Source organism: Streptomyces sp. NPDC045955 (genome assembly GCF_056430805.1).
The window spans coordinates 386,348-443,361 of sequence record NZ_JBWKKY010000001.1 but is presented as its reverse complement, the minus strand read 5'-3'; the positions used below and the strand labels follow the sequence as shown (position 1 = coordinate 443,361).

Below are 57,014 nucleotides of genomic sequence, written 5' to 3'. Positions count from 1 at the left end.
CCAGCCGTACAGCGTCCGCGCGGAGGTGGCGGTGCGGCGCACCGACCAGTCCAGGCCGCCCTGGCCGTTGATCCACTCCAGCTGCTCGTTGAGGAGGAACAGCGTGGCGAGGGCCGGGGTGTTGTACGTCTGGTTCTTGCGGGAGTTGTCGATCGCAGTCGGCAACGAGAAGAACTCCGGGACGTGCCGGCCGGAGGCGTGGACGCGCTCCGCGCGCTCGATCGCGGCGGGGGAGAAGACGCCGATCCACAGGCCGCCGTCGGAGGCGAAGGACTTCTGCGGGGCGAAGTAGTAGACGTCCGTCTCGGCGATGTCGACGGGGAGGCCGCCGGCACCGGAGGTGGCGTCGACGAGCACCAGGGCGCCCTCGTCGGCGCCGGCCACGCGCTTGATCGGCATGGCGACACCGGTCGAGGTCTCGTTGTGGGTGAAGGCGTACACGTCGACGCCCGCCTCGGCGACCGGCTCGGGGTGCGTGCCCGGGTCGCTGGAGATGACGTCCGGCTCGGCCAGCCAGGGGGCGAGCTTGGCGGCCTTGGCGAACTTGGAGGAGAACTCGCCGAAGCTGAGGTGCTGCGACTTGTTCTCGATCAGGCCGTGCGTCGCGATGTCCCAGAACGCGGTGGAGCCGCCGTTGCCGAGGACCACCTCGTACCCGTCGGGGAGCTGGAACAGCTCACGGATGCCCTCACGCACCTTGCCGACCAGGTTCTTGACGGGGGCCTGGCGGTGGGAGGTGCCGAGCAGGGACGTACCGGTGGCGGCCAGGGCGTCCAGCGCCTCCACCCGCACCTTGGAGGGGCCCGCGCCGAATCGACCGTCGGCGGGCTTGATGTCAGCAGGAATCTGGATCTCAGCCACGCTCTGGAGGTTAGCCGGTGAGGAAACCTGGGCGAAACGCGTTCCGTCGGGTGAGACGGGGTTCCTGTCGACGTGAGGCTGGTTTGCTGGACGTATGACGGATCTTGAGGCCGAGCTGCGCAAGGTCGTCCGGGGCGATGTGGGCTTCGACGTCACCTCCCGGGCACTGGTCACCATGGACGCCTCCAACTACCGCCGGGTCCCGCTCGGCGTCGTCGCCCCGCGCGACGCCGAGGACGTGGCCGGCGTGCTGGAGGTGTGCCGGGCCCACGGCGTGCCGGTGGTGCCCCGGGGCGGGGGCACGTCCATCGCGGGGCAGGCCACCGGAACGGGTGTCGTCCTGGACTTCACCCGGCACATGAACCGGCTGGTCACCCTGGATCCCGAGGCGCGTACGGCCGTCGTGCAGCCGGGGCTGGTGCTCGACCGGCTCCAGGAGGCGGCGGCCCCGCACGGGCTGCGGTTCGGGCCCGACCCCTCCACCCACAGCCGCTGCACGCTCGGCGGCATGATCGGCAACAACTCGTGCGGCTCGCACTCGGTGGCCTGGGGGACGACCGCCGACAGTGTGCGCGAGCTGGACGTGATCACCGCGCGCGGGCGGCGGCTGCGGCTCGGGCAGGAGTGGGCCGGGGCGCCGGACGGCCTGCGGGAGCTGGTGGACGGCGAACTGGCCCGGCTGCGCACGGGCTTCCCGGAGCTGCCCCGCCGCATCTCCGGATACGCGCTGGACGCCCTGCTGCCCGAGCGGGGCGCCGACGTGGCCCGCTCCTTCTGCGGTTCCGAGGGCACGCTGGGCGTGCTGACGGAGGCGGTCGTACGGCTCGTCGAGGCACCACGCGCGCGTGCCCTGGCCGTGCTGGGCTACGCCGATGAGAGCGCGGCGGCGGAGGCGGCGGCCGGGCTGCTGCCGTTCGGTCCGCTGACGGTGGAGGGCATGGCGGCGGACCTGGTGCCGTCCCCGGCCGCGCTGCCGCGGGGCGCGGCCTGGCTGTTCGTGGAGACCGGCGGTGAGTCGGCCGGGGAGGCACGCGCGCGTGCGGAGGCGATCGTGCGGGCGGCCGATGTCGTGGACGCCCTGGTGATGACCGACCCGGCGGGGCAGCGTGTGCTGTGGCGGATCCGGGAGGACGCGAGCGGTACGGCGACCCGGATGCCGGACGGGACGGAGGCCTGGCCCGGCTGGGAGGACTGCGCGGTGCCGCCCGCCCGGCTCGGGGCGTACCTGCGGGACTTCCGGGCGCTGCTGGCCGCCCACGGGCTGCGCGGCACGCCGTACGGGCACTTCGGGGACGGCTGCATCCACGTCCGGATCGACTTCGACCTGCTGACCGAGCCCGGCATCGTCCGGTTCCGCCGCTTCTCGGAGGAACTCGCGGAGCTGGTGGTGGCGCACGGCGGTTCGCTGTCCGGGGAGCACGGCGACGGGCAGGCGCGGGCGGAGCTGCTGCCCAGGATGTACGGGCCGGAGATGGTCGGCCTGTTCGAGCGGGCGAAGGGCGTGTGGGACCCGGACGACCTGCTCAACCCCGGCATGCTGGTGCGCCCCGCGCCCCTGGACGCCGGCCTGCGCTTCTCCGTCCTCCCCCGCGAGCCCGTCGACGTCGCCTTCGGCTATCCCTCCGACGGCGGTGACTTCTCGGCGGCGGTGCGGCGCTGCGTGGGCGTCGCCAAGTGCCGTACGACGTCGGTGTCCGGCTCCGCCGTCATGTGCCCGTCCTTCCGGGCGACCGGCGAGGAGCAGCACTCCACGCGCGGGCGGGCCCGGCTGCTGCACGAGATGCTCGCCGGCGAGGTGGTGACCGACGGCTGGCGCTCCACGGAGGTGCGGGACGCCCTGGACCTGTGTCTGTCCTGCAAGGGCTGCCGGTCGGACTGCCCGGTGGAGGTGGACATGGCCACGTACAAGGCGGAGTTCCTCCACCACCACTACGCCGGCCGGCTCCGGCCCGCCGCGCACTACGCGATGGGCCGGCTGCCCGTGTGGCTCCGCGCCGTGTCCCGTACGCACACGGCACGGCTGGTCAACGCCCTGGCCCGGCTGCGGCCCTTCGCCCGGGCGGCGAAACGGCTGGGCGGCATCGCCCCCGAGCGCGAGATCCCCCGGGTGGCGACACGGACGTTCAGCCGGTGGTGGGAGCGGCGACGGGCACGAGGGACCTCCGCGCAGGGCGACCTGGTCGTCCTGTGGCCCGACACCTTCACCGAGTACCTCTCGCCCTCCGTGGGGCGGGCCGCCGTGCGGGTGCTGGAGGCGGCCGGGCTGCGGGTGGCGCTGCCGCCGACCGTGCGTCTGGAGAAACCGCCGGTGGGCGACGGCAGGACCGTCGCGCTCGACCCGCTGTCCCTGCTGCGGGGCCGGGGCCACGTCTGCTGCGGGCTGACGTACGTGTCGACGGGGCAGCTGGACCGCGCCCGAGCGGTCATGCGCCGCACGCTCGACCTGATGGAACCGGTGCTGGAGACCGACGCGCCGGTCGTGGTCCTGGAGCCGAGCTGCGCCGCTGCCCTGCGCACGGACGTCCCCGAGCTGCTGCACGACGACCCGCGCGCGGCCCGCCTCGCCGCCAAGGTCCTCACCTTCGCGGAGACGCTGGAGCGCCACGCCCCCGACTGGACACCACCGCGCGTCGACCGCCCGGTGGCCGGCCAGACCCACTGCCACCAGCACGCGGTGCTGGGCGACGCCGCCGACCGCCGGCTGCGCGGAGCCGCTCGGCTCACCGGCGAGCTGAGCGGCGGCTGCTGCGGCCTCGCGGGGAACTTCGGCTTCGAGAGGGGCCACTACGAGGTGTCCGCCGCGTGCGCCGGGGAACAGCTCCTGCCGTCGGTACGGGACGCCCCCGACGGCACGGTCGTCCTGGCGGACGGCTTCTCCTGCCGCACGCAGCTGGAGCAGCTGGCGGGCGTGCGGGGCAGGCACCTGGCGGAGGTACTGGCGGCGGTACTGGAGGGAGAAGAAGGGAACGGCCCGGAGGACGGGCGGTGAACCGGGCCGAGTGGCCGTCGCCGGACGCGCTTGTGGCGTTCGGGCCACGGGACGCGCGGACCCGAGTGTCTGAGCCGGGGGAGGGGCGGGGCCGCTCCTAGGCTCTCGGCACCAGCCACTCGAAGGAGCCCGCGCATGAGCGTCCGCGTCCAGCCGATCACCCGTGACGAGCATCTCGCGTTCGTCGCGGCCCGCCCCTCCGCCAGCCACACGCAGATCCCGTCCTGGGGCGAGGTGAAGCCCGACTGGCGGGCGGAGAGCCTCGGCTGGTTCGACGGGGCCGGGCAGCTCGTCGGCGCGGGACTGGTGCTGCTGCGCCCGCTGCCCGGGCCGAGGCTGCCCGGACTGCCGCGGTACCTGGCGTACCTGCCGGAGGGGCCGCTCATCGACTGGCACGAGCCCGGCCTGGAACGTCTGCTGGAGCCGATGGTCGCGCACCTCGGGAGCCGGGGCGCGTTCGCGGTGCGGATGGGCCCGCCGGTCGTGGTGCGCCGCTGGAGCGCCGAGGCGGTCAAGGCGGCGATCGCGGACCCGGCCGCCCGGCGCCTGCACGACGTGCGGGCGACGTCGTTCGAACCGCGGGCCGGCCAGGTCGCGGACACCCTGCGCCGCCTGGGCTGGCGGCAGACCGAACCCGGCGGCGAGGACGGCTTCGCCGCGGGTCAGCCCCGGTACGTCTTCCAGGTGCCGCTGGCCGGACGGTCGCTGGAGGACATCCGCGGCGGCCTGAACCAGCAGTGGCGGCGCAACATCACCAAAGCGGAGAAAGCCGGCGTGAAGGTCGTACGCGGCGGCTACGAGGATCTGCCGGCCTTCCACGAGCTGTACTGCGAGACCGCCGAGCGGGACCGTTTCATCCCGCGCCCGCTGCCCTACTTCCAGCGCATGTGGAGCGCGCTCACCGCCGAGCACCCGGACCGGATGCGGCTCTACCTCGCCCACCACGACGGCGAGGTGCTGGCCGGAGCGACGATGCTGACCGTCGGCGACCACGTCTGGTACTCCTACGGCGCCTCCACCAGCCGGCGGCGCGAGGTCCAGCCGAGCAGTGCCGTGCAGTGGCGCATGATGACGGACGCCCATGAACTCGGCGCCGCCGTCTACGACCTGCGCGGCATCACCGACACGCTGGAGGAGTCCAGCCACCTGCTGGGCCTGCTCCGGTTCAAGGTGGGCACGGGCGGCGAGGCCGTCGAGTACCTCGGCGAGTGGGACTTCCCGATCAACCGGCTGCTGCACAAGGCGCTGAGCCTGTACCTGGCCCGCCGCCGATAGCTCAGCCGGAACGATTCCCAGACAGTGGCATAAGCGGTTTACGCGCCTGACCGAGTCCATTACTCTGGACTTCAGGGTACATCGTGATGCACGTGAGCGTGCAAGACGGTGCACCTGTGAAGTCGAGTACGCAGCCGAGCCGAGCACAGGACCGCCCGTGACCACTCCGGACACCGCCACCACACCCCAGTCCGCGACGACCGACACCGGCGCACCGGCCGCAGGGCCGGGCAGGCTGGGCTCCCTCGGGCCGGTGGGCCTGGTGTTCGCGGGCGGGATCTCGGTGCAGTTCGGCGGCGCGCTGGCGGTGATGCTGATGCCGAGGGCGGGCGCCCTCGGGGTGGTGGCGCTGCGGCTGCTCGTGGCGGCGGCCGTCCTGCTGCTGGTCTGCCGGCCGCGACTGCGCGGCCACTCGCGCACCGACTGGGGCACGGTCATCGTCTTCGGTATCACCATGGCCGCGATGAACGGCCTCTTCTACCAGGCCGTCGCCCGCATCCCGCTGGGCCCCGCGGTCACCCTGGAGGTTCTCGGGCCGCTCGCCCTCTCGGTGCTGGCGTCCCGCCGCGCGATCAACGTCGTCTGGGCGGCGCTCGCCCTCGCCGGTGTCTTCCTCCTCGGCGGCGGAGGCTTCAGCGGCCTCGACCCCACAGGAGCGGCCTTCGCCCTGGGCGCCGGCGCCATGTGGGCGGCCTACATCATCTTCAGCGCCCGTACGGGACGCCGCTTCCCGCAGGCGGACGGCCTGGCCCTGGCCATGGCCGTGGGGGCGGTGTTGTTCCTGCCGCTGGGCATCGCCGAGTCGGGCACCAAGCTGCTCGACCCGGTGACGCTGGGCCTGGGCGCGGCGGTGGCCCTGCTCTCCTCGGTCCTGCCCTACACCCTCGAACTCCTCGCCCTGCGCCGTCTGCCCGCCTCCACCTTCGCGATCCTCATGAGCCTGGAACCGGCCATCGCCGCGACGGCCGGCTTCCTCCTCCTCGACCAGGCCCTGACCGCCATGGAGGCCGCCGCGATCGCCCTCGTCATCGTGGCGAGCATGGGAGCGGTACGGACCCAGGTCGGGCGCGGACGCGGCGGCGGCCGCCGGAAGACGGCGGCGCTGGAGGGTACGGGGCTGGAGGGCTAGGGGGACGCGTTCACTGCGGCCGGCACGCGCGCGCCACGCGGAATCCGACGTCGTCGATCCGGAACGTCGGATGGCTGCGGCGCCGTACGGAGGCACGGCAGCTCCAGTGCTCGTCGGCCCAGCCGCCGCCCCGCAGCACCCGGTAGCTGCCGTAGACCTCGGCGTCGTAGACGTCCCAGCACCACTCCCAGACATTGCCCAGCATGTCGTGGAGGCCCCACGCGTTGGGCCGCTTGCCGCCCACGGGGCGGATCCGCTCCTGTGAGGTGCCGCGATACCAGGCGATCTCGTCGAGCCGCCCGTACCGCGGCCCGCTGCCGCCGGCCCGGCAGGCGTGCTCCCACTCGGCCTCGGTCGGCAGCCGGTACCCGTCACCGGAGGCGTCCCGGTCGACCGACTCCGAGTCGTCGCACAGACGGTACACCGGTGTCAGCCCCTCCGCCCGGGACAGGGCGTTGCAGAACCGGACCGCGTCCCACCACGACACGCCCTCGACGGGCAGCCGCTCACCGCGGGCGGCACTCGGCCGCTCACCGGTGACCCGGGCGTACCAGGCCTGGGTGACCGGCACCGCCGACATCCGGAACGACGCGACGTCGACCGCCCAACTCCGCTGCGTCCGCCGGTCGGACAGCGTCACGCGCCCTGGCGGGACGGCCACCATCTCGATCCCCATGTCCACGTCGGCGCCCATGCGAGCCACCCTAACGGCGGTGCGTTCGCCGTCGTGAAATTTCCGCGCGGACACCGGAGTTGGCCTGGTCATGACTCAAGGCCCCGCACCCCGCCCGCTGTCCGAGGAAGCCCTCTCGGACCTGCTCGGCAAGCAGCAGTTCGGCACGCTCGCCACCGTCAAGCGCAACGGCCGGCCCCATCTGACCACCATGGTCTACGGCTGGGACCCCGAGGCCCGGATCGTGCGGTTCTCGACGACGGCCGACCGCGTCAAGGTCAGGCAGCTGCGGCACAATCCGCGCGCGGCGCTGCATGTGCAGGGCGGTGACGTGTGGTCGTTCGCCGTCGCGGAGGGCGAGGCGGAGGTGTCCGACGTCACGACGGTTCCCGGCGACGAGGTCGGGCGGGAGCTGCTCGGGATCATCCCGGAGGAGGCCAGGCCGCAGGACGAAGGCGCGTTCCTGGAGCAGTTGGTGGCCGAACGGCGCGTGGTCGTCCGGTTGCACGTGGACCGGCTGTACGGGACGGCGCTCGACGTCGACGGCTGAGGTCTGCGGAGACTGGGCGTGAGTCCGCCGGCACATTTTCATGCAAGCACGCTTGATTGTTTCTGGCTCCGCTGCCATGCTCCTCGGCACGCCGCACCGCCCTGCACCACCTCCGCACACCGCCGTGCCCCGAGGGGAGCGCCCGTGTCCGATCCGACGACGTCCGTGATCGACGACCTGCGCGAGGAGAGCGAGGAACTCGACCGCCTCGTCGCCGGGCTGAGCGCACCGAGCTGGACGCTCCCCACCCCCGCGCCCGGCTGGACCGTCGCCCACCAGATCGCCCACCTCGCCTGGACGGACCGTTCGGCCCTGCTCGCCGTCACGGACGCCGACGGCTTCGAGGCCCTGGTCGAGAAGGCCCTCGCCGCACCGGGCTCCTTCGTCGACGAGGGCGCCGAGGAGGACGCCGGACTCCCGCCCACCGACCTGCTCGCGCGGTGGCGTGACGGCCGTACGGCGCTGGACGAGGCGCTGCGGGCCGCCCCGCCCAAGGCGCGCTTCCCCTGGTACGGCCCACCCATGTCGGCCGCCTCCATGGCGACGGCCCGTCTCATGGAGACCTGGGCCCACGGACAGGATGTGGCTGACGCACTCGGTGTGGTGCGCCCACCCACCGACCGACTGCGGCATGTGGCCTGGCTCGGGGTGCGCACACGGGACTTCGCCTACGGCGTGCACGGGCTGACTCCGCCGGCCGATTCCTTCCGCGTCGAACTCCAGGCCCCCTCCGGCGACTTGTGGGCGTACGGCCCCGAGGACGCCCCGCAACGCGTCACCGGGCCCGCCCTCGACTTCTGCCTCCTGGTCACCCAGCGCGCCCACCGCGCCGATCTCGCCCTGCGCGCCGAGGGCCCCGACGCCGACCGCTGGCTGGACATCGCCCAGGCCTTCGCGGGGCCGCCGGGCACCGGGCGCCCTGCGCGGAGGGCCGCACAGTGACCCTCCGCATCGGCAACGCCTCCGGCTTCTACGGCGACCGCTTCGACGCCCTGCGCGAGATGCTCACGGGCGGCGACCTGGACGTCCTCACCGGCGACTATCTCGCCGAGCTGACGATGCTCATCCTCGGCCGGGACCGGCTGAAGGACCCGGGCGCCGGATACGCCCGTACGTTCCTGCGGCAGCTGGAGGACTGCCTCGGGCTCGCCCACGAGCGGGGCGTGCGGATCGTCACCAACGCCGGCGGGCTCAACCCGGCCGGACTGGCCGACGCCGTACGGCACTTGGCCGACAGGCTCGGCATCCCCGTGCGCGTCGCACATGTGGAGGGCGACGACCTCACCGCCGCCCACCCCGGCAGTCTCGCCGCCCACGCCTACCTCGGCGGCTTCGGGATCGCGGCCTGTCTGCGGGCCGGCGCCGACGTCGTCGTCACCGGGCGGGTGACGGACGCGGCACTCGTCACCGGGCCGGCCGCCGCCCACTTCGGGTGGCAGGAGACGGACCACGACCGGCTGGCGGGGGCCGTCGTCGCCGGGCACGTGCTGGAGTGCGGGGCGCAGGCCACCGGCGGCAACTACGCCTTCTTCCGGGACGGCGACGTCCGCCGGCCCGGCTTCCCGCTCGCCGAGCTCCACGACGACGGCAGCTGCGTCATCACCAAGCACCCCGGCACCGGCGGCTTCGTCGACGTCGGCACGGTCACCGCCCAGTTGCTGTACGAGACGGCCGGGGCCCGGTACGCGGGGCCGGACGTCACCGCCCGGCTCGACACCGTGCGGCTCGCCCAGGACGGACCCGACCGGGTGCGGATCGAGGGGGCGCGAGGGGAGGCGCCGCCGCCCACCCTCAAGGTCGGGCTCAACAGGCTCGGCGGCTTCCGCAACGAGGTCGTCTTCGTGCTCACCGGCCTCGACATCGAGGCCAAGGCCGCCCTGGTGCGGGAGCAGATGGAACCGGCCCTGGGCAAGGCCGCCGAGGTGCGCTGGGAGCTGGTCCGCACCGACCGGGCCGACGCCCCGAGCCAGGAGACGGCGAGCGCGTTGCTGCGGCTGGTCGTGCGGGACCCGGACCAGCAGACCGTGGGCCGTGCGCTGAGCGGGGCCGCGGTGGAGCTGGCGCTGGCGAGCTACCCCGGGTTCCATGTGCTGGCACCACCGGGGAAGGGCGAGCCCTATGGGGTCTTCGAGGAGGTGTACGTCCCCCATGGTGCCGTCGACCATGTGGCCGTCCTCTATGACGGGCGCCGGGTCCCCGTGCCGCCGGCCCGCGACACCGCCGTACTCGACGAGGTCCCGCAGCCGCACCTGCCCGAGCCGCTGCCGCCCGGGCCCGCCCGGCGCGCCCCGCTCGGTCTCGTCGCCGGCGCCCGCAGCGGCGACAAGGGCGGCAACGCCAACGTCGGTGTGTGGGCCCGCACGGACGAGGCCTGGCGCTGGCTCGCGCACGAGCTGACAACCGACCGGTTCCGGGAGCTGATCCCCGAGAGCCGGCCGCTGGTGGTCACCCGGCACGTCCTGCCCAACCTCCGCGCCCTCAACTTCGTCATCGAGGGCATCCTCGGCGCGGGCGCCGCCGACCGGCACCGCTTCGACCCGCAGGCCAAGGCCCTCGGCGAATGGCTGCGCTCCCGCCACCTGGACATACCGGAGGCTCTCCTGTGACCGTCTTGACCTCCACGCTCGACCCGAGCGGCCCCGAGTACCGGGCCAACCGCGAGACCATGCTCGCCAAGCTCACCGAACTCGACGCCGAGCACGCCAAGGCCCTCGCGGGCGGCGGCGAGAAATACGTCGAGCGGCACCGAAGGCGCGGCAAACTGCTCGCCCGCGAACGCATCGAGCTGCTCCTCGACCCCGACACACCGTTTTTGGAGCTGTCCCCGCTGGCCGCCTGGGGCAGCGACCACACCGTGGGCGCGTCCCTCGTCACCGGCATCGGTGTCGTCGAGGGAGTGGAGTGCCTGATCACGGCCAACGACCCGACCGTACGCGGGGGTGCGAGCAACCCGTGGTCGCTCAAGAAGGCCCTGCGCGCCAACGACATCGCGCTCACCAACCGGCTGCCCTGCATCAGCCTGGTGGAGTCCGGCGGCGCCGACCTGCCGTCGCAGAAGGAGATCTTCATCCCCGGGGGTGCCATCTTCCGGGACCTGACCCGGCTGTCCGCCGCCGGCATCCCCACCCTCGCGGTCGTCTTCGGCAACTCCACGGCCGGAGGCGCCTACATCCCCGGCATGTCCGACCACGTGATCATGGTCAAGGAGCGGGCGAAGGTGTTCCTCGGCGGTCCGCCGCTGGTGAAGATGGCCACGGGGGAGGAGAGCGACGACGAGTCCCTGGGCGGCGCCGGGATGCACGCGCGCGTGTCGGGCCTCGCCGACTACTTCGCCGTCGACGAGCAGGACGCGCTCCGGCAGGCCCGCCGCGTGATCGCCCGCCTCAACCACCGCAAGGCGTACGGCGATCCGGGCCCGGCAGAGCCCCCCAAGTACGACGCCGACGAACTCCTCGGCATCGTCCCCGGCGACCTCAAGAGCCCGTTCGACCCGCGCGAGGTCATCGCCCGCGTCGTCGACGCCTCCGACTTCGACGAGTTCAAGCCGCTGTACGGGACGAGCCTGACCACCGGCTGGGCCGCGCTCCACGGCTATCCGATCGGCATCCTGGCCAACGCCCAAGGCGTCCTCTTCAGCGAGGAGTCCCAGAAGGCCGCCCAGTTCATCCAGCTCGCCAACCAGCGCGACATCCCGCTGCTCTTCCTGCACAACACCACCGGCTACATGGTGGGCAAGGAGTACGAGCAGGGCGGCATCATCAAGCACGGCGCGATGATGATCAACGCGGTCAGCAACAGCCGCGTCCCGCACCTCTCGGTCCTCATGGGCGCCTCCTACGGCGCCGGCCACTACGGCATGTGCGGCCGGGCCTACGACCCGCGCTTCCTCTTCGCCTGGCCCAGCGCCAAGTCGGCCGTGATGGGCCCGCAGCAGCTCGCGGGCGTGCTGTCGATCGTCGCCCGCCAGTCGGCCGCCGCGAAGGGACAGCCGTACGACGAGGAGGCGGACGCCGCGCTGCGCGCCATGGTCGAGCAGCAGATCGAGTCCGAGTCGCTGCCGATGTTCCTGTCCGGGCGGCTGTACGACGACGGGGTCATCGACCCGCGCGACACCCGCACCGTCCTCGGCCTGTGCCTCTCCGCCATCCACACCGCCCCCTACGAGGGCGCGCGCGGCGGCTTCGGCGTCTTCCGGATGTGAGGAAACCTTCCGTGATCACTTCTGTGCTGGTCGCCAACCGGGGCGAGATAGCCTGCCGCGTCTTCCGCACCTGCCACGAGCTCGGCATCCGCACGGTCGCCGTGCACTCGGACGCCGACGAGAACGCCCTCCACGCGCGCGTGGCCGACGCGGGCGTACGACTTCCGGGGGCCGCGCCCGCCGACACCTATCTGCGCGGCGACCTGATCGTGAAGGCGGCCCTCGCGGCCGGAGCGGACGCCGTGCACCCCGGCTACGGCTTCCTCTCCGAGAACGCCGGCTTCGCCCGGGCCGTCCTGGACGCCGGCCTGGTCTGGATCGGCCCGCCCCCGGACGCCATCGCGGCGATGGCGTCCAAGACCCGCGCCAAACGGCTCATGGGGCTGAAGCCGCTCACCCACGTCACCGAGGCCGACCTCCCGGTCCTGGTGAAGGCGGCGGCGGGCGGCGGCGGACGCGGCATGCGCGTCGTACGGCACCTGGCGGACCTGGACACCGAACTGGCCGCCGCACGGGCCGAGGCGGAGAGCGCCTTCGGCGACGGCGAGGTCTTCGTCGAGCCGTACGTGGAGAACGGCCGCCATGTCGAGGTGCAGATCCTCGCCGACACCCACGGCACCGTCTGGCCGCTCGGCACCCGCGACTGCTCCCTCCAGCGCCGCCACCAGAAGGTCGTCGAGGAGGCCCCGGCACCCGGACTCTCCGAGGAACTCCAGGAGGAGCTGAGCGCCCTCGCCGTACGGGCCGCCCGAGCCGTCGACTACGTGGGGGCCGGCACGGTCGAGTTCCTCGTCGCCGACGGCAGGGCCCACTTCCTGGAGATGAACACCCGCCTCCAGGTGGAACACCCCGTGACGGAAGCCGTGTTCGGCCTCGACCTGGTCGCCGAACAGATCCGCATCGCCGAGGGCCATCGGCTCGACAGCACCCCGCCACGCGCGCGTGGCCACGCCGTGGAGGCCCGCCTCTACGCCGAGGACCCGTCCCGCGACTGGTCCCCCCAGACCGGCCGCCTGCACCGCCTCGCCCTGCCCGAGGGCATCCGCCTCGACACCGGCCACACCGACGGCGACGACATCGGCGTCCACTACGACCCCATGCTCGCCAAGGCCGTGGCCCACGCCCCCACGCGCACGGAGGCCGTCCGCAAGCTCGCCTCCGCCCTGGAACGGGCCGTCATCCACGGCCCCGTCACCAACCGCGACCTCCTGGTCCGCTCCCTGCGCCACCCGGAGTTCGCCGCCGCCCGCATGGACACCGGCTTCTACGATCGCCACCTGCCGCACCTGACCGCCCCGTCCCCCGACCCGCACGCCCCCCTGGCCGCCGCCCTCGCCGACGCCCAGGGCCGCTCCCGCTTCGGCGGCTGGCGCAACGTCCCCTCACAACCGCAGACCAAGCGCTACGCCATGGCCGGGCAGGAACACGAGGTCCACTACCGGCACACGCGCACGGGCCTGGAAGCGGACGGCGTACGGGTGGTGCACGCCGACGCGCAGCTCGTCGTCCTCGAAGTGGACGGAGTACGCCGCACGTTCGAGGTGACGCACTACGGCGACCAGGTCTACGTCAACTCCACCGCGCTGACGGTCCTGCCCCGCTTCCCCGACCCGACGACCCAGCACGCCCCCGGCTCCCTCCTGGCCCCCATGCCGGGCACGGTCGTCCGAGTGGCCGACGGCCTGGCCGCAGGAACTCCCGTGAAGGCGGGTGATCCCCTCCTCTGGCTGGAGGCGATGAAGATGCAGCACAAGATCACGGCACCGGTCACGGGAACGCTGACCGCGTTGCCGGTAGCACTCGGACAACAGGTGGAGCCGGGCGTAGTGCTGGCGGTTGTGTCGGAAACCTAAGGGGCGCGGGGCCGCATTGAATATGCGGCTCCGCCGCGTGGGCGCGACCAGCCACGTACGGCCCGCACCCGAAAGGACACCCATGGACACCGAAGACCACAAGGCCCTAAGAGAAGCCGTCTCAGCCCTGGGCAAACGCCACGGCCGCGGATCCGACACCACCCAACTCTGGTCAGAAGCAGGCAAACTAGGCTACCTCGGCGTCAACCTGCCGGAGGCATACGGCGGCGGAGGCGGCGGCATCTCCGAACTCTCCATCGTCCTCGAAGAACTCGGCACGGCCGGCTGCCCCCTCCTCATGATGATCGTGTCACCGGCGATCTGCGGCACAGTGATAGCCCGCTTCGGCACGGACGCCCAGAAACAACAGTGGCTCCCGGCCCTGGCGGACGGCTCCCGCCTCATGGCCTTCGGCATCACGGAACCCGACGCCGGCTCCAACAGCCACCGCATCACGACCACCGCACGCCGCGACCAGGACACCGGAGACTGGATCCTCACCGGCCGCAAGGTCTTCATCTCCGGCGTCGACCTCGCGGACGCGACCCTCATCGTCGGCCGCACGGAGGACGCCCGCACCGGCCGCCTCAAGCCCTGCCTGTTCATCGTCCCGCGCGACGCACCCGGCTTCACCCGCCGCCCCATCGACATGGAACTGGCCGCCGCGGAGAAGCAGTTCGAGCTGACACTGGACGACGTACGGCTGCCCGCCGACGCACTCGTCGGCGATGAGGACGCGGGGCTCCTCCAGCTCTTCGCCGGCCTCAACCCCGAGCGCATCATGACGGCCGCCTTCGCGATCGGCATGGGCCGTCACGCCCTCGCGAAAGCCGTGGAGTACGCCCGCGACCGGCAGGTCTGGGACACCCCCATCGGCGCCCACCAGGCGATCGCCCACCCCCTGGCCCAGGCCCACATCGACCTCGAACTCGCGCGCCTGATGATGCAGAAGGCGGCCCGTCTCTACGACGCCGGCGACGACCTGGGCGCCGGCGAGGCCGCCAACATGGCGAAGTACGCGGCGGGGGAGGCCTGTGTGAAGGCCGTGGACCAGGCCGTGCACACCCTCGGCGGCAACGGCCTCACCCGCGAGTTCGGTCTGGCCTCGCTGATAACGGCCGCGCGCGTGGCTCGTATTGCCCCGGTGAGCCGGGAGATGATTCTCAACTACGTCTCCCACCAGACCCTGGGCCTGCCCAAGTCGTACTGAGACGGCCCGCGCGCGAGGAGGAACCATGTTCCGCAGCGAGTACGCAGACGTCCCGCCCGTCGACCTGCCCATCCACGACGCGGTCCTGGCCCGGGCCGCGGAGTTCGGCGACATCCCGGCGCTGATCGACGGCACCGACGGCACCACCCTCTCGTACGAGCAGGTGGACCGGTTCCACCGGCGCGTCGCCGCCGCCCTCGCCGAGGCCGGGGTCCGCAAGGGCGATGTCCTCGCCCTGCACAGCCCCAACACCATCGCCTTCCCGACCGCGTTCTACGCCGCCACGCGCGCGGGAGCCACCGTCACCACCGTGCACCCGCTCGCCACGGCCCAGGAGTTCGCCAAGCAGCTGACGGACTGCGCGGCCCGCTGGATCATCACCGTCTCACCGCTGCTGGACATCGCCCGCCGGGCCGCCGAACTCGCGGGCGGCGTACACGAGATCTTCGTGTGCGACAGCGCGACCGGACACCGCTCCCTGATCGACATGCTGGCCTGTGCCGCTCCCGAGCCGCAGGTCGCCATCGACCCCGTGGAGGACGTGGCGGCCCTGCCGTACTCCTCCGGGACCACCGGCACGCCCAAGGGCGTGATGCTCACGCATCGGCAGATCGCCACCAACCTCGCCCAGCTCAGCCCTGCGATACCCGCGGGCCCGGGCGACCGTGTCCTGGCGGTTCTGCCCTTCTTCCACATCTACGGCCTCACGGCCCTGATGAACGCGCCCCTGCGGCAGGGCGCCACCGTCGTCGTCCTGCCCCGCTTCGACCTGGAGCAGTTCCTCGCGGCCATCCAGAACCACCGCATCACCGCCCTGTACGTGGCCCCGCCGATCGTGCTCGCCCTCGCCAAGCACCCGGCCGTCGCGCAGTACGACCTGTCGTCGCTGAAGTACGTCATCAGCGCCGCCGCACCTCTGGACGCCCGCCTCGCCGCCGCCTGCGCCGAGCGGCTGGGCCTGCCCGTCGGCCAGGCCTACGGCATGACGGAACTGTCGCCCGGCACGCACGTCGTGCCCCTCGACGCGATGAGCGACGCACCGCCCGGCACCGTCGGCAAGCTCATCGCAGGCACCGAGATGCGCATCGTCTCCCTCGACGACCCCGGCAAGGACCTGCCCGCCGGCGAGTCCGGCGAGATCCTCATCCGCGGCCCCCAGGTCATGAAGGGCTACCTGGGCCGCCCCGACGCCACGACCGCGATGATCGACACCGACGGCTGGCTGCACACCGGCGACGTGGGGCACGTGGACGGTGGGGGCGCCTCCCGCTCGAGCGAAGCCGAGAGTGGGGGAGGGTGGCTGTTCGTCGTCGACCGCGTCAAGGAACTCATCAAGTACAAGGGCTTCCAGGTGGCCCCCGCCGAGCTGGAGGCCCTGCTGCTCACCCACCCGGGCATCGCCGACGCCGCCGTCATCGGCGCGTACGACGACGACGGCAACGAGAGCCCGCACGCGTACGTGGTCCGCCGGCCGGACCGCACCGACCTGTCCGAGGCGGAGATCATGATGTACGTCGCCGAGCGCGTGGCCCCCTACAAGAGGATCCGGCACGTCACCTTCATCGACGGCGTCCCCCGGGCGGCCTCCGGCAAGATCCTCCGCCGGAAGCTCAGGGAGCGCGCATGACCCTGATCGGCAGGGTACGCGCGCGTGCCGTGGAAACCCTCACCCTCGACTCGCCCCACACCCGCAACGCCCTGTCGGCGGCCCTCGTCGGCGAACTGGCCGAGGCGCTCGCGGACGCCGGCCGGGACCCCGGTGTCCGCGCGGTCGTCCTCACCCACACCGGCAACACCTTCAGCGCCGGCGCGGACCTCAAGGACCCGCCGCCCCCCGAGGCGCTGGTCGCCCTGCTCCGCCGGATCATCGACCTGCCCAAGCCGGTGGTCGCCCGGGTCACCGGCCACGTCCGCGCGGGCGGCCTCGGCCTGCTGGCCGCCTGCGACATCGCCGCCGCCTCCACCGGGGCCACCTTCGCCTTCACGGAGGTCCGCATCGGCGTCGCCCCCGCGGTCATCTCCCTGCCGCTGCTGCCGCGCACCGACCCGCGCGCCCTGTCCCGCTACTACCTCACCGGCGAACGCTTCGGTGCCGCGGAGGCCACCGCGACCGGCCTGCTCACCACCCACGCCGACGACGTGGACACCGCACTGGCCCCCATCCTCGACGGTCTGCGCAGATCCGCCCCCGACGCCCTGGCCGAGACGAAACGGCTGCTCACGACTAGGGTGCTGGAAGCCTTCGACCGGGACGCGGCAGGCCTGACCGCGCTCTCGGCCCGGCTGTTCTCCTCCCCGCAGGCCCGCGAGGGGATGACGGCCTTCCTCGAGCGACGGGATCCGGTATGGGTGGTGTGAGGACATGGGCGGTGTGAGCACGGTCGACCGCGCGGAGCGCGTCCCCAAGCAGGACCGCAGCCGGGCCACCCGGCAGCGGCTCCTGGAAGCCGCCGTGTCCTGCCTCGCCGAACACGGCTGGGCCGGATCCACCGTCTCCGTCGTCGCCGAACGCGCCGGTGTCTCCCGCGGGGCGGCCCAGCACCACTTCCCGACCCGCGAGGACCTCTTCACGGCGGCCGTCGAGTACGTCGCCGAGGAACGCTCCACGGCCCTGCGCGCCCTGTTCCCCGAGGGCGCGGCCGGAGACCGGCACGCGGTCGTCGCGGCCCTGGTCGACCTCTACACCGGACCGCTGTTCCGCGCGGCCCTCCACCTCTGGGTGGCCGCCTCCAACGAGGACCAGCTCCGCGCCCGCGTCACCGAACTCGAATCCCGCGTGGGCCGCGAGACCCACCGCATAGCCGTCGACCTGCTGTCCGCCGACGAATCCCTCCCCGGCGTCCGCGAGACCGTCCAGGGCCTCCTCGACATGGCCCGCGGCCTGGGCCTGGCCAACCTCCTCACGGACGACGCGGCCCGCCGGGAACGCGTGGTCGAGCAGTGGGCGGGGCTGCTGGAGGGGGCGCTGGGCCGCCGCTAGGGGTGTCCGCCCGGGGATGTCCGCTCAGGGACTGAGCCGCTCCACGCGCCAGCTCCCGTCGGCCCGCTCCACGTACCGCAACCGGTCGTGCAGCCGGTTCTCGCGGCCCTGCCAGAACTCCACCGTCTGCGGGGCCACCCGGAACCCGCCCCAGTGTGGGGGCACGGGGACCTGCTCGCCCTCGGGGTAGCGGGCGGCCAGTTCGGCGTACGCGCCGTCGATGTCCGCGCGGGTGGCGATCACCGAGGACTGGGCGCTGGCCCACGCCCCGAGCTGGGAGCCGTGCGGCCGTGTCCGGAAGTACGCCGCCGTCTCGTCCCGCCCGGTACGCCGCGCGACCCCGGTCACGATGACCTGCCGGGCCATCGGATGCCAGGGGAACAGCAGCGAGACGTACGGGTTCTCCGCCAGGTCACGGGCCTTGCGGGAGTCGTAGTTCGTGTAGAAGACGAAGCCCTGTTCGTCGAAGTGCTTCAGCAGCACCGTGCGGGAGCTGGGCCGGCCCTCGGCGTCGGCCGTAGAGACGATCATGGCGTTGGGCTCGAACAGCCCGCCGTCCGTCGCGGCCTGTTTGAACCAGCGCGCGAACTGCTCGACGGGGGTGGCGGCCAGCTCGTTCTCGGAGAGGCCCTCGGCCCGGTACTGCTTGCGCATCGAGGCCAGGTCGAAGGGGACGGCGTCGCGGTCGGTCACCCGGTCATCTTGCCGTATGGACGGTGTCCTTCGTCACTGCCTGGCACTGAGTGCCGTGAACCCTCCCCAACGGTGGCACTCGGGGATATCGTTTCCGTGCCGTTCCGGTTGGGTGACCGCCAGCCGCACGGGGCATCACAGGGGAGACCGGCCAGGACCGCGAGTCGCCGCACACGACCGTGGATCCTCCGGACGGCCGCCCGCTGCGCAAGCCGACTGACACATGGTTCGTTCGCTCCACCCCACATCACACCATCTGTCGCTTACATCACGAGGAGCCGCCTGATGTCCGACTTCGTACCCGGGCTCGAGGGAGTCGTCGCGTTCGAGACGGAGATCGCCGAACCGGACAAGGAGGGCGGCGCCCTGCGTTATCGGGGCGTCGACATCGAGGACCTCGTCGGGCACGTCTCCTTCGGCAACGTCTGGGGCCTGCTCGTCGACGGCGCTTTCAATCCGGGCCTGCCGCCCGCCGAGCCGTTCCCCATCCCCGTCCACTCCGGCGACATCCGCGTCGACGTCCAGTCGGCCCTGGCCATGCTCGCGCCCGTCTGGGGCATGAAGCCCCTCCTGGACATCGACGCCGAGGAGGCCCGCGAGGACCTCGCCCGGGCGGCCGTCATGGCCCTGTCCTACGTCGCCCAGTCGGCCCGCGGCCAGGGCCTGCCGATGGTCCCGCAGCGCGAGATCGACAAGGCCCACTCGGTCGTCGAGCGCTTCATGATCCGCTGGCGCGGCGAGCCGGACCCCAAGCACGTGGCGGCGGTGGACGCGTACTGGACGAGCGCCGCGGAACACGGCATGAACGCGTCCACCTTCACGGCCCGCGTGATCGCCTCGACCGGCGCGGACGTGGCGGCGGCCCTGTCAGGAGCGGTCGGCGCGATGTCGGGCCCCCTCCACGGCGGCGCCCCCTCCCGCGTCCTCGGCATGATCGAGGAGATCGAACGCACGGGAGACGCCGAGGCCTACGTCAAGAACGCGCTCGACAAGGGCGAACGCCTCATGGGCTTCGGACACCGCGTCTACCGCGCCGAGGACCCCCGCGCCCGCGTCCTGCGCCGCACCGCCCGCGAACTCGGCGCCCCCCGCTTCGAGGTCGCCGAGGCCCTGGAGAAGGCGGCCCTGGCGGAACTCCACGCCCGCCGCCCCGACCGGGTCCTGGCCACCAACGTCGAGTTCTGGGCCGCCATCGTCCTGGACTTCGCCGAGGTCCCCGCCCACATGTTCACCTCGATGTTCACCTGCGCCCGCACAGCCGGCTGGTCCGCCCACATCCTCGAACAGAAGCGCACGGGCCGCCTGGTCCGGCCCTCGGCCCGCTACACGGGCCCCGGCTCCCGCAACCCACGCGAGATCGAGGGCTACGAGGACATCGCCCACTGATCCGTCTCACCCACGGCCTCACCCCGCCCCGGGTGAGGCCGTCCGCACGTCTCCCCCCGCGAGCCGGTCCAGCTCCTCCCCGATTGCCTCCCGCAACGGGGCGTGCCGCGCCCCGAGCGCATACCGCTCCTCGCTCCACATCTCCCGCGGATAGAGCCACACGGGCAGCCGCACGAGATCCTCGGGCTCCCAGTCGTACCGCGGCCACACATGCGCGTGCAGGAACCCGTCGGCGTTCCCGAGAATCTCCAGATTGACCCGCCGAAACCCCGACTCCACCCGCCGACAGGCCCGCTCGACGGCTTCCCCCAGCCGCTCCATGTCCCCCAGAAACGCCAGCCGCCTGCTCCGCGGCAGCTCCGACAGCCGCTCCACCAGGGGATCATCGGTCAGCAACACCGAGTAACCGGGCAGAAACTGCACATCGCCGATCACCGCGAACCCGGTGTCCAGCCTCCGCATCACGGCCGGATTCTCACCCCGCAGGGCGCTGCCGATCCGGTCGTCGCGCCACTCACCCACCACCATCGCCCCCGAAAACGCAGACGACCCGCGAGCCTGGTCCTCCGGAGGAGGGCCGGCCGGACGTACCGGCGGCTCGCGGGTCGGGTGACTGCTGGAGATTGGGCCGGCTGCACGCTTCGCTCACGCGCTGGTCCGGCACCGCACTGTGTGGTGTCGGGCCGCTAGCCCGCAGCCACCTCACGCGTCCGGTTCTCATACATCTGCCGAACCACCTCCCTTCTCGTGTACCTGGAACCCTAAGAAGCCATCGGGCCTCGGATCAACCGTTTTTTTGAGACCTTGACCCCATGACGCGACGACAGGCGATTCTCAGCGGTTCGGTGTTCGAGGAGCGGATCGGGTACGCCCGGGCCGTGGTGGACGGGGACTGGGTGCACGTGTCGGGGACGACCGGGTTCGACTACGCGGACATGACGATCTCCGACGGTGTCGTGGAGCAGGCCGAGCAGTGTCTGCGGAACATAGGGGCCGCGCTGGAGAAGGCGGGGTGTTCGTTCGCGGACGTCGTGCGGGTGCGGTACCTGCTGCCGGAGCGGGAGGACTTCGAACCGTGCTGGCCGGTGCTGCGGGCGTGCTTCGGCGAGGTGCGGCCGGCCGCGACGATGGTGGTGTGCGGGCTGGCCGACCCCCGGATGAAGATCGAGATCGAGGTGTACGCGCGCCGCGGGAGTGGTACTGGGGGTGTGGCGTTGATCGACTGAGTCCGCGGCGGGCTGCCTTCGAGGCGTTGACGTGGGGATCGCCGTCGTACAACGATTCCTTCAATGTTGTGGGAACTCGGTGTGCGCTGGGTCACGTTCCAGTTGAATGATTGCAAGTAGCGAACCGACGTGACGTACGTGCGGACGCAAGCCTGCAGGGGGTCCAGGTGAGTGCTTCCCGGCGTAGTGGGACCACCGACGAGCTGGGGCCGGACGGGCCCGAGCCCGAGCCCGAGCGGGACGGCTCGGACGGCTCGGATCTGCTCGCCGCGCTGCTGGACGGCATGGACGCGGCGCTGTGCGCCTTCGACGCCGACGGGGTCGTGACGCACTGGAACCGCGAGGCCGAGCGGATACTGGGCTGGAGCGCGGACGAGGCCGTGGGGCGTCGGGGTCTCGCCGGGTGGGCCGTGCGCAGCGCGGACGCCGAGGAGGTCGAGGGGCGGCTGATGTCCGCCATGCACGCGCCGGGGCGCCAGGTCCACGAGTTCGCGCTGCTGACGAAGGACGGCGGGCGGGTCCTCGTACGGATACAGTCGGCGGCCGTGCGGGGTCCGGACGGAAAGCCCGCGGGTGTGTACTGCGCCTTCAGCGAGGTGCACACGCAGATCGATCTGGAGCGGTCGATCGCCCTCAGCGAGGCGCTGTTCGAGGACGCCAGCTGGGGTGTCGTGCTCGTGGACGTCGACCTGCGGCCCGCCGTGGTGAACGCGCACGCGGCCCGGGCGCTGGGCACGGGACGTACGTCCGTGCTCGGGCGGCCGCTCGGGGAGCTGCTCACGCAGGGCGTGGAGGAGCTGGAGAGCGCGCTGCAGCATGTGCTGGCGGAAGGCGCGCCGCCCGCGCCCGCCGAGGTGTGGGTGACGGTGCGCGCACCCGAGGGGGAGCGGCGGCGCTGCTGGCGCAGCGGCTTCCTGCGGCTGGCCTCGCCGCTCGCGGAGGAGCCGGTTCCGCTGGGCGTCGGCTGGCTGTTCCAGGACGTGACGGAGGCCAAGCAGAGCGAGCAGGAGGCGTCGCTGCTGCGGTTCCGTACGCAGCAGCTGCACCGGGCCTCGCGGGCCGCCGCCGAGTGCGAGGACCCGGCGGAGGCCGCGACGATCCACCTGGACTTCGCCCTGGCCGGTTTCGCCGACCACGCGCTGATCGACCGGGTGGCCGGCGGCGCGCTCACCGAAGCGGAGACCGAGGGCCCGGTACGGCTGGTGCGGGTCGCCGAGACGCCCTCCGGCGCGCCGGGGCCGAGCAAGCTCGCCGACCGCGCGGGTCTGCCCGTGCGGTACGCCGAGGGGCATCCGGCCCTGCAGTGCGTGGAACGCGTCGGCGCGCTGCGGGCGAGCGCGGGAACCGTCCCGCCCGAGCAGGCCCGGGAGTGGGCGCTGGCCCGCCAGTGGCCGCCGGACGTCGTGCACGCCCTGTGCGCGGTGCTGCGCAGCCGGGGGCGGACGCTGGGCGTCGTGACGTTCCTGCGGGGCGCGGGGCGCAGCGCCTTCGAGCGGTCCGACGCGATGTACGCGGAGGACGTGGCGATACGGATCGCCGCGTCGCTGGATCTCGCGGGGCTGTCGGACGAGGAGTGAGCGACGGTTCAGTGCCGGTAGAAGATCCGGTCCCGGTACTGCTCCATGACCCGCGCGTTCCAGTCATGTCCCCCGTCCACGTTCCCGGAGCGCAGGAGCGGCGGCTCGACGCCGCGGTCGGCGAGGGTGGCGGCCGTCGTCGCCATGACGGCCTGGAGGAGGGCCGAGGTGACGACCGTGGAGGCGGGGGCGAAGGGGGCGGGCACGGTGTCGAGGGTGAGTTCCGCGTCGCCGACCGCGATCTTCGAGTCGAGGACGAGATCGCAGTGGTCCTTGAGGTACGTCCCCGAGGCGTGCCGCGACGTCGTCCGGGAGGCGTACGCCACCGACGTCACGCCGATGACCCGCACGCCCAGGGCGCGCGCGTGCAGGGCCATCTCCACGGGAAGGGCGTTGCGCCCCGAGAGGGAGATGATCAGCAGGGCGTCGCCCGCGCGCAGCGGGGAGCTGTCCAGGACGGCGCTCGCGAGGCCGTCGACGCGTTCCAGGGCGGAGCCGAGCGGCGCGGGCATGACGTCGACGCCGACGACACCCGGCACGGCCAGCAGGTTCATCAGGGCGAGACCGCCGGCGCGATAGACGAGGTCCTGCGCGGCGAGGGAGGAGTGCCCGGCGCCGAAGGCGAAGAGACGGCCGCCGTTCTCGACGGTGTCGGCGAGGAGCGTCCCGGCCGCCGCGATGCTGTCGGCCTCCTCGTCGCGGACCCGCCGCAGCAGGCCGATCGCGGCGTCGAGGAACTGGCCGGCCGGCGCGCGGTCGCTCATACGGGGTCCCTTCGGGCCGGGGGCGAGTGTCGCGCATCACGGTGCGGTCTGGACCAGTGCGGTGTCAATACGGCCGTGAAAGGCTCCTCCGTACCCCGCCGCGGGCCCGGATAATCTTCGCTTTCCCTCCCGCGGCACGGTTGTCGGTGGTATCCGGCAGAATTGAGTGCAGGGCCAGCGCACACGCCGGTGAGCCGTCCAGCCTCCGGCAGATCTCATTCGAGGGGCACGTATGTCCGGACTGATCGACACCACGGAGATGTATCTCCGCACCATCCTCGAGCTGGAGGAAGAGGGTGTGGTCCCCATGCGCGCCCGTATCGCCGAGCGGCTGGACCAGAGCGGGCCGACGGTCAGCCAGACCGTGGCGCGGATGGAGCGCGACGGCCTGGTGTCCGTCGCCAGCGACCGGCACCTCGAGCTCACCGACGAGGGCCGCCGTCTCGCCACGCGCGTGATGCGCAAGCACCGTCTCGCCGAGTGTCTGCTCGTCGACGTGATCGGTCTGGAGTGGGAGCAGGTCCACGCCGAGGCGTGCCGCTGGGAGCATGTGATGAGCGAGGCCGTGGAGCGCCGCGTCCTGGAGCTGCTGCGGCACCCGACGGAGTCGCCGTACGGAAACCCGATCCCGGGGCTGGAGGAGCTCGGCGAGAAGGACGGCGCCGACCCGTTCCTGGACGAGGGCATGGTGTCGCTGGCCAGCCTCGACCCGGGCGCCGAGGGCAAGACGGTCGTGGTGCGCCGGATCGGCGAGCCGATCCAGACGGACGCGCAGCTGATGTACACGCTGCGGCGCGCGGGTGTGCAGCCCGGCTCGGTGGTGAGTGTGACGGAGTCGGCGGGTGGTGTGCTGGTCGGCAGCGGTGGCGAGGCGGCCGAGCTGGAGTCGGACATCGCCTCCCACGTGTTCGTCGCCAAGCCCTGAACAGCGGTCCCGGGGTCCTCGCCAACTCCCGTGGCCCATGGGGTGATTGTGGCGTTGGCGTGATCCCGTCGCATCCGGTGTGCAGTCCGTCGAATGGCAGCGCCCGCTCGTTTCCCGTGCGACGCTGTCGCGTGAGGCATATGACCTGAGGGCTCTGGGCCGTGGTTCGACAGCGATGTCACGCGGCCGGGGAGGGGGCGCAAGGATGTGCCGTGGAGAAGCGGAGAGCCCCGGCGCCGTGTGGCGCCGGGGCCTGTCCTCCCCTGTGCTGACCCGGAGCCCCGAGCTCTCAGGGTCATCCCCCGCGGACCGGTTTCCCCGAGCGGTCCGCCTCCCGCTGAAGATCTCCCCTCGGCCGAGGCGATCAATCCTTGACGGCGGTCACTCGAACGAGGGGTGTTGTCCGCGAGAAAGGCCTCTTCGAATGGCCATTCGATAGTCTGCGAGTGACGTGCCGACCGGAATGTGCGCTACAGGGATGTGCGCTCCGGCAGGAACGGCAAGGAACCACAAGAACCACAGGAACGGCAACAGGCACAGCAGGCAGAACACGGTTCACAGGACCGACCGGCCCGAGACGGCCGCGGTCCGCGCGAAGCTTGGGGGGTGCCAGGACATGGCGCGACGCATCGACGTGACCGGGACGGGCGGCGTACGCCTCGCGGCCTGGGAGTTCGGCGACCCGCCCAAGACCGATCCAGCCGGATCCGAGCCGGCGCGGGACGTGCCCGACGGCTCCCCGGGCGTGCTGTTACTGCACGGCCTCATGGGCCGCGCCTCGCACTGGGCGTCCACCGCCCGCTGGCTCTCCGGCCGGTACCGTGCGGTCGCCCTCGACCAGCGCGGCCACGGCCGCAGCGACAAGCCCCCGCAGGCCTCCTTCACGCGTGACGCCTACGTCGACGACGCCGAGGCCGCCCTCGAACAGCTCGGCCTCGCCCCGGTCGTCCTCATCGGCCACGCCATGGGCGCGCTGACCGCCTGGCAGCTCGCCGCCAAGCGTCCCGATCTGGTCCGTGGCCTGATCATCTGCGACATGCGGGCCTCAGCGCTCGGCGCCGCCTCGCAACGAGAGTGGGACCAGTGGTTCAAGTCCTGGCCGCTGCCGTTCGCGACGCTCGCCGACGTCCGCAAGTGGTTCGGCGAGGACGACCCCTGGGTGGAGCGGCCCAACCCGGCCCGCGGCGAGTTCTACGCCGAGGTGATGGCCGAGTCCCCGGACGGCTGGCGCCCGGTCTTCGACCCGGAGCAGATGCTCCGCTCCCGCGAGACGTGGGTGTACGACGCGCACTGGGAGGAGCTGGCCCAGGTCCGCTGCCCCGCCCTGGTGGTGCGCGGCCTCGACGGCGAACTGGGCCGGGCCGAGGCCCAGGAGATGGTCCGCGTCCTGCCCCGCGGCCAGTACGCGGAGGTCGCCGACGCCGGCCACCTGGTCCACTACGACCAGCCGGAGGCCTGGCGCGCGGCGATCGAACCGTTCCTGGACGCCCTCGGCGCCGACTGACGCCCCAGGGGGTTGTGCCCCCTGGTCACCCCTTGCTGACCGCGGTCAGGATCTCCGGCAGCCGCCGGGCCGTCTGCGGAGCGGCGAGCCGCAGCCCCGCCGCCGTGAGCGCCGCCGCGTACCCGGTGCCCACCGGCAGCAGCAGCCACGTCCAGTCGTCGCCGGCGGCGCTCAGGTTCAGCCAGATCGTGAGCGCGATGACGGGCGCGCACAGCAGCGCGGCGGCGATCATCCCGCCGAAGATGGAGATCCAGGCGAGCCCGGTCTGCCCGGGGGCGACGTTCTTGTAGCCCTCCTGCGGGATGGAGTAGGGGAAGCGGGCCGATGTCCACGCCCCCGTCGCGAGCATCGCGCCGAGCAGCGCGAAGGACAGCCCCAGCGCTTCGGGCAGCCGCCGCCAGTCGCCGAGCATGGCGGTCGTCACGACGGTGACGAGCGTGGCGTACGGCAGGGTGATCAGCAGCAGGGCCAGGGCGCGGGCGCGCAGCTCCACGTAGGCGTCGCGGGTCGACGAGATCGTCATCGCGACCATCCAGAACGCCGAGGTGTCCTGCCCGAACTGGTTGTACATCTGGATGCCGAGCATCCCGGCGGCGAAGCAGGCGAAGTACACGGACCCGGTGCCCTGCCAGGCGTTGAACACGGGCACGATCAGCCCGATGGCCAGCGATGTCACCCAGGCCGCCTTGGTCTTGGGGTCGCGCCACACATACCGCAGGCTGCGCTCCATGACCGTCCCCGTACGGCCCGCCGGCAGCAGCCGTCCGAGCCCGGTCGACGCGCGCTCGCGGGCGGCCGACTCGGCGGTCGGCAGTGTCGACCCGTCGGGCGAGGTCATCAGCCGGGTCAGATGCCGCGACCACACGGCGAGCAGCGCGGCCAGCGCGCCCGCCGTCAGCGCCAGTTGCGCGAGGGCGCGGCCGTACGCCCCCTCGCCCACCGCGTGCACGGCCCCGACGGCCGACGCGGGCGGCACCCACTGCAGCACGTCCGCCACCGGGTCGAGCTCACCCAGCCCGGACGCCCCGAGCCGCTGCGCACCGAAGTTGACGACCTGCGCCCCGATCGCGATGACGAGCCCGCTCAGCACCGCGAGGTCCCGCCCCTTGCGGCTGGTCAGCAGCCGTACGTTGGCGGCGGCGACGGCCCGGGCGAGCGCCACGCACACCAGCAGCGCCAGCACGACGGCGACCACGCCCACCGCGAACGCCGCCCCGCCCCGGGCCACCGCGACCACGGAACCGACCAGCAGGCACAGCGTGAACAGCGGCCCGATGCCGACCAGCGACGCCACGAGCAGCGCTCGCACCAGCGGCCGGGGGCGCAGCGGCAGCATCACCAGCCGGGTCGGATCGAGGGTCTCGTCACCGCTGGGGAAGAACAGCGGCATCACCGCCCAGCCGAGCCCCAGCACCGCCGCCGCCAGCACGGCCAGCGACTCGACGTGCGCGTGCCCGCGCAGGGCGATCAGACCGATCAGCTGCAGCGCGGCGAACAGCAGCGCACAGACCGCCGACGCGATGTAGGCGGCCTTCCGCCCGCCGGACTGCCGCAGCCCGTTGCGCAGCAGCGACAGCTTCAGCCGTACGAAGACCGGGGTGATCGTGGCGTCGCTCACCGGGACCCGCCGCCCAGCCAGTCGAGATCGGACCCGGCGTCCCGGCTCTGCGCCCCGACGAGCTCCAGGAACGCCCGCTGCAACGAGGGCGCGTCACCCCGCACCTCCGCCAGCGTCCCGTGCGCGCGGATCCGCCCGGCGGCCATGACGGCCACCCAGTCGCACAGCGACTCGACGAGCTCCATGACGTGGGAAGAGAACACGACCGTGGCACCGGAGGCGGTGTACCGCTCCAGGACGCCCCGGATGGTCTGGGCGGAGACGGGATCGACGCCCTCGAACGGCTCGTCCAGGAACAGCACTTCGGGATTGTGGAGGAGGGCCGTGGCGAGCCCGATCTTCTTGCGCATGCCGGTCGAGTAGTCGACGACGAGCTTGTGCTGGGCGCCCGCCAGATCGAGGACGTCGAGGAGCTGCGTGGCCCGCTTGTCGACCTCGGCACCGGGCAGTCCGCGCAACCGACCGGTGTACGCCAGCAGTTCGCGCCCCGACAGCCGCTCGAACAGCCGCAGACCCTCCGGCAGCACGCCGATCCGCGCCTTCACCTCGACGGGGTCCCGCCACACGTCGTGCCCGACCACCTCGACGGTCCCGTGGTCGGGCCTGAGCAGCCCGGTCACCATCGACAGCGTGGTGGTCTTCCCGGCCCCGTTCGGCCCGACAAGCCCGATGAACTTGCCCGCGGGCAACTCCAGATCGACCCCGGCAACAGCGACCTGCTGCCCGAACCGCTTCCAGAGCCCCTGCACACGCACAGCGCTGGATCCCACCGCATCTCCCTCCGTCACCTCGAACCCTACGGTGGCGTTCTTCAGGGGCGCGGGGCTCTGCCTGATATCGGCTCCGCCGCGTGGGCGCGATCAACCACACGCGACCAGCAGCCGCCGCACAACAGCGGCCAGGCAGACGAACAGGCGTGGCTAACGGTCCCTGCCGCACGCATAGGCCAACGGCGAGATCAACTCCTCCGCGTCCGGCAGCCACCGATTCGCAGGCGTAGGCCGGCAGGCCCACTGCACAGCCCCTCGAGACCCGAACCGCGTGGGCGGCGCAGCCACATACGCGCCCTCACCCAGCACCGTCAGATCCAGCGACGACGACGACCACCCCAGCTTCCGCACCAGATCAGGCACCTTCACAGCGGCCCCCGGCAGCACGAAGAACTCCATCCGCCGATCCGGCGTGAGCGTCACCGGCCCCAGCGTCAGCTCCATCCGCTCCATCCGCGCCAGCGCGAGAAACCCGGCGGTCTCCGGCACGGACATCGCGTCGAACGTACGCCCCGTCGGCAGCAGGATCGACGCCGTCGGCTGCTTCTGCCACATCCGCCGCGCGACGGTCGCACTGCCCGTCGCCTGCGACTCCCAGTCCGGGCGCGCCGGGTGCGATCCCGGGGCCGGACACGCGGCGTCACCGCAGGAGCAGCGCTGAGCGCCGTCGGCGGCTTCCAGCCAGGTGCCGGGGAAGACGTCCCAGTGGCGCTCCTCGGCGTAGCGGACAGCGGTCTCCAGCAGCGATTCCCCGCGCTGCTTCGGGATCTGAGCGGCTTCGGTGCCGGCGATCGTCTCTTCCACGATGAACACAACTCTGGTCGTCACCAGGGGTTACGCCCGCTGGCGTGCGCGGGGAGGAGCATCGCCCCTGGTGTCGGGGCGCATGGGTGCATGTGCGGGGGCGCGCAGGAGGAACCGCGGCGGGGGCTGGGTAGCCACGAGGGGGGCCGGCACCAGCCGTTACCCCGGCAATCCTCACATGCCTCGCATTTTCGCCTGGTCGGCGGGGCATTGATCTTCACGGCCGGAACATTTCGCTGGGACGCGAGGGGCCCGGCCGTGGAAGACACGTCAACTCGGTGCGTGGGCAGGCACCGCAGCCACAGGGGGTACGCCATGGCCGCAAGGCCGCTCGTCGCCAGGCAGCCGAACGAACGGCTCCAGGCGCTCATCCAGGAAGCCGGATGCTCCAACGCCGGCCTCGCCCGCCGGGTCAACATGTGCGGTGCGGAGCACGGCCTCGACCTGCGCTACGACAAGACGTCGGTGGCGCGCTGGCTGCGCGGGCAGCAGCCACGGGGACGGGCACCGGCGATCATCGCCGAGGCGCTCGGCCGCAAGCTCGGCCGCACGGTCACGATCGACGAGATCGGCATGGCCAACGGCAAGAACCTCGCCTCGGGCGTGGGTCTCCAGTTCTCGCCGACGGTACTGGGGGCCATCGAGCAGGTCTGCGAGCTGTGGCGCAGTGACGTGGGGCGGCGGGACTTCCTGTCCGGCTCCTCCGTCGCCGCGTCCGCGCTGGTCGAGCCCAGCCGCGACTGGCTGATCTCCGCACCCGACGGCCAGGTGGCGCGCTCGGCCGGGCCGCGGGTCGGGCAGTCCGACGTGCAGGCGGTGCGGGCCATGACCCAGGCGCTGGTGGATCTCGACCACCAGTACGGCAGCGGGCATGTTCGGCCGGTCGTCGTGCACTACCTCAACAGCGTGGTCTCGGGGCTGCTGGCGGGGTCGTACCGGGAGGCGGTCGGGCGGGACCTGTTCGCCGCGGTGGCGCGGCTGACCGAACTCGCCGGATACATGGCCGTGGACACCGGGCAGCCGGGACTGGCTCAGCGCTACTACATCCAGGCGCTGCGGCTGGCCCAGGCGGCCGGGGACCGGGGCTACGGCGGATACGTGCTCGCCGCCTCCATGAGCCACCTCGCCGCGCAGCTCGGAAACCCGCGGGAGATCGCACAGTTGGCACGGGCGGCGCAAGAGGGGGCGCGGGGGCGCGTGACGCCGCGCGCGGAGTCGATGTTCCACGCGGCGGAGGCGCGCGGGCACGCCCTGCTGGGCGACGCGCGCGCCGCTCAGTCCAGCGCCGGGCGCGCGGTGAGCGCCCTGGAAGCGGCGGACCCGGACACCGGGGACGACCCGGCGTGGATCGCGCACTTCGACGAGGCCTATCTAGCCGACGAGTTGGCCCACTGCCACCGGGATCTGGGACAGGCCGAGGCGGCGGCGCGGTGCGCGCAGGAGTCGCTGGCCGGGCATCCCGAGACGCGGGCGCGCCGCCGGGCCATCGGTTATGTGCTGTTGGCCACGGCGCAGGTGCAGCAGCGCGAGATCGAAGAGGCGTGCAGCACGGGCATGAAGGCCGTCGAACTGCTGGAGGGACTGCGCTCCAACCGGGGCGCCGAGTACCTGGAGGACTTCCAGCAGCGACTGGGGCCGTACCGGGAGGAGACGGTGGTCAGGGAGTTCGGGGCGCGGCTCGACCTTCAGACGGCGGCGTGAACACAGGGTCCGCGGATGCGTGAACGTACGGGAACGGCCGCTTGACGCGAAGGAGGTGACGGGGGCGGCGTGCCGTGACCCGGTTTTGTTACCGCGCTCACAGGGCAGGAGGTCGCGTCCTGTGCTGCGTGGCACGAGGCTCAGGGGACCCGGTAGCGTGACCCGACGATTCACAAGGTCCCCCATTAGTAGGAGTCCCGGTGACGCAGAGTGGACAGGGCGAGGAGCCCTCGGCGCGCCCCGCGCGCGAAGGCATCGTGCTGCCCTCCGACGGTGGCGAGCCCCTGCTGCCGGGCATGACGGGCGGACCCGGTGACGCGCCCGCCGACCGTCGGCCTGGCCCGCCCCCGACCGGCCAGGCCCCGGCCTCCGCCCCCGCCGAGGGGCAGACCTGGGGCCAGCCGTGGGGCCCCGACCAGCAGCCCCCGTCCGCGCAGCCGGGCCAGAGCTGGCAGTCCCCGCCGCCCCAGCAGTGGACGGAGCCACCGGCATGGGACGCCCAGCACCCCGCCCCCGGCACACCGGGCCCGGGCGAGCTGCCCCCGGAGGGCACCCGGCCCCCGAACCCGTACGCCGGCACCTACGGCCCGCCCGCGGGCGGAGCCCCGCTCCCTCCGGGGGGCGCGTACGGCCCCGCCGGCACGGCGGGTTCACACCCCCAGGGCACCGACGCGTACAACTCCCCCGCCGGGGCAGCGGGCCCCCAGGGGACCGCCGGGTACGGCACCGGGCCTGCCGGGCAGCAGCCGCAGCAGGCTGACGGGTACGGGCCCGGATCCTCCGGCGGGCAGCAGGCTGACGCCTACGGGCGCGGCCCCGCGGGCGGGCAGCAGCCCCAACAGTCCGGCGCCTACGGGCCCGGATCCACCGGGGGACAGCAGCCGCAGCCGTCCGGCACGTACGGGCCCGCAGACGGGCAGTCGCCGCAGCAGGCCGGCGCCTACGGGCCCGGATCCACCGGGGGGCAGCAGCCGCAGCGGTCCGGCACGTACGGGCCCGCAGGCGGGCAGTCGCCGCAGCAGGCCGATGCGTACGGGGCTCCCGCCGGGGGTCCCCTGCCTCCGGCCTCCGGCGCGTACGGGCCCGAAGGCGGGCAGTTGCCCCAGCAGAATGATGCCCACGGATCCGCCGGCGGGCAGTCGCCCCAGCAGAACGGCGCGTACGGGGCCGCTGCCGGGCGTGCCCCGCTGCCCCCGGCCGCCGACGAGGGGGCGACCCAGTATCTGCCGCCCGTCGCCGCCGGCCCCGCCGATGAAGGGGCGACGCAGTACATACCCCCGGTGGGCCCGGGCGCGCTGCCGCCCGAGATGCCCGCCGAGCAGGACTCCGAGGCCACGCGGTTCCTGGGGACCGGGCCGTTGCCGCCCGCCTCGAACCCGGACGCCGAGGCGACGCAGTACATCGCGCCGGTGCCCGACGGGGGCCAGCAGCCGCCCGCCGGGTTCGAGAACCTCTTCCGCAGCGACTCCGGCGCCGACAGCCCGGCCGCGGCCACCCAGCAGATACCCCGCTTCGAGCAGCCGGAGCCCCAGCCTTCCTACGCCCCACCCGGCGGCGGACGGCCCGGCCGTGGCGGCCGGACCGGTTCCCGCGTGCCGGTCATCGCGGCCGTCGGCATCGGCATCGCCGTCCTCGGCATCGGCGCCGGCGCGCTGCTCGCCGGCGGCGGAGGCGGTGACGACGACGGCGGCGACAACAACAAGACCGTGGCCGCCTCGGCGCCCGCGACGGACGGTTCCGCCTCGCCGTCCGCCGACCCGGCCCGCGCGCAGGCGGTCGAGCTGGACAAGCTGCTCGCCGACAGCGGTGACAGCCGCAGCACGGTGATCAACGCGGTCGCCGACGTCAAGGGCTGCGACAATCTCGCCCAGGCCGCCAAGGACCTGCGCGACGCGGCCAAGCAGCGCAACCAGCTGGTCACCCGGCTCTCCGGCATCACGGTCGACAAGCTGCCCGACCACGCCGCGCTGACCACCGCCCTGACCAAGGCGTGGCAGGCCTCCGCCTCGGCCGACAACCACTACGCGGCCTGGGCCGACCAGACCGCGGGCAAGAAGGGCTGCAAGAAGGGCCAGGCCCGCGTCACCGGCCAGACGCAGGCCGGCAACCGGGCCAGCGGTGTCGCGAGCACCGAGAAGACCAAGGCGGCCCGCCTGTGGAACGGCATCGCGAAGGAGTACGGCCTGACCGAGCGCCAGCCCACGCAGCTGTGAGGTGAGTGGAAACCGGCAGGGGACTCAGTAGGTCACGTCGGCGTTCTGAAGGGTCCTCGTGGTGTCGACGAAGCCCTTCCGCGCCGACACCAGCCGTCCCTCCCGCACCACCTGAAGGGTCACGTTCGCATTGACCAGGCGCGGGAAGCCGGCGGCGGCGAGCTTGTCCTGGAACCGCCACCGGAGCGTCGGCGTGAGCCCGCCCGTGTTGATCCGGAGGCCGTCGTCGAGGGCCTCCGTGACCGTGTCGGCGGTCACCTCACCGCCGCCGAGCGATTCGATGACCTTGTGGAACACGGTGTAGGCGATCCAGGTGGTCTGCACTCCGGCGTCCGCGGGGTCGATGCGGTTGTCGTCGAAGGCCTCCTCCTTGATCACCCGCTTCATCGCGTCCCAGCGGGGATCGCTCGCCACCGGGTACCAGCCGGTGATGTACGAGCCCTCGTACGGCCCCGACGCCCCGCCGGTCGCGTCGATCACCGTCTGGTCGACGCTGCCGAGCACGGTGGCCGTCCGTACCTCGGGATAGTCCTCGCGGGCCCGGCGGAAGGAGTCCATGAAGGTGCCGTTGCGGTCCCCGAGCGCGGGCACCACACACCCCGCGCCCCCCGGGTCCGCGGTCGCGGTGCGCAGTGCGAGGCCGGCCTGGCCGTCGTACTCTGTGGCGTCCTCCGCCGCCCGCTGGTCCCGCGCGGGCCGGTGCCCGCCCGCCTTCAGGCCGGAGTCGAGTAGCGGGGGCAGCTGGTCGCCCGTGATGGTGTCGGGCCGGATCAGCGCCACGGGCCCGCAGTCACCGGCGAGCGCGCTGCCGAGCCCGGCGAGCAGCGCCGGCTGGCCGCCGTTGACGGGGTAGGACAGCGGGCTGGTGAACTCGGCGTTGGTGATGCCGTAGCCGCCGATGTACGGGATGCCCGCTCCCTCCAGCGACGGGAAGAAGGAGTCGGCGTACTGGCTGTAGGATCCTACGACCGCGACGACGTTCTCCTTGACGGCCCGGCGGGCGCACTTGGCGGCGGCCACGCTGTCGTTGTGCTCGTTGCAGGTCAGCACGTTGAGCTTGCGGCCGTTGATCCCGCCGTGGGCGTTGACCCAGCGGGCGTAGGCGCGGGCGAAGGCGGGCATACCGGGCTTGTTGGTGGCCTTGGTGTCCTGCGGCGCCCAGGTCATGACGGTGATCGGGTCGTCCCCGGCACCCCCCGTGGTGCCGGGGACGACCCCGCAGCCGGCGAGGAGCGAGGCGCACGCGACCGCCGTGCCCGCGGAGAGGACGCCGGATCTGGCGTGACGGGTGAGGAGGCCGGGGAGGAATGTGCTGCGCTTGCGTCGCCTGCCGGTCATGACTCCGCACGATTCCGCCACATGACTAACCCGTGAGTGACCTCCGGTCAACGATCGGTGACACGCAGGTGAATTACAGGGGTCGGTGTGACCGATGTGAAGGGGAACGTACGATCGATGACCGTGCAAGCTTCGGAGAACTCTTCCCGTCGTGGCCGTCGCTCATCCACCATGGGCGGCATGCCTGTCAATGACATGCCGTGGTGGCGCTGGCGCAGCAACGTGCGCTCGGCGCTGCACATGCTCTCCGATCCCGTGTTCCAGCGGGACGTCTGGCTGGCCGGCGTGGACGGCTACGGCGACGTGACCGACGCGGTGTACCGGCTGGTCGAGGACACCTGGCTGGACCACTGGTCCGCCGAGAAGTACGTCGGCACGATCTTCCGCGACTCGCAGGAGGCGGCCCTCGTCGACACCGCCGTGCTGCGCGTGCTGCGGATCATGCACCAGGTCGGGCCGGACGCGCCGGTCGCCGCGTACCTCGAGCACCAGGCGTGGCCCGACGCGGTCCAGGCGGCCCGGGACGCGCATGTCCGGCTGGCCGTGAGCGACGGCGACGAGCCGGACGCGCCGCCGCGCAGCCTGGAGGTGCTGCGGATCATGACGAGGTCCGCGTAGCGGGACGATTGCCGGTGGTCTCGCACCTTGTGGGAACCTGTCCTGCATGAACGAGCAGTCCACCAGCGCCGCGGCCCCGGCCGACCAGTACGTCCTCACCCTCTCCTGTCCCGACAGGAAGGGCATCGTGCACGCCGTGTCGAGCTATCTGTTCATGACCGGCTGCAACATCGAGGACAGCCAGCAGTTCGGCGACCACGACACGGGACTGTTCTTCATGCGGGTCCACTTCTCGGCCGAGGCGCCGGTGACCCTGGACAAGCTGCGGGCCAGCTTCGCGGCGATCGGTGACTCCTTCCAGATGGACTGGCAGATCAACCGGGCCGACGAGAAGATGCGCATTCTGCTGATGGTCAGCAAGTTCGGGCACTGCCTGAACGATCTGCTGTTCCGGGCGCGGACCGGGGCGCTGCCGGTGGAGATCGCGGGTGTGGTGTCCAACCACACGGACTTTGCGGAGCTGGTGGGCTCGTACAACATCCCCTTCCACCACATCCCGGTGACGAAGGACACGAAGCCGGCGGCAGAGGCCCGGCTGCTCGACATCGTGCGGGAGGAGGGTGTCGAGCTGGTCGTGCTCGCGCGGTACATGCAGGTGCTGTCGGACGACCTGTGCAAGGCACTCGCCGGGGGGATCATCAACATCCACCACTCGTTCCTGCCGAGCTTCAAGGGCGCGAAGCCGTATCACCAGGCTCACGCCCGGGGTGTGAAGTTGATCGGGGCGACTGCTCACTATGTGACGGCTGATCTCGACGAGGGGCCGATCATCGAGCAGGAGGTCGAGCGGGTCGGGCATGACGTGACGCCGGAGGGGCTGGTCGCGATCGGGCGCGATGTCGAGTGTCAGGCGCTGGCCCGGGCCGTGAAGTGGCATGCCGAGCGGAGGATTCTGCTGAATGGGCGCCGGACTGTGATTTTCGCCTAGGAGCTCGGGCGTTCCGGTTGTGTGGCGGGTGCGGGTGGGTTGTGGCTTGTCGCGCAGTTCCCCGCGCCCCTGAAAACCTCACATCCTGCTCAGTGAAGCCGCCGCGAACAGGACATCCCTGATCGCCTCTCTGTCTCCCATCTGGCCCGCCGCGGCCTCCTGCGGGGGCACGTGGCCCGCTGCCAGGCGGCAGAACTCGACGCCGTCCAGGGCCACGTGGGCGACCTCGTGCTCGGCGGAGCCCTTCGCGGCGGGGGAGTCGAGGGGGATCAGCCACTCGCCGCCGCCCGAGCCCTCGATCTCCAGGCGGAGGCTGCGGCCCGGTTCGCCCGCTGCCACGAGATGGCGGTGGTGGGAGGGTGCGGCCAGGCCGCCTCGGCGGCGTTCGGCCAGGGCGTCGGGCAGCATGCGGGCGGCCAGGTCGATCATGCGGTGCAGATGGCGCGGCGAGGGCGGGTCGTAGGGGTAGTCGACCGCGTCCGCGATGTCCTCCGCGTGTACCCAGCACTCGAAGGCCCGGTCGAGCATCGCGTCGTGCAGGGGCAGCTCGAAGTCGCCGTACGGCACCGAGAGCCCGCCGACGCCGCTGCCCGTGAAGGACACCGTGCGGACGAGGTCGTGGCTCTGCTCCCGCCAGGGCGCCCGCACGGCACGGGTGGGCGGGAAGTGGGAGGCGCTCCAGTACGCCTCGGTGCGGGCCGCCGGGGTGGGCCGCCGGGACGTGACGTCGCCGAGCGGGTCGTCGAGGCCCAGCGCGACCGCGACCAGCCCGTCCACACTGAGCAGGTGCGCGATGACGCCGGCGACGGTGGTACGGCGGCTCGTGGCCTCGTCGCCCCGGTACCAGCGCAGCCGTACCGGCGCGTGCCACTCGGCGTCGCCGAAGTCCTGCAGCAGGGCGTCCAGGCGCGCGGTCTCGGTGTCGTAAGCGGCGGCCCAGTCCGGCACCGGGATGCGCGGCGGGCGGCGCTCCAGGCAGGACTGCAGGACCCGGGTGCGCAGGCCCGGGTCCAGGTCGAGGCTGTCGGGGCGTTGCAGCAGCCCGACCGCCTCGCGCAGCCGCCGCGCCTCGTCGGCGCACGCGCCGCACTCGCCGAGGTGCTCCTCGACGGCCGTGGCCTCCTGTGCCGAGCACGCGGCCAGTGCCCAGGCGCCGAGCAGGGCCTTCAGCACGGGGTGCTCGAACACGGGCCGTACGGGCGGCGGCTGTGCGGCGTCACCGGGATCCTCCAGCGCGGGCAGCGGCAGCCCGGTGTCCTCGACGGAGGCCCGGGGCGTGGGGATCCGCGGCGGGCGCCCCGGTTCCTCGTCATCGCCGTCGTACGCCTCGAACCGGTCCGGCCCGTTCACCCCACACCCCCGTGTCCGGGCGGTGCGCCGGGTGCCTCGGAGTCGTGGGCGGTGGCCAGGAGTTGCAGGCCCAGGCGGAGGCGGCGGCGGGCCTCGTCCTCGGTGATGCCGAGGTCGGTGGCGGTCTGGCGGTAGTCGCGGCGCTGGAAGTAGGCCCGTTCCAGGGCCGAGCGCAGCGGGACCGGCATGGACTGGACGATGTAGTCGGCGCGGGCGGCGACCGAGGCCCGGCGCACGGTGTGCTCCAGTTCCTCCGCGGTGCCGGAGCCCTCGCGGGCGAGCGCGGCGGTCTCGGTGGCGCGCAGGCGCTGGACGGCCAGGCGGTGGGTCAGCGTGGCGACCCAGGTACGCAAAGGGCCCTGTTTCGGGTCGTAGGTGTCCGGATGCTCCCAGACGTGGACGAAGACCTCGCGTGTGATGGCGTCGGCGGCGCGCTCGTCGCCCAGGACGCGGTGAGCGAGGCCGTGCACGAGGGAGGCGAACCGGTCGTAGAGCTCACCGAGGGCGGCGGCCTCCCCGCGGGCGAGCCGCTGCTGCATCTTGCGGTCCCAGCGAGGCGGTACGTCATTTTTCGCCATGCGGCCCCTCACCCCCTGCTCGTGTCCCGCGCCCGTGCCCTGCCCAGCCTGTGTCCGACGCCTTTCCGAATGTAGTCGGCACGTCCGGTAGCGCACGCCCCTTTGTGGCAATGTGCGCCCCCTGACCGGCCGCAGGTGGTAGGGGGCCTCCGGTGCTCGCGACGAGTGCTGTCGGGCCGCACCTACCCCGCCCTCCTCTGATCAGACCTGACTGAAGGCGATCGAACAGGAACGAAGTCGACTAAAACAAGCCTCTTTTGCAAGGGATCCGTTTTTCGGGTTGTGTTTCAGGGAACGGCCGCTGGGCAGCCGCGCTGCAAGGAAGCGTAGGGACTGCTTCCGGTTTTGGCGATCGAAGGGCGTGGTGGTGACCTTCAAAGTGACCGGCGGCGAGCAGGGCGAATGGGCCGTGCTCCAGGTGTCGGGCGAGCTGGATCTGGTGACGTCGCCGGTGCTGCGTCAGCGTGTGCACGACGCGGTGGCCGAGGGGCACCACTGTCTTGTCCTCGACTTGTCCGAGGTGTTCTTCTGCGATTCCAGCGGCGTCGGCGTGCTCATCGCCGCCCGCCGGCTGATCCGCTCCTGCCAGGGCCGGCTGCGGCTGGTGCTGCCCGCCCGGGGCGCGGCCGACGGGTCGCATGTCAACCGGGTCCTCGGCGCGCTGGGCGTCCGCAGGCTGTTCGACGTGTACGGCGATGTGGACGCGGCCCTGGGCGACGAGGGCGAACCCCTGTCCGCGTGAGGAGCCGGTGACGCACGGTAGGACGAGTGTTGCCGTTCCGACACGCCGTTGTCCCGGAATTCCCCCGGTCTTGGCACAAGTGACGTTTTCCCGCGCCCGAACGGCCCCCTCCGTCGTACGCTCCGAGCCAGAAGCACCCCACCCGACGTAAGGCGGCCCGAAAGAGACATGGTCAGCAGCGAGTACGAGCGCAGGATCGCCGCCCGGTTCGCCACCTTCGACCAGGACGGCAACGGCTACATCGACCGCGAGGACTTCTACGGCGCGGCCAAGGCGCTGCTCACGGAGTTCGCCGTGGCGGCCCGGTCCGACAAGGGCCAGGCGCTGTACGGCGGTGCCGAGGGCTTCTGGCAGGGCATGGCCGGGATTGCGGACCGTGACGGCGACCAGCGCATCACGCGCGAGGAGTTCGTCAACGGCGCGGTCAAGCGGCTGCGCGACAACCCCGACCGCTTCGCCGAGATCGCCCGCCCCTTCCTGCACGCGTCCCTGGACGTCGCCGACGCCGACGGTGACGGCGCGGCGACGGTCGAGGAGGCCGCCCGCGTCCTGAAGTGCCTCGGCGTCCCGGAGGACGTCGCCGGCCCGGCCGCCGCCACGCTCGACACGGACGGTGACGGCAAGGTCGGCGAGGCCGAGGTCGTGTCCGCCTTCGCCCGCTACTTCACCGTGCCCGAGTAGCCGCCCCGGGCGCCGGGCCTCACGTGCCCGCATAGCGCTCGCGCAGCTTGTACTTCAGCACCTTCCGCAGGGTCGCGCCCCGCGGAAGGGAGTCCACCACCTCCAGCCGCTCGGGCAGCTTGTGCACGGACAGTCCTTGCGCGCGCAGGAAGGCGGTCACGGACGCGAGCGTCAACACCTCCGCCCCCGGGGCCTGTTCCACCACCGCGCACACCAGTTCCCCGCGCGCCGCGTCCGGCAGCCCGATCACCGCCACGTCCCCGACCGCCGGATGCCGGTGCAGCAGCTCCTCGATCTCCTGGGCCGAGATGTTCTCGCCCTTGCGAATGATCACGTCCTTCAGCCGGCCGGTGAGGACCAGGTGCCCGCTCTCCGTCAGCCGCCCGAGGTCGCCGGTGCGCAGGAACCCCTCCTCGTCGAAGGCCTCGGCCGTCTGCCCCGGGTCCAGATATCCCCGGCACACCGCCTCCCCGCGCAACCGCACCTCCCCGTCCACGATCCGTATCTCCATCCCCTCCGGCGGCCGTCCCTCGGTCGTCGCCAGCAGCTCGGGGGAGTCGTCCGGCGACCCCATGGTGATCATCGGTACCTCGGTCATGCCGTAGCCGTGGGTGAGCCGCACACCCATCTCGCGGACGACGGCGTGGTACAGCTCCGGCGGCTTGGGCGCCCCGCCCCCCGCCAGCAGCCGCAGCGAGGGGACGAGCGGAACGCCCGGCTGCTTCCGCTGCTCCGCCAGGAACATCGAGTAGAACGCCGTCGAGCCGCCCGCCATCGTCACCCCGTGCGCGCGGTACGCCGCCAGCGCCTCCGGCAGCGCGAACTGCTCGAACAGCACGGCCGGGAAGCCGTACAGCAGCAGCATCACCGTGTAGTCGGGCCCGCCTATGTGGGCGTACGGGAAGGCGATCGACCCCACGTCGTCCGCCGATGGGCGCAGCGCGTGGGCGAGGCAGGAGCCGCCCGCGAGCAGGGAACGGTCCGTGTGCAGCACGCCCTTGGGGGCGGAGGTCGTGCCGGACGTCCAGTAGATCCAGCGGACCGCGGTGCCGTCGGAGGGCGGGGGCGGCAGTACGGACGGATCGCCGTCGGGCAGGTCGTCGTAGGCCTCGAAGACGCCCCGCGCGCCGAGCCGCCGGGCCATCTCCGTGTGGTCGAAGCCGCGCCACTCGCCCGGCACCGCGAAGAACTCCGCCTTCGACGCGCGCAGCGCGAAGCCGACCTCGCGGTCCCGGTGGAAGGGGATCACCGGGGTCTGCACGGCGCCCAGGCGGGCCAGCGCGAAGGAGAGCAGGGCCGTCTCGATGCGGGTGGGCAGCTGCCAGGCGACCACCGTGCCGGGGCGTACGCCCATGCCGTACAGGCCGGCCGCGACCCGCTCGGCGCGCGTACGCAGGGCGCCGAAGGTGAGCGCGCGGTCGTCCTGGAGGAAGAGCGGGCGGCCGGGGGTGAGGGCGGCGCGGCGGGCGAGAAGCTCCCACAGGGTGCGCGACGAACTCAGGGCGTGCGGGGTCTCGGTCACGGCTGCCCCCCTGCTGCTTGGCTGACGGGTCGTCAGGTGGGATGCTAGCTGACGCTGCATCAGATAAGTACCGTCCGGCGGAGGGGACCCATGGCGACCGAACTGCCCCGCATCATCAGCGTCGACGACCACGTGATCGAGCCCGCCCACCTCTTCGACACCTGGCTGCCGGCCAAGTACCGCGACCGCGGGCCGAAGGCGCTGACCGCCGGTATCGGCGAACTCGCCTACGTCGGCGGCAAGTACCGCATCACGATGGACCCGGACGGCCCGCCCACCGACTGGTGGATCTACGAGGACCTGAAGTTCCCGTACAAGCGCAACATCGCCGCCGTCGGCTTCGACCGCGACGAGATGACCCTGGAGGGCATCACCCGCGAGGAGATGCGGCCCGGCTGCTGGGACCCCAAGGAGCGCCTGAAGGACATGGACCTCAACCATGTCGAGGCCAGCCTCTGCTTCCCGAGCTTCCCGAGGTTCTGCGGCCAGACCTTCGCCGAGGCGCACGACAAGGAGGTCGCCCTGGCCTGCGTGCGCGCCTACAACGACTGGATGGTCGAGGAGTGGTGCGGGGACAGCGGCGGGCGGCTCATCCCGCTGTGCCTGATCCCGCTGTGGGACGTCGGCCTGGCGGTCGCCGAGATCCGGCGCAACGCCGCGCGCGGGGTGAAGGCGGTGACCTTCTCCGAGATCCCCACCCACCTCGGGCTGCCGTCCATCCACTCCGGCTACTGGGACCCGTTCTTCGCGGTCTGCCAGGAGACCGGGACGGTCGTCAACATGCACATCGGGTCCTCGTCCCAGATGCCGGCCGCATCCCCGGACGCCCCGCCCGCCGTCCAGGCCGCGCTCAGCTTCAACAACGCGATGGCCTCGATGATGGACTTCCTCTTCAGCGGGGTGCTGGTGAGGTTCCCGCAGCTCAAACTCGCCTACTCCGAGGGGCAGATGGGCTGGGTCCCGTACGCCCTGGAGCGAGCCGACGACGTCTGGGAGGAGCACCGCGCCTGGGGTGGCGTTAGCGACACGATCCCCGAGCCGCCGTCGACGTACTACTACCGGCAGATCTTCTGCTGCTTCTTCCGCGACAAGCACGGAGTGGCCTCGATCGACGTCGTCGGCCGCGACAACGCCACCTTCGAGACCGACTACCCGCACGTCGACTCGACCTTCCCGCACACCAAGGAGGTCGCCCTCGACCATGTGAAGGGCCTCGACGACGAGACGATCCACAAGCTGATGCGCGGCAACGCCATCCGGATGCTGGACCTGGACCTCGACCGCTGATGGACCTGTCGGACACGCCCGAGGAGGAGGAGTTCCGGGCCCGGCTGCGGGAGTGGCTCGCGAAGACGCTCCCCGGCCTCCCGGCCCAGCCGTCCCCCGACGACTGGCCCGGGCGGCGGGCCTACGACCTCGGCTGGCAGCGCAGGCTCCACGACGCCGGATACGCCGACGTCCACTGGGACGCGTCCCCGGCCATCCGGCTGATCTTCCTGGAGGAGACCGAGAAGGCGGGCGCGCCATACGTGGGCGCCAACTTCGTGGGGCTGCTGCACGCCGGGCCGACGATCGCCGCCGAGGGCACCGACGAGCAGCGGGCACGCTGGCTGCCGCCGATCCTGCGCGGCGAGGAGGTCTGGTGCCAGGGCTTCAGCGAACCGGACGCCGGCTCCGACCTCGCGGCCCTGCGCACGCGCGCGTGGCGCGACGGCGACGACTACGTGGTGACCGGCTCCAAGATCTGGACCTCCCACGCGGAAGTCGCCGACTGGTGCGAGCTGTTGGTCCGCACCGACCCGGAGGCGCCCAGACACCGGGGCATCACCTGGCTGGCCATGCCCATGGGCGCGCCCGGCATCACCGTGCGGCCGCTGCGCACGCTCGCCGGCTCGGCCGAGTTCGCCGAGGTCTTCCTCGACGAGGTGCGGGTGCCGGTCGGGAACCGGGTCGGGGACGAGAACGACGGCTGGCGCGTGACCATGGTGACGCTGTCCTTCGAACGCGGCACGGCCTTCGCCGGCGAGGTCGTCGCCTGCCGCCGCGTCCTCGGCGAACTGGCCCTCGCGGCCCGTGAGAACGGCCGCTGGGACGACTGTGCGCTGCGTCGCCGACTGGGCAGGCTGCACGCCGAGTTCCGGGCGCTGTGGCGGCTGACGCAGTGGAACGTGAGCGCGGCGCAGGCCTCGGGCGGCGTGCCGGGTGTCGGCGGCTCGGTCTTCAAGCTGCGGTACTCGCACGCCCGCCAGGAGCTCTACGACGCCGCCGCCGAGGTCCTGGGCGCCGACTGCCTCGACCTGGACCGCCCCTGGACGCTGGACCGCCTGTCCTCCCTGTCGTACACCATCGCGGCCGGCACCTCGCAGATCCAGCACAGCATCATCGCCGAGCGGATCCTCGGCCTGCCGAAGGGACGGTGACCGTGCGCTTCCGGCTGACGGACGACCAGCGGGCCTTGCGGGACGGGATGCGGCAACTGCTGGCGCGGCACTTCGACGGGGCGGCGCTGCGGGCCGCCGCGCAGGGCCCCGCCCGGCTCGACCGGGAGCTGTGGCGGGCCCTCGGCGACGCCGGGTTCTTCGCGCTGCGGTTGCCGGACGCCCAGGGCGGGGTGGGACTCGGTCTGCCGGAGGCGGTGTTGGTGTTCGAGGAGGCGGGGCGGGTGCTGCTGCCCGGGCCGTTGGCCGCCACCCATCTCGCGGCCGGTGTGGTGCCGGGAGCCGCCACCGGGGAGACGGTCGTCGCGGCCGTGGACGGCGGGCTCGTGGAGTGGCCGGCCCAGGCCGACGTCGTACGTGGCGACACCGCCGGAGCCGTGCCGGTGCGCTCCCTCGACCCGCTGACGCCGCTGCACCGCGTGCCCGGCGGCACGGCCGCGGACCCGGACCCCGTCGCCGTCCTCCTCACCGCCGCCGAGCAGCTCGGCACGGCCACCCGTGTCTGCGAACTGGCGGTGCAACACGCCCGGGCGCGCGAACAGTTCGGACGGCCCGTCGGGAGCTTCCAGGCGGTGGCACACCTGTGCGCCGGAATGCTGGTCCGGTCTCGGACGGCCCGCGCGGCGGTGTACGCGGCGGCCGTCACCGCCGACCCGGTCGACATCGCCGCCGCCCGTCTGCTCGCCGACGACGCCGCCGTGCGCGGCGCCCGCGACTGTCTCCAGGTGCACGGCGGCATGGGCTTCACCTGGGAGTCCGAGGTCCATCTCCATCTGAAACGCGCATGGGTTCGAACCCAGCGTGCGGGCGGAGTCACGGAGAGTGAGGAGTTTCTCGCGGCCGCTCTGGCGGCCGGAGCGCCCTGACAGGCCCCCTGGCTGCGGTGTCGCCGAATATGCCCGTGGAGATGTCGCGGATCGTGGCATCCCGTGATCACGGAGCGTTGATATCGGCTTGTGTCCCCGGAGCGACCCGTCACGGCCCGGAGTCGACTGCGGGCTCCGGTACCTTGTGTGAGATGCGAGTGGTTCTGAGCGCGGTACGACCCAGTCGCGCCGCCTGTTCGACTCCCCGCAGCGAGCGTCGCACAGTATGCCGCACGGGTACTCCTTCGCGCTGGAATATGCCCGAAGCGCTTGTTGGGGTGACTGTACGTCAACCATGCTGTCCCACAAGGGATTCACGTTCCGTGATCCTTGTCCCGGCCGTTGTTCTGGCCATGCAGAAAATGGCTACGATCGTGGCCCTCGTGAGGCGCGAGCCTAAGTGTCCGCCGGTTCGGATGGTGTGAGCGGTGCAGGTGCTTCAAGTGCAGCTGGAGATCCGGCCCGACCCCGCAGAGGTGGGGCGGGCCCGGCGGTGGGCCCGCTCCCGCCTGGCCGGGTCGGGCATACAGGCCGACGAGCCGCTCGCCGAGACCCTGATCCTGCTCGTCTCGGAGCTGGTCACCAACGCCGTGGTGCACACCGGCAGGCCCGCCGTGCTGCGGCTGTCCCTGCCGCACGCGGTGACGGAGGAGGTCACCGTCCGCCTGGAGGTCGCCGACCGCAGTGGCCGGGCCCCCGTGCCCCGGTGCGTGGACGACGACGCGACCGGCGGCCGGGGCCTCGCCCTCGTCGACGGCCTCGCCGACCGCTGGGGCTGGAGCGTCGAGAGCACCGGCAAGCGCATCTGGTGCGAGCTGGACCGGTGTTCGAAGTCCCCCGGGGTCACGACGGCGTGCGGAGGCGGCGCGGTGGCGTACGGCGGCGGCGCGCCCTTCGAGGGGCTGGCGTACGAGGCGGTGTAGTCGGGGGTGCCTTCAGGTGCTCCTCCCGTGGCCGGCTGGCCGGAGGTCGCATGGCGCACGAGGTGCGGTGTACGGCGGCACGTGCCGCGGGGTGTTGCGGCGAAGCCGGGGCATGGCCGCACGGCAGGACCGCCGTTTTCGTCATGGCATGCGGCGATGCGCCGGGATGTGCTTCCGTGCGCGCCCACGGTAAAAGCCGCATAGGCGACAAAACTCCGAACGGGTGTTGACGCCCCGTGACCGTTTGTTCACGCTTGTGGGCAGCGATTCGCCGTGAGGGGACGGCGAGGGTCGGCGACGGCGGCCCTCGGCGAGTGTGAGTCGCGATTCGGCGTCGGCTCCCTGTCAGGGCCACGGGAGTCGGGGCGGGAGCGCCGGAGTCGGGTGGCGGCGCGCGCTGCCGTGCTCGGGGCGAGCAGCGCGGCGCCGCCGTCCAGCTTCCTGCGGCGGGGTGGTGGTCCTGCGTGCGGGCTACAGGACGGCGACCGGGGCCACCGGTGAGCCGGTCGCTCCCGTGAACGGCTCGGGTGTAGCCGCCAGCAGGAAGGCGTAGCGGCCCATCTCTCCACAGGCTGTGGACAACTTTTCGAGATTCCAGTTCTGGCCCTGCGGCATCCCCATCTCCACGAGATGGAGGGCGTGCACCGGCAGCCACAGGTCCTCCACCTCGGGCGGGAACACCTCGAAGGTGAGGGTGTCGTTGGCGACCGCCGCGACGTCGCGCGCGTGGAACCACTCCGGTGTCCGGATGGACAGCCCCGGCGACGGATACGCGTACGCGTGCCGGTCCCCGGCCAGGCAGAGCCGGATCTGCCCCGTTCGTACGAGCACGATGTCACCGGCCCGCACGCGCGTACCGGCCAGGTCCTCGGCCGCGTCCAGGTCCTCGGGCGTGACGGCGTGCCCGCCGTCGAGCCGTTCCGTGCCCCGGGCCCGGGCGACGTCGAGCAGCACTCCGCGCGAGACGAGGTGCCGGACCTTGTCGATGCCGCTGAACTCGGCGCCGTCGTGCGGCGTGATGGAGTGCGCGGGGCGGCCGTTGTAGAGCCTGCCCGAGTGCGAAACGTGCGGGAGCGCGTCCCAGTGGGTGGCCGCCTGGAGCCCCATGGTCACGGCGTCGTCGCTGCACGCGACGGTGCCCGGGCCGAACAGCTCCTGGTTGATCTGCACCATGACGTGCAGCGGGTCGATCCGCCCGGGGATCATCCCCGTCTGGACGCCGTCGCGCCTCAGGGGCAGCGCGAGCGGGATCCGGCGACCGGTGCGGACCGTCGCCGCGGCCTGACGGACGACCTCGTCGGTGATCAGGTTCAGCGTGCCGAGCTCGTCGGTGGCTCCCCAACGGCCCCAGTTGTTGACGCGCTTGGCGATGTCGTGGAACGCGTCCGGCAGCGACATGAGTCCTCCCCGGGGCTTGTGTTCCCGTATCTGACGGGTCGTAGAATCTGGAGTCCGCGAAACCTAACGGTCCGTCAGAAACCGTGGGACGGGAAGGGGCCGGGCGTGGGGAACTTCTTGGCAGGCAAGGTCGTCGCCGTCACGGGCGCGGGGCGGGGCATCGGCCGTGCGGTCGCGCTCGCGGCGGCGGCGGAGGGGGCGAAGGTCGTCGTCAACGACTACGGCGTGGCGGTCGACGGCGCCTCCCCGACCAGTGAGGTCGCCGAGGCCGTGGTCAAGGAGATCGAGGCGGCGGGCGGGGACGCGGTCGCAGTCGCCGACGACATCTCCACGATGGCGGGCGGGCAGCGGGTCGTCGACGTGGCGCTGTCGTCGTACGGGCGGCTCGACGGGGTGGTCTGCGTGGCCGGGATCCTCCGGGAACGGATGCTGTTCAACATGGCCGAGGAGGAGTGGGACCCGGTCGTCGCGACGCACCTGAAGGGCACGTTCACCGTGTTCCGGGCCGCCTCGGCGGTGATGCGGGGGCAGCGCGCCGGCACGCTGATCGGCTTCACCAGCGGCAACCACCAGGGGTCGGTGTCGCAGGCCAACTACAGCGCGGCCAAGGGCGGGATCATCTCGCTCGTGCGGAGCGCGGCGCTGGGGCTGCACAAGTACGGGGTGACCGCGAACGCGGTGGCGCCGGTCGCGCGGACGCGGATGTCCGCGGGTGTTCCGGTGGAACTGGCGGAGATCGGGGAGCCGGAGGATGTCGCCGCGCTGGTGGTGTATCTGCTGTCCGAGCAGGCTTGCCGGCAGGGGATCACCGGACAGGTGTACACCGCGGCCGGGGCGAAGATCGCGGTGTGGGCGCAGCCGAGGGAGTTGCGGGCCGTGTACGCCGAGGGCGGTGCGTGGACGCCGGAGCGGATCGCCAAGGTGTTGCCGGGGTCGGTGGGGGTGGATCCGATGCCGATGCTGGAGCGGGTGCGGGAGATGGAGAGGGCGGCTCGGGAAGGGGAGCGGCCGAACGCCCAGTAGCTCGGAGGGCGCGTGTGGTGTGGCGGCTGCGGATTGTTTGTGGCTTGTCGCGCAGTTCCCCGCGCCCCTTAGGGCGTTGTCCGCGTCACTACGAACTGAGGCGGCAATCGTGGATTTCGGGTTCACGCAGGATGACGAGGACTTTCGTGCCGAGGCTCGGGCCTGGCTCGCCGCGCACGCCGAGGGTGTACGCGACCGCCGCTCCTGGGAACGCACGCTCGGGGCAGCCGGCTGGATCGGGCTCGGGTGGGATGCGGACGGGTACGGCAACCGCACCGCCACGCTCACCCAACAGGTCGTCTGGGCCGAGGAGTACGCCCGGTCGGGCGCGCCCCCGCGCTCCGGGCACATCGGCGAGAACCTCCTGGCTCCCACGCTCCTCGCGCACGGCACCGAGGAGCAGAAGTCCCGCTTCCTGCCCCCGATCGCCGCCGGTGAGGAACTCTGGTGCCAGGGCTACAGCGAACCCGGCGCCGGCTCGGACCTGGCCGGTGTCCGTACCGCGGCCGTGCGCGAGGCGAACGGTCGTGCCTACCGGGTCACCGGACAGAAGATCTGGACGTCACTCGCGCACGAGGCCGACTGGTGCTTCGTGCTGGCCCGTACCGAGCCCGGCTCGCGGCGGCACCTCGGACTGACCTTCCTCCTCATCCCCATGGACCAGCCGGGCCGGATCGAGGTGCGCCCCATCCGGCAGCTGACGGGCACCAGCGACTTCAACGAGGTCTTCTTCGACGGGGCCCGCGCTGAGCATGTCGTCGGCGGCGAGGGCAACGGCTGGCGCGTCGCCATGAGCCTTCTCGGCTTCGAGCGGGGCGTGTCCACGCTGGCGCAGCAGATCGGGTTCGCCGAGGAGCTGGGCAGCGTGGTGCGGGCGGCCGTGGAATCCGGTGCGGTCGGGGATCCCGTCGTACGGGAACGGCTCGTACGGCAGTGGGCCGAGCTGCGCACCATGCGCTGGAACGCCCTGCGCACCCTGGGCGGTTCGGGCGACGCGGGGGCCCCGAGCGTGGCGAAGCTGCTGTGGGCCGGCTGGCACCAGCGGCTCGGGGAGCTGGCGGTGCTGGTGCGGGGCGCGGCGGCGAGCGCCGGTCCGGCGGACTGGTCGCCGGCATCGCCGTACGAACTGGACGCGGCGCAGCACCTCTTCCTCTTCTCCCGGGCCGACACCATCTACGGCGGCTCGGACCAGATCCAGCGCACGATCATCGCCGAGCGGGTGCTCGGCCTGCCCAGGGAGCCCAAGGGAGCCGTGTGATGCGAGGCGTGATCTTCGACGGGAAGCAGGTCCGGGTCGTCACGGACCTGGAGGTGCGGGAGCCCGGGCCGGGTGAGGTGCGCGTCGCGATCTCGGCGGCGGGGCTGTGCCACAGCGATCTGTCGGTGGTGGACGGGACCATACCCTTCCCGGTTCCTGTGGTGCTGGGACATGAGGGGGCGGGTGTGGTGGAGGCGGTCGGGGAGGGCGTCACCCATGTCGCGCCCGGGGACCACGTGGCCCTGTCCACACTCGCGAACTGCGGTACGTGCGCGGAGTGCGACCGGGGTCGCCCGACCATGTGCCGGCAGGCCATCGGGCGTCCGGGGCGGCCGTTCCGGCACGCCGGTCTGCCCGTCCATCAGTTCGCCGCGAACTCGGCGTTCGCGGAGCGCACGGTCGTGAAGGCCGTGCAGGCGGTCCGGGTCCCCGACGACATCCCCATGGAGTCGGCGGCGCTCATCGGATGCGGCGTGCTGACGGGAGTGGGCGCCGTGCTGAACCGGGCGCGGGTCGACCGCGGCGACAGCGTCCTGGTGATCGGGACGGGCGGCATCGGCCTGAACGTGCTGCAGGGGGCGCGGCTCGCGGGTGCCCTGCGGATCGTGGCCGTCGACGCCAATCCGGCGAAGGAGGACGTGGCACGCCGCTTCGGTGCGACGGACTTCCTCACCTCGACGGAGGGCGTGCGGGACATCCTGCCCACGGGCGCGGACCACGCCTTCGAGTGCGTCGGCCGGGTGGAGCTGATCCGCCAGGCGATCGACGCACTGGACCGGCACGGCCAGGCGGTCCTCCTCGGGGTGCCGCCGGCCACGGCCGAGGCGTCCTTCCGCGTCTCGTCGATGTACCTCGACAAGTCCATCCTGGGCTGCCGCTACGGCTCCTCCCGCCCCCAGTGGGACATCGCCCTGTACGCCGGGCTGTACCGCCAGGGCAGGCTGCTGCTCGACGAACTCGTCACCCGGACCTACCCGGTGGAGGACTTCGAGAAGGCGGCGGCGGACGCGGAGGCGGGGCGGGTGGCGCGCGGGGTGCTCACGTTCTGACGGACGCGGTTCGGTCCCTTCCGTCCTTTCCAGTCCTTTCGGTCCTTTCTGCCCTTTTGATCCGGAAGGTCCGCCGGTAGGTGGTGGGCGTGACACCGAGCGCCGCCTGGAGGTGCTGGCGCATCGACTGGGCCGTGCCGAAACCGGCGTCGCGGGCCACCCGGTCGACGGAGCGGTCGGTGGTCTCCAGCAGGTGCCGGGCCCGTTCGACGCGCTGCTGGGTGAGCCACTGGCCGGGGCTGACGCCGGTCTCCTCGCGGAAGCGGCGGGTGAACGTGCGGACCGACATGGACTCCTGGGCGGCCATGTCGCGCAACTGGATCGGCTCGTGCAGACGGCCCAGGGCCCAGGCGCGGGCGGTGGTGGTGGAGGCCTGCTGCGGATCGGGCACCGGCCGCTCGATGTACTGCGCCTGACCGCCGTCGCGGTGCGGCGGTACGACCGTGCGGCGGGCCACGTCGTTGGCGACGGCGGCGCCGTGGTCGCGGCGCACCATGTGCAGGCACAGGTCGATGCCGGCCGCGACGCCCGCGGAGGTCAGCACGTCGCCGTCGTCGATGAACAGCACGTCCGGGTCGACCCGGACCTTGGGGAAGAGCCGCTGGAGACGCGCGGCGTCGGCCCAGTGGGTGGTGGCGGGGCGGCCGTCGAGCAGGCCTGCGGCGGCGAGGACGTAGACGCCGGTGCAGATGGAGGCCAGCCGGGTGCCGGGCCGGATGCGGGCGAGGGCCGCGGCCAGTTCGTCGGTCAGCACGCCGTGGTCGTAGACCGGGCCGAGTTCGTACGACGCCGGGACGATCACCGTGTCGGCGTCGGCCAGGGCCTCAGGGCCGTGCGCGACGTGGATGGCGAAGTCGGCGTCCGTCTCGACCGGGCCCGGCGGCCGGACCGAGCAGGTCACGACCTCGTACAGGCGCCGTCCCAGGGCGTCCTTGGGGCGGCCGAAGATACGGTGCGGGATGCCCAGTTCGAAGGGGAGCAGCCCGTCGAGGGCGAGGACGACCACGCGGTGGGGACGGTGGCGGACGGCCGGGTCCGCCACCGGACCGGAGTGGCTGGCCGATGTCATGGCCCGATCCTAGCGAACGCTGTCCTCCGGGCCACTCGATGGAGCCTGTCGCGGGACCGAAGCTCTATGTCGTGACCCAGACAAGCGAAGCCGCAGCAGTCGCACAGCAGCCGCCGAAGCCGGGCCGCGGCAGCCGTATACGTGTGCACCGGGCCTGGTTCGTCGCCGCCGTCACCTTCGTGACCATCATCGGTGCGGCCGCCTTCCGCTCCGTGCCGGGCCTGCTCATCGACCCGTTGCACGAGGAGTTCGACTGGTCGCGCGGCACGATCGGCGCCGCGGTCTCGGTCAATCTCGCGCTGTACGGTCTGACGGCCCCGTTCGCGGCGGCCCTGATGGACCGCTTCGGCATCCGCCGGGTCGTCGCGGTCGCCCTGACGGTCATCGCGCTCGGCTCGGGCCTCACGGTGTGGATGACGGCGGCCTGGCAACTGATGCTGTGCTGGGGCCTGCTGGTCGGCCTCGGCTCCGGCTCCATGGCGCTGGCGTTCGCGGCGACCGTCACCAACCGCTGGTTCACCGAGCGGCGCGGTCTGGTCAGCGGCATCCTCACCGCCGCGTCCGCCTCCGGCCAGCTGATCTTCCTGCCCCTGCTGTCCTGGATCGTCGAACGGCACGACTGGCGCCCGGCGGCCGTGACGGTCGCGCTCGCCGCACTCGCGGTCGTCCCGTTCGTCTGGCTCCTGCTGCGCGACCACCCCGCGGACGTGGGCCAGAAGCCGTACGGCGCCACCGAGTTCGTACCGAAGCCCGCACCGGTCCCGGGCGCCGCCCGCCGGGCCGTGACCGTCCTGTTCTCGGCCGCGCGCACCGGCCCGTTCTGGCTGCTCGCCGGCACCTTCGCGATCTGCGGCGCCTCGACCAACGGCCTGATCCAGACCCACTTCGTGCCCGCCGCGCACGACCACGGCATGCCCCTGACGACCGCCGCCTCGCTCCTCGCGGTCATCGGCGTCTTCGACGTCGTCGGCACGATCGCCTCCGGCTGGTTCACCGACCGCTTCGAAGCCCGGCGCCTGCTCGCCGTCTACTACTCCCTGCGGGGCGTCTCCCTCCTCTTCCTCCCCCTGCTGCTGGTGACGCCCGGCGTGCAGCCGCCGATGATCTTCTTCATCGTCTTCTACGGCCTCGACTGGGTCGCCACCGTCCCGCCCACCCTCGCCCTGTGCCGCGAGCAGTACGGCGAGGACAGCGCGATCGTCTTCGGCTGGGTCCTCGCCTCCCACCAGGTCGGCGCGGCCCTGGTCGCCTTCCTCGGCGGCGTCGCCCGCGACACGTTCGGCTCCTACGACGTGGTCTGGTACGCGTCTGGGGCGTTGTGCGCGGTGGCGGCGTTGATGGCGTTGGTGATCCGGCGGCGGGGGGTGGAGGCCGTGGCCTGAGAGCGGGCTCTCGCGCTTTCAGGCAGCGTCGGGCTCGGTGAACGCTCGCCGGCTGTGCAGGAGCAGTTCGCGCAGGGCGGGGCTGTGCGGGCTCTTCCAGACCAGGGCGAGCAACGCTGGTGTGTCGACGTCGTCGATGGGGCGGGTGGTGAGCCGGTCGCGGTGGTCCGCGGCCATCGAGTCGCTGAGGACGGCGACGCCGAGCCCGCGGGCGGCGAGGTCGGCGATGGCATCCGCGGAGCTGGCCTGCAGGGTGATCGCGGGCTGGAGGCCCTGCGCGGCGCAGGCACGGTCGAACACGGTGCGCAGGCCCGTGCCGGGTGGCATGCACACGATGGGGTGGGCGGCGAGGTCGCGCAGAGTGACCCGCCGCCGTTTCGCCAGGGGGTGGTCGGCCGGAACCGCTGTGACGAGCCGCTCGCTGATGATGGTCAGCGCGCGCAGCCCGTCGGGAGCGGCGGTTGCGGCCCCGATCAGCGCCAGGTCGATGGCGCCGGCGCGTACGCCCTCGACGAGCCGGTCGGAGTTGGCCTCCAGCAGGGAGATCTCCACCCCCGGATGCGCACGGTGGAATGCGGCGAGGGCGTCGAACAGGGGCGTGACGGTGCAGCCGATGACCATCCCGACCGTGAGCCGGCCCCGGATCAGGTCGGTGACCTCACCCACCGCCTGGCCGACCGCCTCGGCCGCGGCGAGCGCGGCGCGGGCGTGTTCGAGCGCGGCCTTTCCCGCGACGGTGAGGGTGGCGGTGCGCGCCGACCGGTGGAACAGCTCGGCGCCGAGCTCGCGTTCGAGCCGGCGGATCTGGGCGCTGACGCCGGACTGGCTGATGTGCACCCGCTCGGCCGCCCGGGTGAAGTTCTGTTCCTCGGCGACGGCGACGAAGTATTCCAGCTGCCTCATTTCCATGACTGCCAATTCTAGTTTCCAGAAGAACCATCTGTTGGACTTCTGGCTGCCGGGCGACGAGGCTGGAAAACGCAGGGAAGCGCTGGGAAGGGCGCACAGCACTGGAAAGCACTGAAGCCCGACGTCAGGAGGTAACCGTGCCGGAGTACGAGAAGGCCATGCGGCCCGAAGACATCACCCGCTTGTTCGTCGAACGCTCCAACGCCGGTGACGCGGCCGGGGTCGCCGCGCTGTACGAAGAGGACGCGGTGCTGGCCTACCCGCCCGGTGAACGGACGGTGGGCCGGGAGGCGATCCGTGCGCTGTGGGAGAAGGTGCTGGCGGGCCGTCCCCGCTTCGAGCCGGAACAACCGCTGCCGACGCTGGTCAGCGGCGACATCGCCCTCACCTCGACCCCGCCGAAGGACGGGACCGGCGCCCGCGCCCAGGTGGTCCGGCGCCAGCCCGACGGAAGCTGGCTGCGCCTGCTCGACCAGCCCGAGTTCGTGCCGCCCGGCCGCTGAGTTCCTCTACCGGGCGGGCTGGTCGTCGAGGACGACACTTCTACGACGACACCACCTGATCGACGCGGACCGGGACGCGAGCACCGGCGTGCCCGCCTCCGACCTCGACCTCGGCGTCTACGACGAGGGTGGCGGCATGCCCCACGGGTTCCTCGACGGGCTCGCCGACCGGCTGGAGCCGGGCGGTGAGGGCTGGCTCGTGCTGTCCGATCTGGCGGAACGGCTCGGGCTGCGCGACCGGGGCGCGTTGCTGAACGCCATCGGCACAGCGGGACTGCGAGTGATCGGGCGGCTGGATGCGCGGCCGTGTCACGCGCGCCTGCGGGACACGAGTGATCCGCTGCATGCCGTACGGGCCGCCGAGGTCACCTCGCTGTGGCGACTGGCAGTCACCTGATCCGTACCTGCCCGATCAGTCCGACAGCCGCGTGAAGCGCCCTCGGTGGAAGAGCAGCGGTCCGTCCGGGTCGTCGGCTGCCGTGCCGAGGGCGTCCACCCGGCCGACCACGATGAGGTGGTCGCCGCCGGTGTGGACGGCGTGGATCGCGCAGTCGATCCAGGCGACGGCACCCGACAGGCGCGGCGAGCCGGACACCGGCGCCGCGTCGTACGCCACCCCCGCGAACTTGTCCGCGCCGCTCACCGCGAAGGCGCGGCCCAGCTCGCTCTGGTGGGCTCCGAGGACGTTCACGCAGAACACCCCGGCCCGGGCGATGCGCGGCCAGGTCGTCGACCTGCGGCCGACCATGAAGGCGACCAGCGGCGGGTCGAGGGAGAGGGACGTGAAGGACTGGCAGGCGAAACCGGCGGGGGAGGAGCCGGGGGCGGTGGCGGAAGGTGCCGTGATCACGGCCACGCCCGTCGGGAAGTGCCCGAGGACCCGCCGGAACTCCGCCGGGCCGACGGGAGCGCGCTCGTCCTCGCCGACGCACCGCAGCTCGGGGCGCGGCAGCACTTCGACGGGCTCCGGCGCGGCGGTGCCGACCGACCTGAGGTAGCGGACGGCGGCTTCGGCCATTCCTGCTTGTCCCATCACACATGCCATTCAAGCTGACGAATCGTCAAATAGGAAGGGTGGGGGCCCTTGTGCGGTCAGTGGCCCTTGTACGCGGGGCTCCGGCGCTCCACGAAGCTCCGTACGCCCTCCTGCGCGTCCGCCGTCGTCATGTTGATCTCCTGCGCGGCCGCCTCCGCGGCGAAGGCGGTGGCGCGGTCGGCGTCGAGGGAGGCGTTGACGAGCTGCTTGGTCAGGGCGAGGGCGCGGGTCGGGCCGGTGGCGAGGCGTTCGGCCCAGGCGCGGGACGCCTTGTCCAGGGCGGCGTCCGGGACGACCCGGTTCACCAACCCGAGCCGCGCCGCGTCGGCCGCCGTGAGCGCGTCGCCGAAGAACATCAGCTCCTTGGCGTGCTGCGGGCCGATGAGGCGGGGCAGGAGGTAGGCGCCGCCGGCGTCCGGTACCAGTCCGCGCCGTACGAACACCTCGATGAAGCGAGCGGATTGGGCCGCCAGGACCAGGTCGCAGGCGAACGCCAGATGCGCGCCGAGCCCCGCCGCCGTGCCGTTGACCGCCGCGATCACCGGCTTCTCGCAGTCCAGGACGGCGGCGATCAGCCGCTGGGCGCCGGTGCGGAGGGTGCGGGCGACATCGCCGGCGGCGCGTCCGCCGGTCGTCGCCGCGGTATTCCGGAGGTCCGCGCCGGCGCAGAAGCCGCGGCCCGTTCCCGTGAGGACGACCGCTCGTACCTCCGGCGACGCGGACGCCTCCGACAGCAGCCGCACGACCTCGTCCCGGTCGTCGGGCGTGAGGGCGTTGAGGGTCTCGGGCCGGTTGAGGGTGAGGGAGAGGACGTGGCCGGAGGTGGTGTGCAGGACGGCGGGTTCCGTCATCGGCTGCACACCGCCAGCGCGTCCAGCGCCACCGCGCCCTGCCCCTGGGGCAGGACCATGAGCGGGTTGATGTCCAACTCGGCGAGCTGGTCCCCGAGTTCCAGCGCCATGCGCTGCGCGCGCAGGACGACCTCGACGAGTGCGTCCAGATCCGCCGGTGGCCGGCCCCGGACCCCGTCGAGCAGCGCCCGCCCGCGCAGCCCGGCGAGCATGTCGCGCGCCTGCTCCTCGCCGAACGGCGGCACCCCTACGGCGGTGTCGCGCAGGACCTCGACGAGGACCCCGCCGAGCCCGACCGTCACCGTCGGCCCGAACAGGTCGTCGTGCGTGACTCCGACGACCATCTCGACGCCGTGCTCGACCATCTGGCAGACCAGTACGCCGTCCAGCGGGACGTCCTCGTAGCGGGCGATGTCGGTCAGCTCCCGGTAGGCGTCGCGGACCTGGCTCGCCGAGGTGAGCCCGATCTTCACGAGGCCCAGTTCGGTCTTGTGGGCGATCCGGGCGCCCGAGGCCTTCATCACCACCGGGTAACCCACCAGCCCCGCCGCCCGTACGGCCGCCGCCGCGCTGGTCACCAACTGCTCGCGCGGCACGCGGATGCCGTACGCCCGCAGCAGCTGCTTCGCCGCGTGCTCGCTGAGCTGCTCGCCGGGCCGCATCAGCGCCTGGGCCTTGCGGTAGGAGGGGGAGGGGGTGCGGGGGGCGTCGTCGAAGGGGGAGCGGTAGCCGGTCGTGAAGCGCTGGTGGGCGAGGTGGGCGCGGACGGCGGTGAGGCAGTTGCCGACCGTGCGGAAGGTGGCCACGCGGGAGGATCCGAGCAGGACCTCGCGGTAGGCCGGCTCGGTGCCGACCGGCGAGCCCCACACCACGCACACCAGTTTGTCGGTCTGTTCCGCCGCGTCGACCAGGTCTTGCACGAGCCGGTCGCTGAGCGGGGGGAACGGCCCGGTGATCGGGCAGACCAGCACGCCCACCTCGGGGTCGTCGAGGATCGCGTCGATGATCTTCCGGCCGCGCCGGTCGCCGACCGGGTGACCGCCGTTGTCGACGGGATTGGCGACGCTCAGGTACTCGGGTATCCACTGGTGCAGCTCGGCCTGTTTCGCCGCCGACAGGACCGGCAGCCGCAGGCCCGCCTCCGTCGCCAGGTCGGCGACGTGCGCGCCCGTGCCGCCGGAGATCGAGTAGACGACGACCCCGTCCGCGCGGGGCGGTCGGGCACGGGCCAGCAGAGCGGCGGTGTCCTGGAGTTCGTCGAGCCCGGCGACGCGGATCACCCCGTACTGCCGCAGCGCCGCGTCCACCACGGCGTCGGCGCCGGTCAGTTTGCCGGTGTGGGAGGCGGCCGTGCGGGCGCCGGTCTCGGTGCGGCCCACCTTGACCGCGACGACCGGCACGCCGCGCCGGGCGGCCCGGTCGGCGGCGAGCAGGAAGGAGCGGCCGTCCTTCAGCCCCTCCAGGTAGCAGGCGACGGCGCCGACCTCGGGCTGCTCGGCGAAGTAGGAGAGGAAGTCGGCGCTCTCCAGGTCGGCCTCGTTGCCGGTGGGCGCCCAGTGGGAGAGCCGGATGCCGAGTTCCTGGAGCGCGAAGAGGGGGCGGCCCTGGTGGCCGGACTGGGTGATCAGCGCGATCGCCGGGCCCTGGAGG

51 protein-coding genes (2 of these 51 running past the window's edge) are annotated in these 57,014 nt (G+C 72.5%); 33 read left to right on the top strand and 18 right to left on the bottom strand.

Features of this window, described 5'->3' with window-relative positions; translation table 11 throughout:
• Positions 1-861: the 5' portion of a phosphoserine transaminase gene (serC, locus tag AC07F0_RS02015; RefSeq protein WP_029180894.1), read on the bottom strand. 258 nt of this gene lie to the left of the window's left edge; only the first 861 of its 1,119 coding nucleotides appear in the window; its start codon is at positions 859-861; the stop codon falls past the left edge of the window.
• Between the two features lie 94 nt (positions 862-955).
• Here serC and AC07F0_RS02010 point away from each other — a divergent pair, with 94 nt between their 5' ends.
• The 3 genes from AC07F0_RS02010 to AC07F0_RS02000 all read left to right on the top strand — a co-directional run bounded on the left by AC07F0_RS02010 (position 956) and on the right by AC07F0_RS02000 (position 6,254).
• The gene (locus tag AC07F0_RS02010; RefSeq protein WP_478973012.1) at positions 956-3,850 is read left to right on the top strand and encodes an FAD-binding and (Fe-S)-binding domain-containing protein; all 2,895 of its coding nucleotides are present in this window, start codon (positions 956-958) and stop codon (positions 3,848-3,850) included.
• 135 nt (positions 3,851-3,985) lie between these two features.
• On the top strand, positions 3,986-5,125 hold the full coding sequence (locus AC07F0_RS02005) for a lipid II:glycine glycyltransferase FemX (RefSeq protein ID WP_478973009.1): 1,140 nt from the start codon (positions 3,986-3,988) through the stop codon (positions 5,123-5,125).
• A 157-nt stretch (positions 5,126-5,282) separates the two neighbouring features.
• The gene (locus AC07F0_RS02000; RefSeq protein ID WP_478973006.1) at positions 5,283-6,254 is read left to right on the top strand and encodes an EamA family transporter; all 972 of its coding nucleotides are present in this window, start codon (positions 5,283-5,285) and stop codon (positions 6,252-6,254) included.
• Between the two features lie 10 nt (positions 6,255-6,264).
• On the opposite strand, the gene AC07F0_RS01995 is transcribed toward AC07F0_RS02000, so the two are convergent.
• Entirely contained in the window at positions 6,265-6,948 is a 684-nt protein-coding gene (locus AC07F0_RS01995; RefSeq protein WP_478973003.1) for a formylglycine-generating enzyme family protein, read from the bottom strand.
• Positions 6,949-7,018: 70 nt separating this feature from the next.
• Between AC07F0_RS01995 and AC07F0_RS01990 the strand changes: the two genes are divergently transcribed.
• The 9 genes from AC07F0_RS01990 to AC07F0_RS01950 all read left to right on the top strand — a co-directional run bounded on the left by AC07F0_RS01990 (position 7,019) and on the right by AC07F0_RS01950 (position 17,721).
• Entirely contained in the window at positions 7,019-7,477 is a 459-nt protein-coding gene (locus tag AC07F0_RS01990; RefSeq protein WP_478973001.1) for a pyridoxamine 5'-phosphate oxidase family protein, read from the top strand.
• Between the two features lie 144 nt (positions 7,478-7,621).
• Positions 7,622-8,419 carry a TIGR03084 family metal-binding protein gene (locus AC07F0_RS01985; RefSeq protein ID WP_478972998.1) on the top strand — a complete coding sequence of 266 codons (798 nt, stop codon included), beginning with the start codon at positions 7,622-7,624 and terminating at the stop codon, positions 8,417-8,419.
• The gene (locus tag AC07F0_RS01980) at positions 8,416-10,083 is read left to right on the top strand and encodes an acyclic terpene utilization AtuA family protein (protein WP_478972995.1); all 1,668 of its coding nucleotides are present in this window, start codon (positions 8,416-8,418) and stop codon (positions 10,081-10,083) included. The genes AC07F0_RS01985 and AC07F0_RS01980 overlap by 4 nt, the downstream gene beginning before the upstream one ends.
• A complete protein-coding gene (locus AC07F0_RS01975; protein WP_478972992.1) occupies positions 10,080-11,678 on the top strand; it encodes an acyl-CoA carboxylase subunit beta in 1,599 nt (532 codons plus the stop codon). Before AC07F0_RS01980 ends, AC07F0_RS01975 begins: the two co-directional genes overlap by 4 nt.
• 11 nt (positions 11,679-11,689) lie before the next feature.
• Entirely contained in the window at positions 11,690-13,531 is a 1,842-nt protein-coding gene (locus AC07F0_RS01970; protein ID WP_478972989.1) for an acetyl/propionyl/methylcrotonyl-CoA carboxylase subunit alpha, read from the top strand.
• An 82-nt stretch (positions 13,532-13,613) separates the two neighbouring features.
• A complete protein-coding gene (locus AC07F0_RS01965) occupies positions 13,614-14,741 on the top strand; it encodes an acyl-CoA dehydrogenase family protein (RefSeq protein WP_478972986.1) in 1,128 nt (375 codons plus the stop codon).
• 25 nt (positions 14,742-14,766) lie between these two features.
• The gene (locus AC07F0_RS01960; RefSeq protein ID WP_478972983.1) at positions 14,767-16,368 is read left to right on the top strand and encodes a 4-coumarate--CoA ligase family protein; all 1,602 of its coding nucleotides are present in this window, start codon (positions 14,767-14,769) and stop codon (positions 16,366-16,368) included.
• Entirely contained in the window at positions 16,365-17,099 is a 735-nt protein-coding gene (locus AC07F0_RS01955) for an enoyl-CoA hydratase family protein (protein WP_478972980.1), read from the top strand. The genes AC07F0_RS01960 and AC07F0_RS01955 overlap by 4 nt, the downstream gene beginning before the upstream one ends.
• A gap of 4 nt (positions 17,100-17,103) precedes the next feature.
• Entirely contained in the window at positions 17,104-17,721 is a 618-nt protein-coding gene (locus AC07F0_RS01950; protein WP_478972977.1) for a TetR/AcrR family transcriptional regulator, read from the top strand.
• A 24-nt stretch (positions 17,722-17,745) separates the two neighbouring features.
• On the opposite strand, the gene pdxH is transcribed toward AC07F0_RS01950, so the two are convergent.
• Complete coding sequence (pdxH, locus tag AC07F0_RS01945) at positions 17,746-18,414, bottom strand: pyridoxamine 5'-phosphate oxidase (RefSeq protein ID WP_010035799.1); 669 nt, start codon at positions 18,412-18,414, stop codon at positions 17,746-17,748.
• Positions 18,415-18,699: 285 nt separating this feature from the next.
• Here pdxH and AC07F0_RS01940 point away from each other — a divergent pair, with 285 nt between their 5' ends.
• Positions 18,700-19,800, top strand: coding sequence for a citrate synthase 2 (locus AC07F0_RS01940; RefSeq protein ID WP_478972974.1), 1,101 nt, complete (start codon positions 18,700-18,702; stop codon positions 19,798-19,800).
• Between the two features lie 18 nt (positions 19,801-19,818).
• Here AC07F0_RS01940 and AC07F0_RS01935 read toward each other — a convergent pair whose 3' ends face one another.
• Positions 19,819-20,328 carry an HIT family protein gene (locus AC07F0_RS01935; protein ID WP_478972972.1) on the bottom strand — a complete coding sequence of 170 codons (510 nt, stop codon included), beginning with the start codon at positions 20,326-20,328 and terminating at the stop codon, positions 19,819-19,821.
• A gap of 284 nt (positions 20,329-20,612) precedes the next feature.
• Between AC07F0_RS01935 and AC07F0_RS01930 the strand changes: the two genes are divergently transcribed.
• Entirely contained in the window at positions 20,613-21,026 is a 414-nt protein-coding gene (locus tag AC07F0_RS01930) for a RidA family protein (RefSeq protein ID WP_478972969.1), read from the top strand.
• Between the two features lie 167 nt (positions 21,027-21,193).
• Positions 21,194-22,603: a PAS domain-containing protein gene (locus AC07F0_RS01925; protein ID WP_478972966.1), complete on the top strand. Its 1,410-nt coding sequence runs from the start codon at positions 21,194-21,196 to the stop codon at positions 22,601-22,603.
• Between the two features lie 8 nt (positions 22,604-22,611).
• On the opposite strand, the gene AC07F0_RS01920 is transcribed toward AC07F0_RS01925, so the two are convergent.
• Positions 22,612-23,367: an SIS domain-containing protein gene (locus tag AC07F0_RS01920; RefSeq protein WP_478972963.1), complete on the bottom strand. Its 756-nt coding sequence runs from the start codon at positions 23,365-23,367 to the stop codon at positions 22,612-22,614.
• Positions 23,368-23,599: 232 nt separating this feature from the next.
• Here AC07F0_RS01920 and AC07F0_RS01915 point away from each other — a divergent pair, with 232 nt between their 5' ends.
• Positions 23,600-24,292, top strand: a complete 693-nt coding sequence (locus AC07F0_RS01915; protein WP_053671441.1) for an iron-dependent transcriptional repressor DtxR — start codon at positions 23,600-23,602, stop codon at positions 24,290-24,292.
• A 616-nt stretch (positions 24,293-24,908) separates the two neighbouring features.
• Positions 24,909-25,796 carry an alpha/beta fold hydrolase gene (locus AC07F0_RS01910; RefSeq protein WP_436730662.1) on the top strand — a complete coding sequence of 296 codons (888 nt, stop codon included), beginning with the start codon at positions 24,909-24,911 and terminating at the stop codon, positions 25,794-25,796.
• A 25-nt stretch (positions 25,797-25,821) separates the two neighbouring features.
• On the opposite strand, the gene AC07F0_RS01905 is transcribed toward AC07F0_RS01910, so the two are convergent.
• The 3 genes from AC07F0_RS01905 to AC07F0_RS01895 form a co-directional block, all read right to left on the bottom strand.
• Positions 25,822-27,414 carry a transporter gene (locus AC07F0_RS01905; RefSeq protein WP_478972960.1) on the bottom strand — a complete coding sequence of 531 codons (1,593 nt, stop codon included), beginning with the start codon at positions 27,412-27,414 and terminating at the stop codon, positions 25,822-25,824.
• Positions 27,411-28,202 (bottom strand): ABC transporter ATP-binding protein, encoded by a 792-nt coding sequence (locus AC07F0_RS01900; RefSeq protein ID WP_029180890.1) that lies wholly within the window; start codon positions 28,200-28,202, stop codon positions 27,411-27,413. The genes AC07F0_RS01905 and AC07F0_RS01900 overlap by 4 nt, the downstream gene beginning before the upstream one ends.
• Before the next feature lie 132 nt (positions 28,203-28,334).
• Entirely contained in the window at positions 28,335-28,997 is a 663-nt protein-coding gene (locus AC07F0_RS01895) for a bifunctional DNA primase/polymerase (RefSeq protein WP_478973575.1), read from the bottom strand.
• Between the two features lie 306 nt (positions 28,998-29,303).
• On the opposite strand from AC07F0_RS01895, the gene AC07F0_RS01890 reads away from it, so the two are divergent.
• Together AC07F0_RS01890 and AC07F0_RS01885 are read left to right on the top strand one after the other, a co-directional pair.
• Positions 29,304-30,689, top strand: coding sequence for a transcriptional regulator (locus tag AC07F0_RS01890; RefSeq protein ID WP_478972957.1), 1,386 nt, complete (start codon positions 29,304-29,306; stop codon positions 30,687-30,689).
• Between the two features lie 536 nt (positions 30,690-31,225).
• Positions 31,226-32,902: a hypothetical protein gene (locus AC07F0_RS01885; protein WP_478973572.1), complete on the top strand. Its 1,677-nt coding sequence runs from the start codon at positions 31,226-31,228 to the stop codon at positions 32,900-32,902.
• A 24-nt stretch (positions 32,903-32,926) separates the two neighbouring features.
• Here AC07F0_RS01885 and AC07F0_RS01880 read toward each other — a convergent pair whose 3' ends face one another.
• Positions 32,927-34,240 (bottom strand): ABC transporter substrate-binding protein, encoded by a 1,314-nt coding sequence (locus tag AC07F0_RS01880; RefSeq protein WP_478972954.1) that lies wholly within the window; start codon positions 34,238-34,240, stop codon positions 32,927-32,929.
• Between the two features lie 117 nt (positions 34,241-34,357).
• Between AC07F0_RS01880 and AC07F0_RS01875 the strand changes: the two genes are divergently transcribed.
• Positions 34,358-34,858 (top strand): SCO4402 family protein, encoded by a 501-nt coding sequence (locus tag AC07F0_RS01875; RefSeq protein WP_391077532.1) that lies wholly within the window; start codon positions 34,358-34,360, stop codon positions 34,856-34,858.
• Positions 34,859-34,904: 46 nt separating this feature from the next.
• On the top strand, positions 34,905-35,786 hold the full coding sequence (gene purU, locus AC07F0_RS01870; RefSeq protein ID WP_478972951.1) for a formyltetrahydrofolate deformylase: 882 nt from the start codon (positions 34,905-34,907) through the stop codon (positions 35,784-35,786).
• A gap of 78 nt (positions 35,787-35,864) precedes the next feature.
• Here purU and AC07F0_RS01865 read toward each other — a convergent pair whose 3' ends face one another.
• Together AC07F0_RS01865 and AC07F0_RS01860 are read right to left on the bottom strand one after the other, a co-directional pair.
• The gene (locus tag AC07F0_RS01865) at positions 35,865-37,136 is read right to left on the bottom strand and encodes a maleylpyruvate isomerase N-terminal domain-containing protein (protein WP_478972948.1); all 1,272 of its coding nucleotides are present in this window, start codon (positions 37,134-37,136) and stop codon (positions 35,865-35,867) included.
• Positions 37,133-37,714 carry a sigma-70 family RNA polymerase sigma factor gene (locus tag AC07F0_RS01860; protein WP_478972945.1) on the bottom strand — a complete coding sequence of 194 codons (582 nt, stop codon included), beginning with the start codon at positions 37,712-37,714 and terminating at the stop codon, positions 37,133-37,135. Before AC07F0_RS01860 ends, AC07F0_RS01865 begins: the two co-directional genes overlap by 4 nt.
• A 361-nt stretch (positions 37,715-38,075) precedes the next feature.
• Here AC07F0_RS01860 and AC07F0_RS01855 point away from each other — a divergent pair, with 361 nt between their 5' ends.
• Both AC07F0_RS01855 and AC07F0_RS01850 read left to right on the top strand, forming a co-directional pair.
• Positions 38,076-38,456: an STAS domain-containing protein gene (locus AC07F0_RS01855; RefSeq protein WP_020272191.1), complete on the top strand. Its 381-nt coding sequence runs from the start codon at positions 38,076-38,078 to the stop codon at positions 38,454-38,456.
• A 168-nt stretch (positions 38,457-38,624) separates the two neighbouring features.
• Complete coding sequence (locus AC07F0_RS01850) at positions 38,625-39,137, top strand: EF-hand domain-containing protein (protein WP_478972942.1); 513 nt, start codon at positions 38,625-38,627, stop codon at positions 39,135-39,137.
• Positions 39,138-39,156: 19 nt separating this feature from the next.
• Here AC07F0_RS01850 and AC07F0_RS01845 read toward each other — a convergent pair whose 3' ends face one another.
• On the bottom strand, positions 39,157-40,659 hold the full coding sequence (locus tag AC07F0_RS01845; protein WP_478972939.1) for a class I adenylate-forming enzyme family protein: 1,503 nt from the start codon (positions 40,657-40,659) through the stop codon (positions 39,157-39,159).
• 90 nt (positions 40,660-40,749) lie between these two features.
• On the opposite strand from AC07F0_RS01845, the gene AC07F0_RS01840 reads away from it, so the two are divergent.
• From AC07F0_RS01840 to AC07F0_RS01825, 4 genes are all read left to right on the top strand, one after another.
• A complete protein-coding gene (locus tag AC07F0_RS01840; RefSeq protein ID WP_478972936.1) occupies positions 40,750-41,946 on the top strand; it encodes an amidohydrolase family protein in 1,197 nt (398 codons plus the stop codon).
• Complete coding sequence (locus AC07F0_RS01835; RefSeq protein ID WP_478972933.1) at positions 41,946-43,079, top strand: acyl-CoA dehydrogenase family protein; 1,134 nt, start codon at positions 41,946-41,948, stop codon at positions 43,077-43,079. Before AC07F0_RS01840 ends, AC07F0_RS01835 begins: the two co-directional genes overlap by 1 nt.
• Positions 43,080-43,081: 2 nt before the next feature.
• Positions 43,082-43,963 (top strand): acyl-CoA dehydrogenase family protein, encoded by an 882-nt coding sequence (locus AC07F0_RS01830; RefSeq protein WP_478973569.1) that lies wholly within the window; start codon positions 43,082-43,084, stop codon positions 43,961-43,963.
• Positions 43,964-44,406: 443 nt separating this feature from the next.
• Positions 44,407-44,886 carry an ATP-binding protein gene (locus tag AC07F0_RS01825; RefSeq protein WP_436729524.1) on the top strand — a complete coding sequence of 160 codons (480 nt, stop codon included), beginning with the start codon at positions 44,407-44,409 and terminating at the stop codon, positions 44,884-44,886.
• A gap of 471 nt (positions 44,887-45,357) precedes the next feature.
• On the opposite strand, the gene AC07F0_RS01820 is transcribed toward AC07F0_RS01825, so the two are convergent.
• Positions 45,358-46,284, bottom strand: a complete 927-nt coding sequence (locus AC07F0_RS01820) for a cyclase family protein (protein ID WP_478972931.1) — start codon at positions 46,282-46,284, stop codon at positions 45,358-45,360.
• Positions 46,285-46,389: 105 nt separating this feature from the next.
• Between AC07F0_RS01820 and AC07F0_RS01815 the strand changes: the two genes are divergently transcribed.
• The 3 genes from AC07F0_RS01815 (at position 46,390) to AC07F0_RS01805 (ending at position 49,614) form a co-directional block, all read left to right on the top strand.
• A complete protein-coding gene (locus AC07F0_RS01815; protein WP_478972928.1) occupies positions 46,390-47,307 on the top strand; it encodes an SDR family NAD(P)-dependent oxidoreductase in 918 nt (305 codons plus the stop codon).
• Positions 47,308-47,416: 109 nt separating this feature from the next.
• On the top strand, positions 47,417-48,565 hold the full coding sequence (locus tag AC07F0_RS01810) for an acyl-CoA dehydrogenase family protein (RefSeq protein ID WP_478972925.1): 1,149 nt from the start codon (positions 47,417-47,419) through the stop codon (positions 48,563-48,565).
• Complete coding sequence (locus AC07F0_RS01805; RefSeq protein ID WP_478972922.1) at positions 48,565-49,614, top strand: Zn-dependent alcohol dehydrogenase; 1,050 nt, start codon at positions 48,565-48,567, stop codon at positions 49,612-49,614. The genes AC07F0_RS01810 and AC07F0_RS01805 overlap by 1 nt, the downstream gene beginning before the upstream one ends.
• Here AC07F0_RS01805 and AC07F0_RS01800 read toward each other — a convergent pair.
• Entirely contained in the window at positions 49,604-50,683 is a 1,080-nt protein-coding gene (locus AC07F0_RS01800; protein WP_478972919.1) for a GlxA family transcriptional regulator, read from the bottom strand. The genes AC07F0_RS01805 and AC07F0_RS01800 overlap by 11 nt on opposite strands.
• 71 nt (positions 50,684-50,754) lie before the next feature.
• Here AC07F0_RS01800 and AC07F0_RS01795 point away from each other — a divergent pair, with 71 nt between their 5' ends.
• A complete protein-coding gene (locus tag AC07F0_RS01795) occupies positions 50,755-52,065 on the top strand; it encodes an MFS transporter (protein WP_478972916.1) in 1,311 nt (436 codons plus the stop codon).
• Positions 52,066-52,083: 18 nt separating this feature from the next.
• On the opposite strand, the gene AC07F0_RS01790 is transcribed toward AC07F0_RS01795, so the two are convergent.
• A complete protein-coding gene (locus AC07F0_RS01790) occupies positions 52,084-52,974 on the bottom strand; it encodes a LysR family transcriptional regulator (protein WP_478972913.1) in 891 nt (296 codons plus the stop codon).
• 137 nt (positions 52,975-53,111) lie between these two features.
• Between AC07F0_RS01790 and AC07F0_RS01785 the strand changes: the two genes are divergently transcribed.
• Together AC07F0_RS01785 and AC07F0_RS01780 are read left to right on the top strand one after the other, a co-directional pair.
• Positions 53,112-53,477: a YybH family protein gene (locus AC07F0_RS01785; protein WP_478972910.1), complete on the top strand. Its 366-nt coding sequence runs from the start codon at positions 53,112-53,114 to the stop codon at positions 53,475-53,477.
• Between the two features lie 88 nt (positions 53,478-53,565).
• Entirely contained in the window at positions 53,566-53,874 is a 309-nt protein-coding gene (locus AC07F0_RS01780) for a hypothetical protein (protein WP_478972907.1), read from the top strand.
• Positions 53,875-53,889: 15 nt separating this feature from the next.
• Here AC07F0_RS01780 and AC07F0_RS01775 read toward each other — a convergent pair whose 3' ends face one another.
• The 3 genes from AC07F0_RS01775 to AC07F0_RS01765 form a co-directional block, all read right to left on the bottom strand.
• Entirely contained in the window at positions 53,890-54,495 is a 606-nt protein-coding gene (locus AC07F0_RS01775) for a flavin reductase family protein (RefSeq protein WP_478972904.1), read from the bottom strand.
• Positions 54,496-54,569: 74 nt separating this feature from the next.
• A complete protein-coding gene (locus AC07F0_RS01770; protein WP_478972902.1) occupies positions 54,570-55,364 on the bottom strand; it encodes an enoyl-CoA hydratase/isomerase family protein in 795 nt (264 codons plus the stop codon).
• A protein-coding gene (locus tag AC07F0_RS01765; protein ID WP_478972899.1) for an acetate--CoA ligase family protein crosses the window boundary here: on the bottom strand, positions 55,361-57,014 show its 3' portion. Its footprint extends 575 nt past the window's final position; only the last 1,654 of its 2,229 coding nucleotides appear in the window; its start codon lies beyond the right edge, outside the window; the stop codon is at positions 55,361-55,363. Before AC07F0_RS01765 ends, AC07F0_RS01770 begins: the two co-directional genes overlap by 4 nt.

Bases quoted from the DNA above. Each gene is read 5' to 3' on its own strand.
- AC07F0_RS01840 (WP_478972936.1), top strand. From the start codon at position 40,750: ATGGCGACCGAACTGCCCCGCATCATCAGCGTCGACGACCACGTGATC.
- AC07F0_RS01800 (WP_478972919.1), bottom strand. From the start codon at position 50,683: ATGACATCGGCCAGCCACTCCGGTCCGGTGGCGGACCCGGCCGTCCGC.
- AC07F0_RS01805 (WP_478972922.1), top strand. From the start codon at position 48,565: ATGCGAGGCGTGATCTTCGACGGGAAGCAGGTCCGGGTCGTCACGGAC.
- AC07F0_RS01950 (WP_478972977.1), top strand. From the start codon at position 17,104: ATGGGCGGTGTGAGCACGGTCGACCGCGCGGAGCGCGTCCCCAAGCAG.
- AC07F0_RS01860 (WP_478972945.1), bottom strand. From the start codon at position 37,714: ATGGCGAAAAATGACGTACCGCCTCGCTGGGACCGCAAGATGCAGCAG.
- AC07F0_RS01995 (WP_478973003.1), bottom strand. From the start codon at position 6,948: ATGGGCGCCGACGTGGACATGGGGATCGAGATGGTGGCCGTCCCGCCA.
- AC07F0_RS01920 (WP_478972963.1), bottom strand. From the start codon at position 23,367: ATGAGCGACCGCGCGCCGGCCGGCCAGTTCCTCGACGCCGCGATCGGC.
- AC07F0_RS01790 (WP_478972913.1), bottom strand. From the start codon at position 52,974: ATGGAAATGAGGCAGCTGGAATACTTCGTCGCCGTCGCCGAGGAACAG.
- AC07F0_RS01850 (WP_478972942.1), top strand. From the start codon at position 38,625: ATGGTCAGCAGCGAGTACGAGCGCAGGATCGCCGCCCGGTTCGCCACC.
- AC07F0_RS01955 (WP_478972980.1), top strand. From the start codon at position 16,365: ATGACCCTGATCGGCAGGGTACGCGCGCGTGCCGTGGAAACCCTCACC.
- AC07F0_RS01910 (WP_436730662.1), top strand. From the start codon at position 24,909: ATGGCGCGACGCATCGACGTGACCGGGACGGGCGGCGTACGCCTCGCG.
- AC07F0_RS01960 (WP_478972983.1), top strand. From the start codon at position 14,767: ATGTTCCGCAGCGAGTACGCAGACGTCCCGCCCGTCGACCTGCCCATC.
- AC07F0_RS02010 (WP_478973012.1), top strand. From the start codon at position 956: ATGACGGATCTTGAGGCCGAGCTGCGCAAGGTCGTCCGGGGCGATGTG.
- AC07F0_RS01965 (WP_478972986.1), top strand. From the start codon at position 13,614: ATGGACACCGAAGACCACAAGGCCCTAAGAGAAGCCGTCTCAGCCCTG.
- AC07F0_RS01770 (WP_478972902.1), bottom strand. From the start codon at position 55,364: ATGACGGAACCCGCCGTCCTGCACACCACCTCCGGCCACGTCCTCTCC.
- AC07F0_RS02005 (WP_478973009.1), top strand. From the start codon at position 3,986: ATGAGCGTCCGCGTCCAGCCGATCACCCGTGACGAGCATCTCGCGTTC.
- AC07F0_RS01875 (WP_391077532.1), top strand. From the start codon at position 34,358: ATGACCGTGCAAGCTTCGGAGAACTCTTCCCGTCGTGGCCGTCGCTCA.
- AC07F0_RS01890 (WP_478972957.1), top strand. From the start codon at position 29,304: ATGGCCGCAAGGCCGCTCGTCGCCAGGCAGCCGAACGAACGGCTCCAG.
- AC07F0_RS01940 (WP_478972974.1), top strand. From the start codon at position 18,700: ATGTCCGACTTCGTACCCGGGCTCGAGGGAGTCGTCGCGTTCGAGACG.
- AC07F0_RS01935 (WP_478972972.1), bottom strand. From the start codon at position 20,328: ATGGTGGTGGGTGAGTGGCGCGACGACCGGATCGGCAGCGCCCTGCGG.
- AC07F0_RS01915 (WP_053671441.1), top strand. From the start codon at position 23,600: ATGTCCGGACTGATCGACACCACGGAGATGTATCTCCGCACCATCCTC.
- AC07F0_RS01880 (WP_478972954.1), bottom strand. From the start codon at position 34,240: ATGACCGGCAGGCGACGCAAGCGCAGCACATTCCTCCCCGGCCTCCTC.
- AC07F0_RS01820 (WP_478972931.1), bottom strand. From the start codon at position 46,284: ATGTCGCTGCCGGACGCGTTCCACGACATCGCCAAGCGCGTCAACAAC.
- AC07F0_RS01930 (WP_478972969.1), top strand. From the start codon at position 20,613: ATGACGCGACGACAGGCGATTCTCAGCGGTTCGGTGTTCGAGGAGCGG.
- AC07F0_RS01835 (WP_478972933.1), top strand. From the start codon at position 41,946: ATGGACCTGTCGGACACGCCCGAGGAGGAGGAGTTCCGGGCCCGGCTG.
- AC07F0_RS01775 (WP_478972904.1), bottom strand. From the start codon at position 54,495: ATGGCCGAAGCCGCCGTCCGCTACCTCAGGTCGGTCGGCACCGCCGCG.
- AC07F0_RS01990 (WP_478973001.1), top strand. From the start codon at position 7,019: ATGACTCAAGGCCCCGCACCCCGCCCGCTGTCCGAGGAAGCCCTCTCG.
- purU (WP_478972951.1), top strand. From the start codon at position 34,905: ATGAACGAGCAGTCCACCAGCGCCGCGGCCCCGGCCGACCAGTACGTC.